The sequence below is a fragment of the bacterium genome (assembly GCA_024228115.1).
Classification (GTDB): Bacteria; Myxococcota_A; UBA9160; order UBA9160; family UBA6930.
On sequence record JAAETT010000353.1, the window covers coordinates 1 to 55,231 of the forward strand.

The 55,231-nt window shown below is 64.9% G+C and carries 59 protein-coding genes and 1 pseudogene; 23 read left to right on the forward strand and 37 right to left on the reverse strand.

What is annotated here, in order from left to right; translation table 11 throughout:
* Positions 1-150: 150 nt before the first annotated feature.
* Positions 151-2,217 carry a molybdopterin-dependent oxidoreductase gene (locus tag GY937_15365; GenBank protein MCP5058084.1) on the forward strand — a complete coding sequence of 689 codons (2,067 nt, stop codon included), beginning with the start codon at positions 151-153 and terminating at the stop codon, positions 2,215-2,217.
* A 97-nt stretch (positions 2,218-2,314) separates the two neighbouring features.
* Here GY937_15365 and GY937_15370 read toward each other — a convergent pair whose 3' ends face one another.
* Positions 2,315-2,533: a hypothetical protein gene (locus tag GY937_15370; protein MCP5058085.1), complete on the reverse strand. Its 219-nt coding sequence runs from the start codon at positions 2,531-2,533 to the stop codon at positions 2,315-2,317.
* Positions 2,534-2,621: 88 nt separating this feature from the next.
* A complete protein-coding gene (locus GY937_15375) occupies positions 2,622-4,160 on the reverse strand; it encodes an acyl--CoA ligase (protein MCP5058086.1) in 1,539 nt (512 codons plus the stop codon).
* A gap of 83 nt (positions 4,161-4,243) precedes the next feature.
* Here GY937_15375 and GY937_15380 point away from each other — a divergent pair, with 83 nt between their 5' ends.
* Both GY937_15380 and GY937_15385 read left to right on the forward strand, forming a co-directional pair.
* Complete coding sequence (locus GY937_15380; protein ID MCP5058087.1) at positions 4,244-5,434, forward strand: amidohydrolase; 1,191 nt, start codon at positions 4,244-4,246, stop codon at positions 5,432-5,434.
* 30 nt (positions 5,435-5,464) lie between these two features.
* The gene (locus GY937_15385; GenBank protein MCP5058088.1) at positions 5,465-6,403 is read left to right on the forward strand and encodes an alcohol dehydrogenase catalytic domain-containing protein; all 939 of its coding nucleotides are present in this window, start codon (positions 5,465-5,467) and stop codon (positions 6,401-6,403) included.
* A gap of 15 nt (positions 6,404-6,418) precedes the next feature.
* Here GY937_15385 and GY937_15390 read toward each other — a convergent pair whose 3' ends face one another.
* The 4 genes and pseudogenes from GY937_15390 to GY937_15405 all read right to left on the reverse strand — a co-directional run bounded on the left by GY937_15390 (position 6,419) and on the right by GY937_15405 (position 9,297).
* Positions 6,419-7,540 carry a carboxylesterase/lipase family protein gene (locus GY937_15390; protein ID MCP5058089.1) on the reverse strand — a complete coding sequence of 374 codons (1,122 nt, stop codon included), beginning with the start codon at positions 7,538-7,540 and terminating at the stop codon, positions 6,419-6,421.
* Positions 7,465-8,055 (reverse strand): carboxylesterase family protein, encoded by a 591-nt coding sequence (locus GY937_15395; GenBank protein ID MCP5058090.1) that lies wholly within the window; start codon positions 8,053-8,055, stop codon positions 7,465-7,467. The genes GY937_15390 and GY937_15395 overlap by 76 nt, the downstream gene beginning before the upstream one ends.
* 145 nt (positions 8,056-8,200) lie before the next feature.
* Positions 8,201-8,383: pseudogene (locus GY937_15400) on the reverse strand (aldehyde dehydrogenase family protein).
* A 131-nt stretch (positions 8,384-8,514) separates the two neighbouring features.
* The gene (locus GY937_15405) at positions 8,515-9,297 is read right to left on the reverse strand and encodes an enoyl-CoA hydratase/isomerase family protein (GenBank protein MCP5058091.1); all 783 of its coding nucleotides are present in this window, start codon (positions 9,295-9,297) and stop codon (positions 8,515-8,517) included.
* Between the two features lie 120 nt (positions 9,298-9,417).
* On the opposite strand from GY937_15405, the gene GY937_15410 reads away from it, so the two are divergent.
* Positions 9,418-9,636 (forward strand): hypothetical protein, encoded by a 219-nt coding sequence (locus GY937_15410; GenBank protein ID MCP5058092.1) that lies wholly within the window; start codon positions 9,418-9,420, stop codon positions 9,634-9,636.
* Here GY937_15410 and GY937_15415 read toward each other — a convergent pair.
* The 3 genes from GY937_15415 to GY937_15425 all read right to left on the reverse strand — a co-directional run bounded on the left by GY937_15415 (position 9,608) and on the right by GY937_15425 (position 12,153).
* Entirely contained in the window at positions 9,608-10,519 is a 912-nt protein-coding gene (locus GY937_15415; protein ID MCP5058093.1) for an alpha/beta hydrolase, read from the reverse strand. The genes GY937_15410 and GY937_15415 overlap by 29 nt on opposite strands.
* Positions 10,516-11,163, reverse strand: coding sequence for a TetR/AcrR family transcriptional regulator (locus tag GY937_15420; GenBank protein MCP5058094.1), 648 nt, complete (start codon positions 11,161-11,163; stop codon positions 10,516-10,518). The genes GY937_15415 and GY937_15420 overlap by 4 nt, the downstream gene beginning before the upstream one ends.
* Before the next feature lie 84 nt (positions 11,164-11,247).
* Complete coding sequence (locus GY937_15425; GenBank protein MCP5058095.1) at positions 11,248-12,153, reverse strand: DMT family transporter; 906 nt, start codon at positions 12,151-12,153, stop codon at positions 11,248-11,250.
* 291 nt (positions 12,154-12,444) lie between these two features.
* Between GY937_15425 and GY937_15430 the strand changes: the two genes are divergently transcribed.
* From GY937_15430 to GY937_15445, 4 genes are all read left to right on the forward strand, one after another.
* Positions 12,445-12,627 carry a hypothetical protein gene (locus GY937_15430; GenBank protein MCP5058096.1) on the forward strand — a complete coding sequence of 61 codons (183 nt, stop codon included), beginning with the start codon at positions 12,445-12,447 and terminating at the stop codon, positions 12,625-12,627.
* A gap of 146 nt (positions 12,628-12,773) precedes the next feature.
* Positions 12,774-13,178 (forward strand): hypothetical protein, encoded by a 405-nt coding sequence (locus GY937_15435; protein ID MCP5058097.1) that lies wholly within the window; start codon positions 12,774-12,776, stop codon positions 13,176-13,178.
* A gap of 51 nt (positions 13,179-13,229) precedes the next feature.
* Complete coding sequence (locus tag GY937_15440; GenBank protein ID MCP5058098.1) at positions 13,230-14,498, forward strand: class I SAM-dependent methyltransferase; 1,269 nt, start codon at positions 13,230-13,232, stop codon at positions 14,496-14,498.
* Positions 14,428-15,594, forward strand: coding sequence for an NAD(P)/FAD-dependent oxidoreductase (locus tag GY937_15445; protein ID MCP5058099.1), 1,167 nt, complete (start codon positions 14,428-14,430; stop codon positions 15,592-15,594). Before GY937_15440 ends, GY937_15445 begins: the two co-directional genes overlap by 71 nt.
* Positions 15,595-15,624: 30 nt before the next feature.
* Here the strand turns inward: GY937_15445 and GY937_15450 are convergent, their stop codons facing one another.
* The 12 genes from GY937_15450 to GY937_15505 all read right to left on the reverse strand — a co-directional run bounded on the left by GY937_15450 (position 15,625) and on the right by GY937_15505 (position 26,497).
* Positions 15,625-16,206 (reverse strand): hypothetical protein, encoded by a 582-nt coding sequence (locus GY937_15450; GenBank protein ID MCP5058100.1) that lies wholly within the window; start codon positions 16,204-16,206, stop codon positions 15,625-15,627.
* Between the two features lie 275 nt (positions 16,207-16,481).
* Positions 16,482-16,730: a GlsB/YeaQ/YmgE family stress response membrane protein gene (locus GY937_15455; GenBank protein MCP5058101.1), complete on the reverse strand. Its 249-nt coding sequence runs from the start codon at positions 16,728-16,730 to the stop codon at positions 16,482-16,484.
* 85 nt (positions 16,731-16,815) lie between these two features.
* Entirely contained in the window at positions 16,816-17,586 is a 771-nt protein-coding gene (locus GY937_15460) for an SDR family oxidoreductase (GenBank protein MCP5058102.1), read from the reverse strand.
* 12 nt (positions 17,587-17,598) lie between these two features.
* Complete coding sequence (locus tag GY937_15465; GenBank protein ID MCP5058103.1) at positions 17,599-18,732, reverse strand: acyl-CoA dehydrogenase; 1,134 nt, start codon at positions 18,730-18,732, stop codon at positions 17,599-17,601.
* Complete coding sequence (locus tag GY937_15470) at positions 18,733-19,635, reverse strand: SDR family oxidoreductase (protein ID MCP5058104.1); 903 nt, start codon at positions 19,633-19,635, stop codon at positions 18,733-18,735.
* Positions 19,636-19,648: 13 nt separating this feature from the next.
* Complete coding sequence (locus tag GY937_15475; protein MCP5058105.1) at positions 19,649-20,800, reverse strand: acetyl-CoA C-acetyltransferase; 1,152 nt, start codon at positions 20,798-20,800, stop codon at positions 19,649-19,651.
* 1 nt (position 20,801) lies between these two features.
* Positions 20,802-21,863: an acyl-CoA/acyl-ACP dehydrogenase gene (locus GY937_15480; GenBank protein MCP5058106.1), complete on the reverse strand. Its 1,062-nt coding sequence runs from the start codon at positions 21,861-21,863 to the stop codon at positions 20,802-20,804.
* Positions 21,864-21,865: 2 nt separating this feature from the next.
* Complete coding sequence (locus GY937_15485) at positions 21,866-23,023, reverse strand: acyl-CoA dehydrogenase (GenBank protein MCP5058107.1); 1,158 nt, start codon at positions 23,021-23,023, stop codon at positions 21,866-21,868.
* Positions 23,024-23,050: 27 nt separating this feature from the next.
* On the reverse strand, positions 23,051-23,803 hold the full coding sequence (locus GY937_15490; protein ID MCP5058108.1) for an enoyl-CoA hydratase family protein: 753 nt from the start codon (positions 23,801-23,803) through the stop codon (positions 23,051-23,053).
* Positions 23,804-23,807: 4 nt separating this feature from the next.
* Positions 23,808-24,878, reverse strand: a complete 1,071-nt coding sequence (locus GY937_15495) for a nitronate monooxygenase (GenBank protein ID MCP5058109.1) — start codon at positions 24,876-24,878, stop codon at positions 23,808-23,810.
* A 12-nt stretch (positions 24,879-24,890) separates the two neighbouring features.
* Complete coding sequence (locus GY937_15500; protein MCP5058110.1) at positions 24,891-25,652, reverse strand: CoA-transferase; 762 nt, start codon at positions 25,650-25,652, stop codon at positions 24,891-24,893.
* Positions 25,649-26,497 (reverse strand): CoA transferase subunit A, encoded by an 849-nt coding sequence (locus GY937_15505; GenBank protein ID MCP5058111.1) that lies wholly within the window; start codon positions 26,495-26,497, stop codon positions 25,649-25,651. The genes GY937_15500 and GY937_15505 overlap by 4 nt, the downstream gene beginning before the upstream one ends.
* Positions 26,498-26,737: 240 nt before the next feature.
* Between GY937_15505 and GY937_15510 the strand changes: the two genes are divergently transcribed.
* The gene (locus GY937_15510; GenBank protein MCP5058112.1) at positions 26,738-28,216 is read left to right on the forward strand and encodes an AMP-binding protein; all 1,479 of its coding nucleotides are present in this window, start codon (positions 26,738-26,740) and stop codon (positions 28,214-28,216) included.
* Positions 28,217-28,337: 121 nt separating this feature from the next.
* Here GY937_15510 and GY937_15515 read toward each other — a convergent pair whose 3' ends face one another.
* Both GY937_15515 and GY937_15520 read right to left on the reverse strand, forming a co-directional pair.
* Positions 28,338-29,009 carry a sigma-70 family RNA polymerase sigma factor gene (locus GY937_15515; protein ID MCP5058113.1) on the reverse strand — a complete coding sequence of 224 codons (672 nt, stop codon included), beginning with the start codon at positions 29,007-29,009 and terminating at the stop codon, positions 28,338-28,340.
* A 99-nt stretch (positions 29,010-29,108) separates the two neighbouring features.
* Positions 29,109-30,149, reverse strand: coding sequence for a hypothetical protein (locus GY937_15520; protein MCP5058114.1), 1,041 nt, complete (start codon positions 30,147-30,149; stop codon positions 29,109-29,111).
* Positions 30,150-30,251: 102 nt separating this feature from the next.
* Here GY937_15520 and GY937_15525 point away from each other — a divergent pair, with 102 nt between their 5' ends.
* From GY937_15525 to msrB, 4 genes are all read left to right on the forward strand, one after another.
* Positions 30,252-30,683 carry a benzoylsuccinyl-CoA thiolase gene (locus GY937_15525; protein ID MCP5058115.1) on the forward strand — a complete coding sequence of 144 codons (432 nt, stop codon included), beginning with the start codon at positions 30,252-30,254 and terminating at the stop codon, positions 30,681-30,683.
* Positions 30,684-30,699: 16 nt separating this feature from the next.
* The gene (locus GY937_15530) at positions 30,700-31,890 is read left to right on the forward strand and encodes a lipid-transfer protein (protein MCP5058116.1); all 1,191 of its coding nucleotides are present in this window, start codon (positions 30,700-30,702) and stop codon (positions 31,888-31,890) included.
* A 95-nt stretch (positions 31,891-31,985) separates the two neighbouring features.
* Positions 31,986-32,276 carry a hypothetical protein gene (locus tag GY937_15535; protein ID MCP5058117.1) on the forward strand — a complete coding sequence of 97 codons (291 nt, stop codon included), beginning with the start codon at positions 31,986-31,988 and terminating at the stop codon, positions 32,274-32,276.
* Positions 32,277-32,286: 10 nt separating this feature from the next.
* Positions 32,287-32,694: a peptide-methionine (R)-S-oxide reductase MsrB gene (gene msrB, locus GY937_15540; GenBank protein ID MCP5058118.1), complete on the forward strand. Its 408-nt coding sequence runs from the start codon at positions 32,287-32,289 to the stop codon at positions 32,692-32,694.
* A gap of 50 nt (positions 32,695-32,744) precedes the next feature.
* Here the strand turns inward: msrB and GY937_15545 are convergent, their stop codons facing one another.
* Together GY937_15545 and GY937_15550 are read right to left on the reverse strand one after the other, a co-directional pair.
* Positions 32,745-32,960: a ferredoxin gene (locus tag GY937_15545; protein MCP5058119.1), complete on the reverse strand. Its 216-nt coding sequence runs from the start codon at positions 32,958-32,960 to the stop codon at positions 32,745-32,747.
* Positions 32,961-33,016: 56 nt separating this feature from the next.
* Positions 33,017-33,952, reverse strand: coding sequence for an MBL fold metallo-hydrolase (locus tag GY937_15550; protein ID MCP5058120.1), 936 nt, complete (start codon positions 33,950-33,952; stop codon positions 33,017-33,019).
* Positions 33,953-33,977: 25 nt separating this feature from the next.
* Between GY937_15550 and GY937_15555 the strand changes: the two genes are divergently transcribed.
* Positions 33,978-34,406 (forward strand): EVE domain-containing protein, encoded by a 429-nt coding sequence (locus GY937_15555; GenBank protein ID MCP5058121.1) that lies wholly within the window; start codon positions 33,978-33,980, stop codon positions 34,404-34,406.
* Positions 34,407-34,436: 30 nt separating this feature from the next.
* On the opposite strand, the gene GY937_15560 is transcribed toward GY937_15555, so the two are convergent.
* Positions 34,437-35,066: a hypothetical protein gene (locus tag GY937_15560; GenBank protein ID MCP5058122.1), complete on the reverse strand. Its 630-nt coding sequence runs from the start codon at positions 35,064-35,066 to the stop codon at positions 34,437-34,439.
* On the reverse strand, positions 35,063-35,902 hold the full coding sequence (locus GY937_15565; protein MCP5058123.1) for an alpha/beta fold hydrolase: 840 nt from the start codon (positions 35,900-35,902) through the stop codon (positions 35,063-35,065). Before GY937_15565 ends, GY937_15560 begins: the two co-directional genes overlap by 4 nt.
* 22 nt (positions 35,903-35,924) lie before the next feature.
* On the opposite strand from GY937_15565, the gene GY937_15570 reads away from it, so the two are divergent.
* The gene (locus tag GY937_15570) at positions 35,925-36,620 is read left to right on the forward strand and encodes a nitroreductase family protein (protein MCP5058124.1); all 696 of its coding nucleotides are present in this window, start codon (positions 35,925-35,927) and stop codon (positions 36,618-36,620) included.
* Between the two features lie 42 nt (positions 36,621-36,662).
* Here GY937_15570 and GY937_15575 read toward each other — a convergent pair whose 3' ends face one another.
* From GY937_15575 to tgt, 3 genes are read right to left on the reverse strand one after another with little or no spacing between them, the layout of a single operon-like run.
* Entirely contained in the window at positions 36,663-37,145 is a 483-nt protein-coding gene (locus GY937_15575; GenBank protein MCP5058125.1) for a ribonuclease HI, read from the reverse strand.
* Positions 37,145-38,239, reverse strand: a complete 1,095-nt coding sequence (gene ychF, locus GY937_15580; GenBank protein MCP5058126.1) for a redox-regulated ATPase YchF — start codon at positions 38,237-38,239, stop codon at positions 37,145-37,147. Before ychF ends, GY937_15575 begins: the two co-directional genes overlap by 1 nt.
* A gap of 59 nt (positions 38,240-38,298) precedes the next feature.
* Entirely contained in the window at positions 38,299-39,447 is a 1,149-nt protein-coding gene (gene tgt, locus GY937_15585; protein ID MCP5058127.1) for a tRNA guanosine(34) transglycosylase Tgt, read from the reverse strand.
* 43 nt (positions 39,448-39,490) lie between these two features.
* Here tgt and pyrF point away from each other — a divergent pair, with 43 nt between their 5' ends.
* Positions 39,491-40,435, forward strand: coding sequence for an orotidine-5'-phosphate decarboxylase (pyrF, locus tag GY937_15590; GenBank protein MCP5058128.1), 945 nt, complete (start codon positions 39,491-39,493; stop codon positions 40,433-40,435).
* 65 nt (positions 40,436-40,500) lie between these two features.
* On the opposite strand, the gene GY937_15595 is transcribed toward pyrF, so the two are convergent.
* The 3 genes from GY937_15595 to GY937_15605 all read right to left on the reverse strand — a co-directional run bounded on the left by GY937_15595 (position 40,501) and on the right by GY937_15605 (position 44,030).
* On the reverse strand, positions 40,501-41,415 hold the full coding sequence (locus GY937_15595; protein ID MCP5058129.1) for an SDR family NAD(P)-dependent oxidoreductase: 915 nt from the start codon (positions 41,413-41,415) through the stop codon (positions 40,501-40,503).
* 90 nt (positions 41,416-41,505) lie between these two features.
* Complete coding sequence (locus GY937_15600; GenBank protein ID MCP5058130.1) at positions 41,506-43,122, reverse strand: AMP-binding protein; 1,617 nt, start codon at positions 43,120-43,122, stop codon at positions 41,506-41,508.
* 2 nt (positions 43,123-43,124) lie between these two features.
* Positions 43,125-44,030: an enoyl-CoA hydratase gene (locus GY937_15605; GenBank protein ID MCP5058131.1), complete on the reverse strand. Its 906-nt coding sequence runs from the start codon at positions 44,028-44,030 to the stop codon at positions 43,125-43,127.
* A gap of 76 nt (positions 44,031-44,106) precedes the next feature.
* Here GY937_15605 and GY937_15610 point away from each other — a divergent pair, with 76 nt between their 5' ends.
* The gene (locus tag GY937_15610; GenBank protein ID MCP5058132.1) at positions 44,107-44,742 is read left to right on the forward strand and encodes a hypothetical protein; all 636 of its coding nucleotides are present in this window, start codon (positions 44,107-44,109) and stop codon (positions 44,740-44,742) included.
* A gap of 55 nt (positions 44,743-44,797) precedes the next feature.
* Here the strand turns inward: GY937_15610 and GY937_15615 are convergent, their stop codons facing one another.
* Positions 44,798-45,403 carry a TetR/AcrR family transcriptional regulator gene (locus GY937_15615; protein MCP5058133.1) on the reverse strand — a complete coding sequence of 202 codons (606 nt, stop codon included), beginning with the start codon at positions 45,401-45,403 and terminating at the stop codon, positions 44,798-44,800.
* A gap of 80 nt (positions 45,404-45,483) precedes the next feature.
* Entirely contained in the window at positions 45,484-46,158 is a 675-nt protein-coding gene (locus tag GY937_15620; protein ID MCP5058134.1) for a DUF4336 domain-containing protein, read from the reverse strand.
* A 125-nt stretch (positions 46,159-46,283) separates the two neighbouring features.
* Here GY937_15620 and GY937_15625 point away from each other — a divergent pair, with 125 nt between their 5' ends.
* From GY937_15625 to GY937_15640, 4 genes are all read left to right on the forward strand, one after another.
* Positions 46,284-47,024 carry a hypothetical protein gene (locus GY937_15625; GenBank protein MCP5058135.1) on the forward strand — a complete coding sequence of 247 codons (741 nt, stop codon included), beginning with the start codon at positions 46,284-46,286 and terminating at the stop codon, positions 47,022-47,024.
* Positions 47,025-47,281: 257 nt separating this feature from the next.
* Positions 47,282-47,932, forward strand: a complete 651-nt coding sequence (locus tag GY937_15630; protein ID MCP5058136.1) for a hypothetical protein — start codon at positions 47,282-47,284, stop codon at positions 47,930-47,932.
* A 34-nt stretch (positions 47,933-47,966) separates the two neighbouring features.
* A complete protein-coding gene (locus tag GY937_15635) occupies positions 47,967-48,824 on the forward strand; it encodes an MOSC domain-containing protein (GenBank protein ID MCP5058137.1) in 858 nt (285 codons plus the stop codon).
* Positions 48,825-48,950: 126 nt separating this feature from the next.
* Positions 48,951-50,441: a hypothetical protein gene (locus tag GY937_15640; protein MCP5058138.1), complete on the forward strand. Its 1,491-nt coding sequence runs from the start codon at positions 48,951-48,953 to the stop codon at positions 50,439-50,441.
* A 55-nt stretch (positions 50,442-50,496) separates the two neighbouring features.
* On the opposite strand, the gene GY937_15645 is transcribed toward GY937_15640, so the two are convergent.
* Positions 50,497-53,244, reverse strand: a complete 2,748-nt coding sequence (locus GY937_15645; protein MCP5058139.1) for an EAL domain-containing protein — start codon at positions 53,242-53,244, stop codon at positions 50,497-50,499.
* A 105-nt stretch (positions 53,245-53,349) separates the two neighbouring features.
* Here GY937_15645 and GY937_15650 point away from each other — a divergent pair, with 105 nt between their 5' ends.
* The gene (locus GY937_15650) at positions 53,350-53,778 is read left to right on the forward strand and encodes a hypothetical protein (protein MCP5058140.1); all 429 of its coding nucleotides are present in this window, start codon (positions 53,350-53,352) and stop codon (positions 53,776-53,778) included.
* Positions 53,778-54,263 (forward strand): prepilin-type N-terminal cleavage/methylation domain-containing protein, encoded by a 486-nt coding sequence (locus GY937_15655; protein MCP5058141.1) that lies wholly within the window; start codon positions 53,778-53,780, stop codon positions 54,261-54,263. The genes GY937_15650 and GY937_15655 overlap by 1 nt, the downstream gene beginning before the upstream one ends.
* 12 nt (positions 54,264-54,275) lie before the next feature.
* Here GY937_15655 and GY937_15660 read toward each other — a convergent pair whose 3' ends face one another.
* Positions 54,276-55,121 carry a hypothetical protein gene (locus GY937_15660; protein MCP5058142.1) on the reverse strand — a complete coding sequence of 282 codons (846 nt, stop codon included), beginning with the start codon at positions 55,119-55,121 and terminating at the stop codon, positions 54,276-54,278.
* Positions 55,122-55,231: the final 110 nt, after the last annotated feature.

Consider the following 55,231-nt stretch of genomic DNA (forward strand, 5'->3'; position numbering starts at 1 on the left):
AGGTGACAGTCTGTGCGGTAGAATCCGGCTTCATGAAGGGGCCCTTGTTGAGGGGAAACGGGTGTCGCAACACGTTTCTACCGCAACTGGGGCCTTCTTCAATTCAAGAACGAGACTTCTTCATGAATTTTCCGGGCTAAGGCGGTCGCATTGTCCGCGTTGTCGGAAGATCCGGATCGGCTGCGTGCGCCGGTGAAGAAGGTGGATGGGGAGTTCGTCGAGATCGGCTGGGACGAGGCGCTGGATCTGGTCAGCTCGCGGCTTGCAGAAATGCGCGAGCGTCACGGGGCCAACTCCGTCGCAACCTACCTCGGCAATCCGAATGCCCACGATTTCGCGTCCAATCTTTCCGTCGCGCCGCTCGTACGTGCCCTCGGAACGAAATGGCGCTTCTCCGCCAGCAGCGTCGATCAGCTTCCGAAGCATTTCTCCAGTTGCCTCCTGTTTGGAGGCGTCAGCATGTTCCCCATTCCGGATGTCGACCGGACGGATTTCATGCTCGTTCTCGGCGCCAATCCGTTGGCCTCCAATGGAAGCCTGATGACGGCACCCGATATGCGTCGCCGTCTGCGTGAGCTGCGCGAGCGCGGCGGTGAGCTGGTGGTCGTAGATCCACGGCGTAGCGAGACGGCCCGGGTCGCGGACGAGCACCTGGCGATCCGCCCGGGCACGGATGCGCTCTTCCTCTTCTCTCTCGTGCACGTCCTCTTCGACGAGGATCTCGTTTCGCTGGGAAGGCTGGCGGATTTCACGAACGGTGTGGATGCGGTGCGCGATCTCGCCCGGGAGTTCTCTCCCGAGGCGGTCGCCCGTTCCACCGGGCTCGAGCCGGAGGCCGTTCGCCGACTTGCACGCCGCTTCGCCGGCGCACCGACCGCTGTCTGCTACGGGCGCATCGGTACCTGCACCCAGGAGTTCGGCGCAACATCGAGCTGGCTGGTCGACGTGGTCAATGTGCTGACCGGCAATCTGGATCGGGCGGGGGGAGCCATGTTCCCCTGGACGGCTCACGAGGCGGCCGATCCGACACCGCGCCGAAAGGGTGTCGTACCTCGGGGTCGCTGGCATAGCCGGGTGCGCGGCCTTCCGGAATTCATGGGCGAACTCCCGGTTTCGGCTCTCGCCGAGGAGATCGAACCGCCCGGAGAGGATCGGGTGAGAGCGCTGTTGACGATCGCTGGGAACCCGGCGCTTTCGACGCCAAATGCCGATCGCCTGGAAGCGGCACTCGAACAGCTCGAGTTCATGGTATCGATCGATCTCTACGTGAACGAGACGACGCGTCATGCAGACGTGATCCTTCCGGTCACCGCCCCTCTCGAGCGGACCAACTACGACATGGTGTTCCACGGCTTCTCGGTGCATCAGCACGCCAAGTGGTCGCCCGCCGTCCTCGAGCCTCCGGCGGGGGTACGTCCGCTCTGGGACGTCAGTCTGGAGCTGGCTGGCCGGACGCAGGGCGCGGATCAGGCTGCCGTCGAGGAACTTCTGCTCTCCGGTTTGCTAGGCGCAACGGTTGGCATGGGGAAAGCGTGCTCGGAAACGGACGAGAGCCACGCCCGCGAACAGCTGGCCAAGCACGAGGGACCGGAGCGTCTTCTCGATCTGATGCTCCGGGCCGGAAGGTTTGGGGATCGGCTGAAGGAGGGAGCCGAAGGGCTCTCGCTCGATTCCATGATCGAATCCGTGCACGGCGTGGATCTCGGACCCATGGAGCCGCGTCTGCCCGAGAAGCTCGGCACCGAGAGTGGATGCATCGAGCTGGCCCCAGAACTCTTCATAGAGGACGTTGCCCGGCTCCGCGAGGCGATGGACCGAGAGCCCGAAGAGCTCGTCCTGGTCGGCCGGCGCCAGATGCGCACCAACAACTCCTGGATGCACAACGTGCCTGCCCTCGCCAAAGGAAAGGCGCGCTGCACTCTTCTCGTTCATCCCGAAGACGCAGCTCTTCACGGCATCGCGGCCGGGGGCCGAGTTCGCGTCCGCTCACGGGTGGGTGAGGTGGAAGCACCGGTCGAGATCTCGGACGAGATGCGCCCCGGCGTCGTCAGTCTTCCGCACGGCTTTGGCCACGACGTGCCCGGTGCCCGCCTCCAGGTTGCCGTCGAACGTCAGCCCGGCGTCAACTCGAATCGCCTCACCGACGAAGCCGCCATCGATCCCCTTTCCGGAAACGCCATCCTGAACGGAATTCCCGTTCATGTGGAACCCGCTTGAATCCTAGAGCGAACCCGCTTGAATCCTGAAGCGAACCCGCCTGAATCCGAGAGGGAACCCACCTGAGCGCAACGGAGGAGCGTCTCCTCTGTTGCGTTCATCGATGGCAATGCCAGTGGCCCGCGTGAGCCGAGCAATGACGGCCTCGTGCGGGCCTCTTGTGAACCAGGACGAGATGGGCCGCCAGCGGAGCATGGCCGTGGACGACCACCTTCTTGGGCCCTGCCCGGTGGTGGCGGCTGTGGTGGTGGAGGCAACCCGTGGCCAGAAGGCTGAGGGCGAAGGCGAGCAGGAAGGTTGCGGTCTTGCGCATCACTGAAGGTCTCCATGGGAATACTCCATGAAACCCAGTCGGTCGGATCTGGTTGCGTTGCGTTCGGCAACGCGCAACCGGGCTGCAAGATCTAGTTGCCGGCTCCGAGCCGGTTCCGGATATCCGCCCGAAGCTCTCCCTTGGCGATCTTCCCTCCGGAGGCCCTGGGGAGGGCATCGACCACGATCAACCGCTCGGGAAACCACTCCTTGGAGACCCCTCGTTCCTGCAGATGCTCCAGAAGCGCCTCGAGCGTGAGATTCGGCTCACCTTCCAGGAGCTCCAGATAGACACACACCCGCTCTCCGTAGACCGGGTCGGGCATGGCCACCGCGGCGGCGAGAGCCACGGACGGGTGGCTCGAAACCGCGTCCTCCACGGCGGGGCCGCTGATGTTCTTGCCACCGCGGATGATGAAATCCGCCGTTCGACCGATCACGCTCAGGTAGCCCTCCGCATCGATGCGCGCGATGTCACCGGTCAGCATCCAGCCGTCCCTGGTATAGAGCTTCGCGTTGGCGGCTTCGTCCCCGAAGTAACCACGGCTGGTGAGCGGCCCCCGGCAGGCGGGCTGGCCAACGCCCGTCGCGGTCACTTCATTGCCGCCATCGTCGTAGAGCCGCACCTGCATGCTGTCGATCAATCGGCCCGCGGTTCGCAGGCGCTTGTCACGGCTATCCCGGATCGTCGTCCGGCAGAGCGCACCGGTCTCGTTGGAGCCATAGAACTGCAGGACCGACGCGCCGGTGCGTTCTTCGAATTCGGCTGCCCGTTCGTAGGGCACGGCCTCGCCACCCGTGAAGAGCACGCGAAGAGAGGAGAGATCGGCCTCTGCCAACTCTGGCGCGTTCAACATCATGATGAACTGGGTACTCACAGCGGCCAGGACGCTCACGCGATGGGTTTCGATCGCGGTAAGCATGGCGCCGGCATCGAATCGTTCCATCAGGACCGTCGGGGCGCCCAACAGAGTGGGTGTGAAATGCGCCGTCCACAAGCCGAAGCCGAACGGGGCCGGTAGGACGCTCATGAACACATCCGCATCGGTCATTTCGCCGGCTTCGACGGCCAGCTCATGGAAGTGGTGCCAACGCGCCTGGTGGTGGGTGACACATTTCGGAAGGCCGGTCGTTCCCGACGTCGAGTTCAGCAAGAAGAGATCGTTCACATCGAGCCGGCGTTCTTCGATTGCGGGCCGGCGAGATCCTTCCGGTGCCGGCTCGTCCTCTTCGAGCTGCCCTGCGACGGGCACGAAATGCGCAATCCCACACTTCTCGGCGAAGGCTGCCATGTCCGTACCGCGATGACTGGGTCGGGCGACCAACGCCCGGGCGCCCGAGAGCGCCAGGAGATGCGCGATCTCTTCCGTGCCGGCTCGTGGCCCGATCCCCACCACGACGATTCCGGCTTTCTCGCAGCCGACGAACGCCGCGTGGACACCCGGCCCGTCCGGAAGCACGATGCCCACCCGCTCACCGGGGTCGATCCCGAGCGCGACGAGGTGGGCCGCGAAACTCTCCGACCGTCTGGCGTAGTCGCTCCAGGTGAACGCATCGTCCACGCCGAGGAAGGCGGGATCGTCTGGCCTGCTGTCAGCCAGCCGATCGATCACGGAGGCCATGGGCTGCATACACCCGATCGTCCCGGCTTTGGCGTGGATTCGCCAGCGGAGAGCTGGCACCATGGGGCGTCGCTTACAGGAGAAATCCGATCATGAGCTCCACCGATGAGTTGCTAGCTGCCGCCCGGGAGATCCAGCCAGAGGTCATCGATCTGCGACGACGAATCCACGCTGAGCCCGAGTTGGGCCTCGATCTCCCCGCGACTCGCGAGAAGGTGCTCGCGAGTCTCGAAGGGCTTCCGCTCGAGATCGCGCTTCACGAAAAGACGAGTGGGATCGTGGCCACCTTGCGGGGTGGCAAGCCCGGGCGAAAGATCCTGCTGCGTGGCGACATGGATGCCCTGCCCATGCCCGAAGATACGGACTTGCCCTTCCGCTCGACGCGGGAGGGTGCCATGCACGCGTGTGGCCATGATGCGCATACCGCGATGCTCGCCGGTGCCGCACGGCTACTGGCAGATCGCCGGGACGAATTGGCGGGTGAGGTGGTGTTCATGTTCCAGCCCGGCGAGGAGGGCTTCGCCGGTGCAAGGTCCATGATCGAGGAGGGTGTGCTCGAGGGTTGCGAGGCCGCTTTCGCGTTGCACATCACGCCGATCATGCCGTCGGGGGTGATGGGAACCCGGACGGGTGCCTTGATGGCTTCGGCAGATTTCTTCCACGTGGCCGTCAAGGGCCGCGGAGGCCACGCCTCGATGCCCCACGATTGCGTGGATCCCGTCCCCGTAGCCTGCGAGATCGTCCAGGCCATGCAGAGCTTCATCACGCGGCGCATTCCAGCTACGGACCCGGCGGTCTTGACGGTCACCCAGATCCACGGCGGCACGACGGGGAACGTGATTCCGGAAGAGGTCACACTTCATGGGACGCTTCGTGCACTCTCCGAGCGTTCCCGTGAGCTGGCCCAGGCGGGGATTCGTCAGATTGCAGAGCATGTGGCGCGGGCTCATGGGACCGAAGCCCACGTGGAGATCGTCGTCGGCTATCCGGTGACAATGAACGACGGTCGTGCAGCGCGTCTGATGCTCGACGTCGCTCGGGACGTAACCGGGGGTAGCGCCGTCGAGATGCCCCAACCGGTCATGGGGGCCGAAGATTTTTCGTACGTGTTGAACGAGATTCCCGGAGCGATGGGTTTTCTGGGTGTGCGCCCCAAGGGCGAAGGCCCCGCGGCGCCATGCCATTCGAACCGCATGCTGCTCGATGAAGCGGGGATGGTGTACGGCACGGCATTCCATGCCGCGGTTGCGATGCGGATGCTCGAAACGGGATTTCCCGGTTAGTCGCCGGCCGAAGAAGGAAGGGAGGCAAGCGTGAGGGCCGTTCGTTGCGGTGAGAAGGGCATCGAGGTCGTCGAGATCGAGGCACCTCGGGGTGAGGGCGTGCGCGTGAGCGTACGCGCGGCCGGGATCTGCGGCTCCGATCTGCATCTGATCAGTGGCCCGATGCCGCCGCCGACCACCCTGGGCCACGAGATTGCCGGGGTGACCGACGACGGAACGCCGGTAGCAGTCGAGCCGCTCTCGCCTTGCATGGAGTGCGCGCCCTGTCGTTCGGGGGAATACAACCTGTGCGAGAGGGGTCCGACCATCATTCATGGCGTGTTTCAAGAGGGAGGTATGGCCGACGAGATGCTCGTGCCCGAGCGGGCCATCGTGCGCCTGCCCCATGGCCTCGACCCGGCCAACGCGAGCCTCGTCGAACCCCTGGCCGTCGCCCTGCATGGCCTGAGACTGGCGGGGCAGCATGCGGGTCAGCGCGTGCTCGTGGTAGGTGCCGGGCCGATCGGCCTGCTTGCGGCCTTCGGGGCCCGAGCGGGGGGCGCGAAGGTGGATGTCGTCGCGCGGCATGACCACCAACGTGAAGCTGCCGCGAGGCTCGGCTGCGGTGAGCCCGAGGGAACCTACGACCTCGTCGTCGAGGCTGCTGGTACCGAGAGCGCGGCCGCAGCAGCTGTCGAAGCGTGTCGCCCGGCTGGCACGGTGGTGCTGGTCGCCTCCTATTGGGACGGTCAGCTGAGCTTGCCGGCCTTTCCCCTATGCCTGAAGGAGATTCGCATCGTCCCCGCGTCGCTCTACTGCACGCATGGTGCCATGCGGGATATCGACGTGGCGGCAGGGTTGTTGGCCCGGCATCCGGAAGTCCCAGAGTGCTTGATCACGCATCGGTTCCCATTGGATTCCGCAGCGGAGGCCTTCGGAACCGCGGGGAAGCGGGAGGCTGGCGCGATCAAGGTCGTGCTCGAGCCGTAGACGCGGCCACGAACGTCAGGCGTCGCTGGTCTGGGGACTTCCGAGCCAGGCGTGGGCGCGCATGCGGGTGGCGTTGTGGCTGCCGTGGCGCAAGGGGCGACCGCGGATCGGGCCGTCGCCTAGCCATCGGTCGATCAGTTGGCGCTCCTCGTCCAACGGGCTCTCCGCGAGGGCGCAGTCGCGTCCGAAGATCAACGTCGAGCGCCGCTCGGGATCATAGGTAGGCCAGCGGGGCAGTCGCTCGTGCCCCGGTGTGCCGTGGCGCGCAAACCCGATCCAGGCATGTTGCAGCCGCCGCGAGAGTTTCCCCGCCTTGGCCGAGAGCCCGGTGAGTGGACGCGCGATCGGATGCGAGGTCGAGCCGAACACGAAGGGGATCTCGATGGCGTGGCATGCGCCGACCGAGCGCCGCATTGCCGGCGCCCGCCAGGTAAAGAGATAGGAGTAGGCCTCGCCACCCCCGGCGTGGTGCGCCTCGGCCAGCCGGTTGGACGGGTGATGAAAGGTGCGGGCGCTCTGGAATGCGCTCCATACATCGCTGGGGCGCGACGCGACGGATCGTTCGCCCAGGGCCTCGCGGAACCGCCGGGCGGCGACATCCGCCCGAGGTGCGTGGGGAAGGCTCGGTAGCACCTCGCGAAAACGATCGACCAGATCCGCCTGGCTGAAGCGTCCGATGCCATGATCGATCATGCGGAACAATCGCCATTCGTCGAGCGTGGCACCGGTAACGATCGGTATGCCTGCGGCTTCACCGGCCCGCAGCGCGGCAAGCGGTTGACGGGGAATCAGATCGCCATCGACGGCGGGCAGCAGCACCATCAGATTGCTGAGGTTTGAAGCGCGGGTGAGGATCGCGCGCTGGGCGGCAAGGAGTTGACCGAGGGGAATCTCGGCCAGGGATGCGGGGGTCGGCCGACGCTGGCCGAGCTCCCGAAGCAGGATCTGGGCGACGTCCGCGGCCTCGTTCCGATCGATCACGTGGTCGGCCGCGCCGCTCTGGCAGATCGCGCGGTGGAAGAGTGGGCGTGCTCGCGGTGCGCCGAGCAGCGTGCCGACACTCATGCCACCGGCAGATTGCCCGAAGATCGCCACGCTCTTCGGATCGCCGCCGAAGCGCTCGATGTTGTCACGCACCCATTCGAGCGCGGCAATCTGATCCCGGATGCCCCGTTCGTGGCTTCTTCCAGGCCCTCGAGGCCGAGCAGCCCGAGGTGCGAGAAGCCGAGTACGCCGAGGCGGTAGTTGATCGAGACCACCACGACATCGCCCCGCTCGGCCAGTGCGGCGCCGTCGTAGACCGCCGTCGAGCCAGAGCCCACCAGGAAGCCGCCGCCGTGGATCCAGACCAGCACGGGGCGCCTTGCGTCGTCCGCGGCCGGGGTCCAGACGTTTACCGAGAGGCAGTCGTCTCCCAGCGGGCCCGCCGCCGCATTGATCCAGGAGAAGGCCGGCAAGGAGAACTGGGGCGCTGCCGGTCCCGATTGCTGGGCATCCCGGACGCCGGCCCAGGGCTCCGGGGGCCTGGGCGGCAGGAAGCGAAACTCACCCCGAGGCGCCGCCGCGAACGGCACGCCTTGAAACGAAACCACCCCCCCCAGGTCTCGCCCTCGGACACGGCCCGAGAGCGTCTCAGCAACTGCTTGCACCACGACTTTCGTCCAGTGTACTCCGATCGTGCCGCAGCGTGTCAAGTCATCTTCGGCTCCATTGGGCAAAAATGAGCCCATCTCTCCTGCGTAGGAGGGGGTCGTTCAGGAGCAAGACCCACCTCAACCTTGCCGTAGAGACTTGGAATCAGCCGTTTGGCGGGGTGCGCAGCACCAGCAGCCGGATCTCGGTCAACTCCTCGATGGCGAACCGGATGCCCTCTCGGCCGATACTGCTGTCCTTCACGCCGCCGTAGGGCATGTGATCGACCCGCCAGGAGGGCACGTCACCCACCACGACGCCGCCCACTTCGAGCGTGTCCCAGGCTCTTCCGCCCGTTCTTCGAACCGCGTGACACAATGCTGGAGAACGGCCTGCCGCGCGTAGGCCGGCATCCGCGCCTTCGGCGACTGAGGCTGCTGCAATGGCCTGGCCGATCTCGGCCTCACCGACGAATCGCCTCAGCCTTGGTTGAAAACGGGTCGTCGCTTTTCGAGAAACGCCCGCATTCCCTCTTGCTGGTCGGGTGTCCCCATCGTTGCCATGACCGCGCGGCGCTCCTCTGCCAGCGCCTCGTCGAGTGGGGCATCTCCCGCGCCGACGACGCATCGCAACACGCCGGCGACACCTAGCGCCGGCTGTGCGGCCAGCTCCTCCGCCAGGGCTTCGCCACGGGCACGGAGTTCTCCGATCGGCCAGAGTTCGTGGACGAGGCCGATGCGCAAGGCCTCCTCGCCGGAAATCTTCTTGGCCCGAAGGATCATGTCGAGCGCGTGGTCGCGGCCTACGCAGCGGGTGAGGCGGGCCGTACCGCCCCAAGCAGGCACCGAGCCCAGATCCATCTCAGGCAGTCCGATCTTCGCGCCTTCAGACGCCGCCAGGCGGAAGTGGCAAGCCAGGGGAAGCTCGAGGCCTCCTCCCAGGCAGTAGCCGTACATCAGGGCGACCACCGGCTTTTCGAGCGCTTCGATGGCAGCCAAGACGCGTAGTCGCTGATCGAAGACAGCCTCGATACTGCCCATGCGTTTCGCGCCTTCGGGGAGTTCCTTGAGATCCATTCCGACAGAGAAATGCTCGTCGCCGGATCCGGTCAGCACGAGCGCGCGAACCGACGTGTCGGCGCCCAGCAGCGCGATCTGCTCCTCGAGCTCGTCCATGAAGGCCAGGCTCATCCGGTTCCGGGGCGGGTCGTTGTTGATCAGCGTGGCGATGGCGCCCTTGCGCTCGACCAGCAGTGCAGGCATTCAGGTCTCCTTCGCAACGAGTTCTCCAGGCGAGAAACCTCACCAGGTTTGACCCGGGGGCCACTGAGGAAAGATGGGGTTGAAAGACCAACCATCGACCCCCCCAGAGGAGATTCCCGAGTGCAACTTCATGCTAACGCGAAGCTGACGCCGGCGTCCCGCCGGCTCCTGATCCGTCGGGTTCGAGAGAAGGGCTGGCCCGTGAAGCGGGCCGCCGAAGCTGCTGGTGCAAGCCAGCAGACGGCTCACAAGTGGCTGAGGCGATTCGACGACGCCTGGAAGGGGATCAGCTTTCCGGGTCGTGTTTCGTTCAGAGAGGTGCTGGCGTGTCTTCGATGAATCCCGTGATCGCCTCGGCGAGCCGACCCGGGGCCTCGACATGGACGTCATGCCCGACGCCTGCGAAGGCGAGGAAACGGGTGTCTTGGAGTCGGGAGGTCAGGCCGCGGGCGGCCGCGATTGGAATAGATGCGTCGGCAGCGCCATGAACCTGGAGTACGGGCCGCCGAATCTCTTCGTAGGTGCCCGTCACGAGCCGCAGCCCGTCGACGGTGTACTGGCGTCGCAGGAAAGTGAGGAGCGCAGCTCGGGTGCCACGAATGGCATACGCCGCTGCCAGGCGGCGCTCGTGAGCTTCAGAGAACACGTCGCTGAAGATCGCCGTGCGTGCCATGGCGATCTCCCCGATGCCTGGGAGAAGCGGGACGATCTGCATCGGATCCATTGCCATGCCGTGCCCGATGAACACAGTTCGGTCTACGCGTTCGGGATGATCCGCGGTGAGGATCGCCGCTACGGCGCCTCCGGCAGAATGGCCCACGACCGTGGCCCGGTCGATCTCCAAAGCGTCGAGGACGTCGCGGGCCTCCTCTGCCCAGAGCGCGATTCCATAGCGTCCCGAATGGGTGCGATCACTCAGACCGAGCCCGTAGTAGTCGATCCCGATGACCCGGTGGCTCTCGCCAAGGCGCGCGGACAGACCCTCCTGCCAGTCTGCCACGCTGCGTCCGGTTCCGTGGAGGAGCAGGATCACGTCTTCGCTCTTGCCAACGTCCAGCACGTGCACCCTTCCCGAGCGTGTTTCGACAAAACGGGTCTCCGGATCGCTGGGTGCCTCGGCGCGAGGCATGGGCTCGGAGCCTCGGTTCAAGAGGGAACCGACGCCACAGCTGAAGAGGAGGACGAGTGTCAGGCCGGCCGAGATGATGAGCTTGTTTTTCAAGATGATGCTTCCTCCGCCCCGAATGCGTCACGCAACACGGCTTTGAAGAGGGTGAGCGTACGCTCGCGAAGAGCTGCCGTTTCGGCATCGAAGGGGCGAGTTGCGTTTACGAGACCAAGCCCCTGCATCACCTGGAAGATCAGGCTGATCCACGTCGCGAAGTCGGGCAGCCGCTCAGCGACTTCCGGGAACAACGCCTCGGCCAGCGGAACATTGCCTTCATCGAAGGCCTGCGCTTCGGGCCATAGGGACCAGGACAACTCGGCGTGGCTCGCGGCTGCGAGCCACAATTCCAGGACGGCCTTGAACTCAGGAGCGCCGAAGGCGGACCACATGACATCCACCAGCGCGTCGACCCGGTCGCCATTCGTAGGCAGGGCTTCGAGTTGTGTGACCACTCCGTCTCGCAAGCGGCCGTACACGGCTTCGAGGGTCGCTCCGAGCAGGTGCTCCCGCGTGCCGTAGTGGTGCAACAGCGATCCATTGGATACGCCGGCACGCTTGCAGACAGCCAGCGTGGTGGTTCCGGCGTAGCCGTGGTCGATCAGGCAGCCGATCGAGGCGTCGAGCAGACGTGTCTTGGTGGCGGCGCTTCGTTCCGCCTGACTTCTACGGGCCCGCGGAAGGGGAGTCTGGCTCGGCATGGTGGGCATCGTAAGCGAAATTATACATTTAGTCTAGACTCATTGTTAATATCTGGGCCGCTGAAGGTCGTAGTCTGGTTCCATTCAGGAACTCGAGGAGGGGCCAGCGGAGGTCGGCCGCCGTTTTGCCCAACCCAGGACAGGGATCGCAATCCCGATCAGCATCACGACGCCACCCTGGATTTCTCTGGCACTTGGTTGATCCGAGAGGAGGACGGCTCCGAGCACGAGGGTGAGCGGAGGGGCGGCCAGGGTCGCCAACGTGGTGATCCGCGCCTCGATGTACCTGGCCGAGTTCATCATGCACAACCGACCCATGAACGGGCCGAAGAAGGCCGCGAGGCCTACATAGCCAGCTTGGGCAGCGGAGATATCCAAGATCTCCGGCGGGAAGCCGTTGAATACGAACCACAGGGCGACAGCGATCCAGAGTCGCAACGCGTTGACGGCGACCAGATCGATGCGTCGGATGAAGAGTCGGGTGATCACGGCCATCGAAGCGAAGCAGAACGCAGAGACGGCGGCCCAGACGATGCCGACGGCTCGAGGCTCGGAAGCTGAAACCGCGTCTTGCAGGAGGAACAGGCCACAACCGGCCACGGCGGCGCCAATCCAGAAGCGGGCATCGATTCGCTCCCCGATGATCGGCCATGCGAGGAGCGCGACGATGATCACCTCGCTGCGTTGCATGACGGTCAGCAAGGCTGGGGAGAGGAGTTGAATGGCGGAGGCACTCGCGAGATTTCCGAAAAGGGTGAACGCGGCGAGGGCTGTTGCGATTCCGAGGTCGACCGGACCGAACCTCGGAATCGATCGCTGGCGGTAGCCCGTCAGGAGGCTGTTGAAGATCGCAGCAATCGCCAACAACAGGAGTGTATTGATCGCGCTTTCGCCGTAGGTGCTGGCGACCTTCCACGGGATGACGAAGCCGGCGATGCCAATCGCCGCAGCCAACGCCCATAGGATTCCGCGGCGATGTTCGGTCGGCATATCCGGAGTCTTCTCTGCTTTCCGCCGTGAAAATGGATCTCCAGGGCCACCGATCCGTCACTCCGAGTGATCGTGGCATATTCCGCGGGCTTTGCGGGGATGGTCACCGGGGCCCTCGGAAGGGGAGATCCAGCTCGAGTCTAGCAGGGCCCCCTCCCGGCCATCCGAAGAGGAAGAGCCGTTCAGCTCCACCCGGGGGCCTTGATTCCGCTGGGTCGCAGCAGGATTCAACCGCGGGCGTCGCCAGACCGATGAGAAAGCCGAGTGCCGTAGGGAGATCCACGGAAGAGTATGACGGCTGCCATCTGCAACGCTGGCCTGATCGCATTCTTGTTAGTCAGTCTGGTCGTCGGGCTTCGGCTGCTGCTGCTCTGGCGCAAGACCCGTGGGCTACCCGAGCTGATGATCGGAGCGGGCTTCCTGGTAGGCGGCGCGTTCGGCTTCATCCCGGAGCATCTCGTCATCACGGGGTAGTCCAGAGCTCGTGGGATGGCCCCATCCTGGCAATCGCCGAGCTGGCGATCCGTTCCACGGCTGTCCTGTGCGCGGTTTTCACCTGGCAGGTATTCCGGCCGGAGTCGAGTTGGGCTCGCAATCTCACGCTGGGCATCGGAGCTACATTGGCACTCGCCCATCTGGCTCATCCGGGGCCGTGGGCCACGGCCGAAACCCCGATGGCCTGGTACGCATCGATCCTTACCGCGATCGTGCGCTCCGGGGCTTTCGCGTGGGCGGCGGCAGAAGCTCTTCGCGAGGGAGTGATGGCGCGCCGTCGTGCTCGGCTCGGCCTGGTGAGCCCCGAGACCGCACGTCGCTTCCTGCTGTGGGGCTTCGCGATGCTCGGACCCTCCTGCATGTCCGCGGTGCCACTCCTCATGCGCTGGCTGCTCCAGCCCGACCCGGGACCGGAACTCTTCTGGGCCGGGCTCCAATCCTTCTTTGGCCTGGTGGCAGCACTCGCCAGGTCCGCGGCCTTCCTTTCGCCCCAGCGAGCGAAGGAAATCCGGACCGCCGAGACTTCCTGACGCTCGGCCCAGGGCTTGTGCCCGAGCCATTTCCCTGGTTGATTCAAAACCATGGGCCGCTCCATCCTCCCGCCGGGCCTCGCTCATCGCATCGCGAATGCACTCTACCGGGCCGCCGGTTCGCCGGAATTGCGCATTCGGCTCTGGACCGGCGACGAAGTCGGCACCTCGCCGGATACTTCTGCAGGCACGCTCGTGATCCGAAGTCCCCTTGCCTTGATTCGCCTGGCGATCGATCCGGAACTCGAGCTCGGAGATCTCTTCGTGCAGGAGCGGATCGAAGTGGAAGGTGCCCTGGATGAGTTCCTGGCGGCGCTCCTGCGTCGCGAGCCCCGGGTTGGAGTGAGCCATTGGATTCCTGATTCGTTGCGAGAACTGGCCCTGAATACGGGGCGCAGCAAGGCAACCCAGAATGCGAGCCACCACTACGACGTGGGAAACGAGTTCTACGCCTGCTGGCTCGACGCCGGGATGACGTACACCTGTGGCTACTTCCCGCGCCCGGATGCGAGCCTGGAGGAAGCGCAATTCGCCAAGATGGATCACGTCTGCCGCAAGCTCGGGTTGCGCCCCGGTGATGAAGTGGTCGAGGCAGGTTGCGGTTGGGGAGGCCTGGCCCTGCATATGGCTCGCCACTACGGCGCGCGTGTACGGGCCTGCAACGTGGCCGAGGAGCAGGTGGCCTACGCCCGGGAGCGTGCCGAGAAGGAAGGCCTCACCGATCGCGTGGAGTTCATCCACGATGACTACCGAAACCTGCACGGGCAATACGACGTGTTCGCCTCGGTTGGCATGCTCGAGCATGTAGGTACGGATCACTATGAGGAACTCGGTTCAGTGATCGATCGCTGCCTGCGTCCGCATGGCCTCGGTCTGCTCCACACGATCGGACGCAGCCGCCCGCAGCTCTTGAACCGCTGGATGCGCAAGCGCGTCTTCCCCAACGCACATCCCCCAACTCTTGGTGAGATGATGCGCATTCTCGAGCCGAAGAACTTCGCGTTGCTCGACGCGGAAAATCTGCGCATCCACTACCGACTCACCGCAAGCCATTGGCTGCGCCGGTTCGAGCGGGAGACGGATCGAATCGAAGCCCTCGTGGGTCGCGAGCTGGCCCGGACCTGGCGCTTCTATCTGGCCGGCACGACGGCCTCGTTCGAGACGGCCACGGTTCAGCTCTTCCAGGTGCTCTTTTCGCGTGCCGGGAACGATCACATTCCCTTTACCCGCGAGCATCAGTACAGCGGGGATGCGCCCTGCTTCGCAGACGAGGCAATCGAAGAGCTTCTCCAGGAAGGTGGCGCGCTTGGAGAGCGCTGACGTCGTCATCGTCGGCGGAGGGCCGGCTGGGTCCTCCATGGCCTTCGGTCTCCGTGGGAGTGGACTTCGCGTCGTGATCCTCGACCGTGCCCGCTTTCCTCGGGACAAGCTCTGTGCCGGCTGGGTGACCCCACGGGTCTTCGACGCACTCGGTATCGAGACCGAAGCCTATGCCAGGGGAAACGTCCTGCAGCCCATTCACGGTTTTCGTGTAGGCGTGTCCAGTGGGCGGGAATCAGCCACCCGTTCGGATCAGGTCGTTAGTTACGGAATCCGACGCTGTGAGTTCGATACGTACCTCCTGAGAAGAACAGATTCCGATGTTCGAGACGGCGAACCACTTCGTTCGCTGGAGTGCCAGGGCTCTGGTTGGTTGGTGAACGGCTCGATTCACGCCCCCCTGGTCGTGGGGGCGGGCGGCCATTTCTGTCCCGTGGCACGTCGATTGATGCTCGGACCCAAATCCGAAGAGCCTCTCATCGCCGCCCAGGAAATCGAGTTCCGGATGACCGAGGCACAGGCGCTTGCCTGTCCTGTCGCAGCCGATACGCCGCTGATTTCCTTCCAGCGTGATCTGAAGGGCTACGGGTGGATCTTCAGGAAGGGAGATTGGCTGAACCTGGGCCTGGGGCGACAGGATCGCGAGCATCTCTCGACGCACCTGGCCGGCTTCCTCGACGAGTTGCGCCAACAGGAACGCCTACCGCCTGAACTGCCCACGGCCTTCCGTGGGCATGCCTATCTGTTGTACGACCAGGCGCCACGCCGCCTCTTCGACGACGGGCTCGCTTTGATCGGTGATGCGGCTGGATTGGCCTACCCGCGAAGCGGCGAGGGCATCCGACCCGCCGTGGAATCGGGCCTCCTGCTGGCCGGCACACTTCGCAACATGCGATCGGCGGAGAAGCTCGGTGCGCCGGAAACGCTGGCCGGCTACGAGCGAGATCTGCTCGGTCGTTTCGGACCGCGGGAACATCGCCCGGGTCCGACGGATCGCCTTCCCGCTCCCCTCGTCCGCTTCCTGGCCGCGCGGCTCCTGGGCCACCCGCGGATTGCCAACGACATCGTCGTCCGCCGCTGGTTCCTGCGCGCCTAGGATTTCTTCCGCTACTCGCACCGCGCTCGTTCAGGCGCGGAAATCGATCTCGCCGCTGTGCTGCTCCGGCCCATGGGCACCCTCGCCGCATACGGGGCAGGAACCCGAGACGGGAGCCTCTTCGGTTTCTGCCGGGCCGGCCGTCGTGCCCGTGGCATCGCTCTCTAGGCCCATGGCTTCACGGGTCGCGGCGACTCGCGCCTGCTGGGCCTGTCTGGCTGCCGTGGCAGCGATCTGGCGATCGTGGCCGGAGGGATCCGCCGGTGCGAGAGCTGCTGCCCGGACCCGCTCCATCTTGTGTGCGGTTGCAGCCGGATCGCCCCCGACGGGCGAAGCATCGATCGAGACTTCTCCACCGACCGCATAGCGTCGGCCGTCGGGTCCGTTCTCGTACGTGAAGCTCGCGCCACCCCTGGCCAGGCTGCCTGCTGCTGCTTTGTGGGCCGCTTCGTGGGCGCGCACTTCGCGGTCGCGGCGTGCGAGTTCATCGACCTCGCGTCGCTCGTCTTCCGTGAGCTCCGAGCCCGTGGGTTCCGAGCGCGTCGATTCCGAGCGCGTCGATTTCTCGTCGTCGGCTCGGCTCCGGGCCAGGCCTTCGGCGCTCAGAGACATGCGGACACCGCGGCTCTCGCCACGTGATTCATCGGTCTGCCCGGCAGGCTGATCGGAGCCACGGGGGGCGGGGCGCGGGTCGCCGAGGAGCTGCCCGCGAAGCGCGCCGAGATCGAAGAGGGAAGACACGTCCACGTCGCCGGTCTATCGGGTATCCGATTCCCGGCCTACACCGGGTGAACCACCCAGGCCGATGCGGCGAATACCGGACGGCTGGGTCTTCGGCAAAAGCCTGCTCGAGCGTGCAGCGCAGTTCCAGGAGCGATGGGCCCGGGTCACCCCCGCAGTTTGCGATGTGCAAAGAGCAGCACCAGGGCGCCGCCGGTTGCGAGCGCGAGGCTGCCCAGGTTGAAGCCGGTCACGTCGCCGAGGCCAAGCCGGGTTCCGAGAAACCCTCCGAGGAATGCGCCGGCGATTCCGATCAGGATCGTCACGACGAGGCCACCCGGATCGGGACCGGGCATGATCCATTTGGCGAGAACGCCAACTACGAGGCCGAGCAGGATCCAAGACAGGATGCCCATGGGGAGTCCTCCGTGCAGGGGACCTGAGGATACCCGAACCGGGCGACGAGGCGCTCTGCCGGCCTGCTCGCATTCCGTGCTGGCGTCAGCTCCGGGCGGCGCTCAGGAACGCCGGCGCCTCGCCCCCGCCGTGGAGCAGCAAGTTGGCACCCGTGACATAGCTGGCCAGCGGTGACGAGAGGAAGACGCAGGCATCGCCGATTTCTTCCGGCTTGGCGAGGCGGCCCAGAGGCACGGTGGCTTCGACGCGCGCCAGGCCGGCCGCATCCCCGTAGTGGAGGTGCGATTGTTCCGTGCGCACCATCCCGACCGCGATCGCATTCACTCTCACCCGCGGCGCCCACTCGACGGCGAGGCTCTGCGCGAGGGAGATCAGCCCGGCCTTCGCAGCGCCGTAGGCGGCGGTTCCGGGGGACGGTCGCAGGGCGGATACGCTGGAGATCATCACGATCGAGCCGCCCTGCTCCTGGCCCTGCATCACGGCATTGGCTTTCTGGGCGAAATGAAGGGGCGCCATCAGGTTCAGCGCCATGATCTTCTCGTGGAAGCGAGGCGAGGCATCGGCTGCATCCGCGAATGGGGCACCGCCGGCGTTGTTCACCAGGATGTCGAGCTGGCCGAAGCGTTCGACGGTTCCTTCGACGACGCCAGCGATCGCGTCCACGTCGTGCACATCGGCAGGGAGGAATACCGCGGCGTGGTCGCCCGCACTCGGCAGCACGTCGGGTTCGTTGCGTCCGCAGACGACGACATCGGCGCCGGCTTCGAGGAAGCGTTGGGTGATGCCGCGTCCCACGCCTCGACCACCGCCCGTCACGATTGCGACTTTGCCCTGGAGATCGATGTCGATGGACACGAAGGTTCTCCTCTAGAGCCCGATGGCCCGGGCGACGAGTTCGCGGTGGTAAGGCGCGTCGCCTAGCAAGCTGGCGCTCGATCGCGCGCGTTTGAAGTAGAGGTGGATGTCGTACTCCCATGTGAAGCCGACACCACCGAAAATCTGGAGCGCTGTACCCGCGCAGAACGAGTAGGTATCGGAGGCCGCAGCCTTGGCCATCGATGCCGCGAGCGCGAGCTCGTCGCCCTGATCTGCGGCAACGCAAGCTGCGTAGTAGACGGCGGAGCGGGCCGATTCGATCTTGACCATCATGTCCGCACATTTGTGCTTGATGGCCTGGAACGATCCGATCGGACGCCCGTACTGCACGCGCTCCTTGGCGTACGCCACCGCCATCTCGAGGCAGCGTTGTGCGCCGCCGACCTGCTCGGCGGCGAGGGCGATCGCGGCGCGTTGGAGGATCCGATCGAGAGCGTCGGCACCGCCATCGCCGAGCCGGGTGAACGCTGGCACACGCACACCATCGAGCCGAATCTCCGCAAGGCGGCGCGTCTGGTCGAGTGTCGGGAGCGCTTCGCGCTGGAGCCCGGTCACATCGCCAGGCAGCACGACGAGGGCCAGGCCTTCCCTGCCGCTCGAGCCCTCTTCGCGAAGAGCCACGACGATGCGATCGGCGAAGTGGCCGTCCACCACATGACGCTTGGTCCCAGTCAGCACCAGTTCGTCGCCTTCGCGTCGAAAGCTGGCGCGGATGTCCTCGGCCGCCCAGCCTCCGCCCTGTTCGGCGACAGCGAGCGTGGCCGTGCACACACCTTCGGCAAGTTCCGGCAGCAGTGCTTGTCGGTGATCTTCGGTTCCAGCCGTGAGGATGGCATTGGCACCCAATGCAACGCTTGCGAAGAAAGGCGAAGCGAAGAGGGTCTCGCCCATGACCTCCATCAACGCGACCAGCTCGACATCCCCCAGGCCGAGGCCACCATACGTATCCGGGGTGGTGACGGCGGGCCAGCCGAGTTCGGCGCCGACACGTTTCCACACCTCCGGGTCGTGTCCGAGCTCGCTGGCCATGGCGGCACGCACCTGGTCCGAGCTGGAGACCTCCACGAGGAATCCACGTGCCATTTCGCGGAGCTCGTCTTGCTCTTCCGTGAACCGGAAATCCATCTACGTCCCGTAGACCTTCTGGGCTGGTGTGGCCTTGTTCATCAATTCGTGGACGGCCGCTCCGATTTCGTCCGGGGCCCAGCGAGCGCCCTTGTCGATGGCCGGGCCGGCCCGCCAGCCGTCCGCGATGCTGATCTCGCCGCCGGAGAGCTCGAAGATCTGGCCGCTCACATCCTTCGATTCAGCGCTGCCAAGCCAGACGACGAGGGGCGAGATATTGGCGGGGTCCATTGCGTCGAAGCCGTCTTCGGGCTTCGCCATCATTTCCGCGAAGACGCCTTCGGTCATACGGGTGCGTGCAGAGGGGGCGATGGCATTGGAGGTGATGCCGTAGCGGCCGAGTTCAGCGGCCTGGATCAAGGTGAGCGCGGCGATCCCCGCCTTGGCTGCGGAATAGGAACTCTGACCGATGCTGCCCTGGAGGCCCGCGCCAGAGCTGGTGTTGATGATGCGCGCATCGACGGCATTCCCGGCCTTCGACTCGCCTCGCCAATGCTCGGCGGCATTTCGGGCGAGACAGAAATGCCCCTTCAGATGAACGCGCACCACGGCGTCCCATTCTTCTTCGCTGCAGGAGACGAACATGCGATCGCGGACGAAGCCGGCGTTGTTCACCACCACGTCGAGGCGACCGAAGGCTTCGAGAGCCTGCTCGACCGCCAGCCCGGTCTGCGCGAAATCCGCGACATCGGCGCCGTTGATGATCGCTTCGCCGCCTTCATCGCGGATCTGTTGCACCACATCATCGGCAGGGCCCGCACCACCGCCGCTACCGTCGAGCTCCACACCGATGTCGTTGACGACGACCTTGGCGCCTTCGCGAGCGAAGGCAAGGGCGTGCTCGCGGCCAATGCCGCGGGCAGCTCCCGTGATGATGACGACACGTCCGTCGCAGGTTCCCATGTCTTGAACTCCCCTACAGACGTTCGATGATGGTGACGTTGGCCTGACCACCGCCTTCACACATGGTCTGGAGGCCGTAGCGCCCACCCGTGCGTTCCAATTCGTGGAGCAGGGTCGTCATCAGGCGTGTTCCGGTGGCTCCGATCGGGTGCCCCAGGGCGATCGCGCCGCCGTTGACGTTCACCTTTTCGAGGTCCCAGTTCGTCTCCTTCTGCCAGGCCAGGACGACCGGAGCGAAGGCCTCGTTGATCTCGACCAGGTCGATCTCGTCCTTCGACATGCCGGCCTTGGCGAGCGCGTGCTTCGTGGCCTCGATCGGTGCCGTCAGCATGTAGATGGGGTCGTCGGCGCGAACACTGATGTGATGCACGCGCGCACGCGGCTTGAGGCCGTGATCCTTCACCGCCTGCTCGCTGGCGATCAGCATGGCCGAGGCGCCGTCGGAGATCTGGCTGGCCATGGCTGCGGTGATGCGCCCGTCTTCGATCAACGGCTTCAGTCCGGCCATCCTCTCGAGGGTGGTGTCCCGTCGCGGCCCCTCGTCGTCTTCGACTCCCGCCAGCGGCACGATCTCCTTCTTGAACCGTCCTGCATCGACGGCCGCGATCGCGCGTTGATGGCTCTCATACGCGAAGCGCTCCATCTCCTCCCGGGAGATCTCCCACTTCTCGGCGATCATTTCCGAGCCGCGAAATTGCGAGACCTCCTGGGTGCCATAACGTGCCTCCCAGCCTTCGGAACCCGCAAATGGAGTTTCGAAGCCGAGGGGCTGGGCCAACGTCATTGCGGAGCTGATCGGAATGGCGCTCATGTTTTGCACGCCACCGGCAACGATCAGGTCGCTGGTTCCGCTCATCACGCCCTGGGCGGCGAAGTGGACCGATTGCTGAGAAGAACCGCATTGGCGATCGATGGTCACGCCCGGCACGTGCTCGGGAAGGCCCGCTGCGAGCCAGCAAGTGCGCGCGATGTCGCCGGCTTGGGGACCGATCGTGTCGCAGCAGCCGAAGATCACATCGTCTACGGCATTCGGATCGACGCCGCTGTTGGCGACGAGCCCCTTGATCACGTGGGCGCCCAGGTCTGCGGAGTGCACCTGGGCCAGGCCGCCGCCCCTGCGGCCGACCGGAGTGCGGATCGCGTCGATGATATATGCCTCTGCCATGTCATGCGTCTCCTGAGAACGTGGTTCCGGGCCCGATCGGAAGCGTGCCCGCGAAGAGCGCCTCCCGAACGCGCCCCAGATGAAAAGCGCTGCGGCCCCACGCGTGGTCCAGGGACCAGGCGCGGCGCATCCAGATGTGGAGATCCTGCTCCCAGGTGTAGCCGATCGCGCCGTGGGTCTGCAGCGCAGCCTTGGCGCCGAGCGTCGCGGCTTCGCAGGCGGCGAGTTTCGCCATCGAGACGTGCACGCCGCGGGCGGCGCTTCCATGGGCCACCGAGTGCGCCGCACGTTGTACCAGGGGCCGCGCGTACTCGAGTTTCACCTTGATGTCCGCGAGCATGTGCTTGACGGCCTGGAACGATCCGATCGGCTTGCCGAACTGCTTGCGTTCGCTGGCGTACGCAGCGGCGAGGCTGATGAGACGATCGCAGACGCCCAGTGTTCCGGCGGCGCAGGCCAGGGCTCCGCGGTCGAGCGAAGCCGCGAACAATCCGGCAGCCGCGCCTCCGCTTGCGATGCGGGTGCTCTCGTTGGCTTTGAATTCGACACTGGCGATGCGTCGGGACGGGTCGTTGGCGGGTTGAACCTTCACCTCGGCTGCGTCCCGGGGAACGGCATGGAGCGCCCCATCGTTGTCGGGCAGCAGGAGGAGGTTGGCGACGTGCGCGTCCTCGACGAACGGGCTGATCGGATGGCCGACGGCCGCGATGGCTTCCCCTGCGGCGATCTTCGGGAGCCATTCGTTCGCCAGATTCCCGCCGATCTCCCCGAGCAACGGCACGGCAACGGCAGCCGTGCTGATCACGGGCTCCGCAAGCGCCGCGCGCCCGGCCTCTTCGATCAGAAGCACCATCTCTTCCTCGCAGAGACCCATGCCGCCATGCTGTTCCGGGACGAGCAGGCCCGGCAGGCCGATCTCCGCCAACTGCTTCCACAGCTCGGGCGAGCGCCCCGTTTCCGTCTCCCACAGCGCACGCACGGATTCGGGTGTGACTTCGCCCTGCAAGAACTCACGCACGGTGCTCTGCAACAGCTCCTGGTCTTCGTCGAAGCGAAAATCCATGACTACCTCGGCAGCCCGAGAATGCGTTCGGCGATGATGTTGCGCTGGATCTCGTTCGTGCCCGCGTAGATGGGGCCCGAGAGCGCAAACAGGTAGCCGTCGAGCCAGCCGCCAACGTCACCGGCCGCCGGCGCTTCCGGCAGCAGCTCGCCCCGGTCGCCCAGGATTTCGAGGGCCAGCTCGTGCATGCGCAGATCGAGTTCGCTCCAGAAGATCTTGTTGAGGCTGGCTTCGGCACCGATCTTTCCCGCCGCCAGCAAGCGTGAGACCGTGCGATGGGTTTCCAGGGTGTACGCCTCCGCCGCGATCCAGCAGCGTGTGACTTCATCACGCACGGACCTTTCGACCGCATCGCCGTGCAAACGCGCCAGCTCCACCAGGCGCTTCGCCGTTGCCTGGAAGCGCGCAGGGCTGCGCAGCATCAGGCCGCGTTCGAAGCCCGCCGTTGCCATGGCGACGTTCCAGCCCTTGCCTTCTTCCCCGAGCTGGTGCTCCGCGGGTACGCGCACATCGTCGAAGAAGACCTCGGCGAAGCCTGGCAGGCCGTCCAGTTGTTCGATCGGTCGGACGGTGATGCCCGGCAGGTCGAGAGGTACGAGAATGAACGTGAGGCCTCGGTGACGCTCCGATTCCGGATCCGTGCGGAACATTCCGAAGAGCCAATCGGCGAATGCGCCGCGCGAGGCCCAGGTCTTCTGGCCGTTCAGCACGAAATGATCGCCATCCCGGGAGGCGGCGGCCTGGATGTTGGCCATGTCCGAGCCCGCGTTCGGTTCACTCCAACCCTGAGCCCAGACTTCTTCGCTTGCCGCCATCGGCGGCAGGAAACGCGCCTTCTGTTCGGGCGTGCCGTATTCCATGATCGTCGGGCCGAGCAGGAAGATCCCGTTCTGATTGATGCGTTTCGGTGCGCCGACCCGGTAGTACTCTTCTTCGAAGATCAGCCACTCGAGCAGGTTGGCGCCGCGGCCGCCGTACTCGACGGGCCACGGCACCATCGCCCAGCCGCCGGCATTGAGCTGCGCCTCCCACTCCCGATGTTGCTTGGCACCCTCCGCGGTATCGAAGGATTTCAAGGGTTCTGAAGGGACGTTCGCTTCCAGCCACTTCCGCGCATCCGCACGGAACGCACGTTGGTCCTGGGTGTAGTCGAGATCCATCTTCCGGCTCAGTCTTCTACTCTGGAATCACTCATCGAATTTCGAGTCACGCTTCTCGACGAAGGCATCGCGCGATTCCTGGGAATCGGGGCTGGTGTAGAGCTCGAAGGTAAAGCCCTGCTCGTAGCGGTAGCTCTCCTTCGGGTCCAACAGCTCGATTCCATTCAGCGACCACTTGGCGAGTTCGACCGCCTTCGGGCTCTTGCTGGCGATCTTGCCCGCCAACTCCATCGCCGTATCGCGCAGCTTGTCCGCCGGAACCACCTGGAGGACGCCGCCCAACCGGTAGGCTTCGGCTGCGCTGATCGGCTCGCCAGTCAACAGCATGCGCCGCGCCTCCTGCATCCCGAACATGCGCATGGCGTGGGTCGCCGCACCGAGCGCGCCCCGATCGATTTCCGGCAAGCCGAAGCTGGAATCCTCGGAACAGATCACAAGATCGCTCGCCCCGGCGATGCCGATGCCACCGCCAAGGCAGTAGCCGTGCACGGCGCTGATCACGGGGACTTTGCAGTCGTAGATGGCTCCGAATAAGTCGTAGCAGCCGCGATTGGCTTGCACGATCAGCGTGCCGTCTTCCGCGAGTTCCTTGACGTCCACGCCGCACTGAAAGCCTCGTCCCTCGGCGCGGATCACGACGACGCGGGCTTCCCCGCCGCGGCCGAGTTCGGTGATCCGCTCGGCAAGCTCGCCCCAGTGCCGAGTGGCGAAAGCGTTGACCGGCGGATTGTCGATCACCAGCTCGGCGATACCGCTTTCGAGGGATACGGAGAAGGCCATGGCGTTACTCCTGGTTCCGGTTGGCGAGGCGCGCGAGTGTCTCCTCGGCCTCGCGGACGATGCGCTCGATGAGCTCTGCGCAGGTGGGCCGGTCGTCGAGCACGCCGGCCACCGTGCCACTCGGTAGATAGCCTCCGATCGGGTCACCATCGTTCATGGCCCGTTTGGCCAGGATCGGCGCGTTGGCGGCCAACAGCATCTGAGCTCGGGTCAGGCCTTCGTTCTTGCGCATGGAGAGCGCCGAACGCAGGAGCTCGGGAATCGTCGCGCCGGAAACGCGCCGGAACTCGAGGCCATTTCGCAGGGCCAAGAGCAATCGCTTCAACGGCCCCGCCGATTCGAGTGCATCGACCAGTTCATTCACAATGACTCGTTGGGGCATGCCGTCGATTTCTCGCGTGACGATCACGTCCGTGAGGCTCGCGTCGGCGTAACGCTCCTGTGTGAGATCAGGGACCGGGCTCTCCGCGGTCATCAGGAAGCGCGTGCCCATCGCGATTCCCTCGGCGCCATAGGCCAGGGCCGCGACCAGTCCGCGCCCGTCCTTGAATCCACCGGCGGCAATTACGGGAATCTCCACGGCATCCACACATGCGGACACCTGGAGGCTCGTCGGGATCGTCCCCGTATGCCCTCCGCCCTCGCCGCCTTGGACGATCACCGCATCGGCCCCGAGCTTCTCCGCTTTCTGTACGTGGCGCGGCGCTCCGCAGGTCGGCACACATACGACGCCGCCGGCCTTCAACGTGTCGATCAGCTCGGCGCTCGGCGCCCGGTTGTATCCCGCGGCGCGTACGCCGTGGGTGAGGATCATTTCCGTGATTTCCTTCGCGCCCGGTGCATCCATCAGGAAGTTCACGCCGAAGGGCTGCGACGTCAGCTCCTTGGTGGCAACGATGCGCTTCTCGACCTCGTCGAGCGGAAGCGCCGCCGCTGCGAGGAAGCCGAAGGCGCCCGCGTTGCAAACGCCGGCCACGAGTTCCGGCGTGGCCACCCAGCCCATACCCGTCTGGACGATGGGCAAACGCATGCCAAGCAGATCGCAGAGCCGGGTGTGGAGGGGGTGCAACGGCATGGGTCGTACGGGCTAGGACCGCACCTCCTTGTTGAGGGTGCCCCCTGGATCGATCGCCTGGCGGATCAGTTGCAGCTCTTCGTCCGTCGGTGCGCGCGTCGTAGGCACGTTCTCGTCGATGACGAGTTCGAATCCGGTCTTCTCGACGACCTCGTCCACGCCGACACCCGAGTGCAACGAGGCGAGCCGCATGCGGTGATCGGGCGTCTCGAAATCGAATACACCGAGGTTCGAGATCACATGATGGATGTGGTGGAAGCGCGAAGTCTGGGGCCCAAGCGCAGCCGCCCGGTCGTAGCCGACACCCGAGACCACATCGACCTTCTCGACGAAGACCTTCGGCGAGTGGTTCGGGATCCAGTACGAGGTGCGGTGACTGATCGTGTTGCCCGGCGCGCCACGCATGCCGAGGAGCTGGGCCTTGGGTTTCGCATGTTCACCGATGCAAGCGAAGTTCTGGTTGCCGTAGCGATCGATCTGGCTGGCGATCATCATCACGTGGCGGCGGCCGCCCCACAACAAGTCGAAGATGCCGCGGAAGGGTGTCCAGCCTTCGATGACGGCTTCTGGCTTCTCTCCGCTCACCGGGTCGACATTGGCCAGGAGCGAGCAGATGCCGTCTGTCATCAGCAGGTCGGGTTCGAAGGTCAGCCGCGCGAGCCGCGCGCCCACGGCCGGGGTCGTGCCGAAGCAGCTCACCAGGATCTCGCCATCGCCACGGAAGGCCTCCGCCACCGCGACGGCGCAGACTTCGGCCCGGGTTGAGTCACTCACCTGGCAGCCACCTTCTTCTGGTACTCGAGTTCGGAGATATCGAGGTACTCGGCCTTGAAGGCCTCCCAGGCTTCCGGGTCCTTGGCGGTCGCCGCGTACTCGCTCTGGAATCTCTCGTCTCGACCGTAGTCGGGCGTGCACTCGGTAAAATGAGCGCCGCCGGGCGCCTCGATCACGCCATCGACCATCGTGCGATTGATGCGCAAGGTGTGAAGCGTGCCTTCAGTAAGCAGGTTCTTCGTTTCGATGATCTTCTCACAGGTCATGAAGCGTCGCTTCGCCGCCATGCAGTAGAGATCGTCGAAGTAGAAATCCGGCCCCAGGTACTGGCCGTTGCCGTGCATGTCGGCCCGGTTCATGTGGATGAAGGCCATGTCGAGCTCGAGTGCCGGCATGGCAACGAGCTGTTCCGCATCCTGGTAGGGCGAGGTGACGAGCTGGAGCTCCGGATTGATCTCCATGACATCGGTGCCGAGGCCCGCGCGGGTCGGGAGGAAAGGCAGGCGGAGGGCGGCCGCGTAGAGACCCCATTGGAGCATGCCTTCATCGAGCTCGCGGACTTCCGGGATGGCTCCTTCTTGGCGTGCCCGGCGGAAGTGGGGCTCGAGCGGAATCGAATCCAACGAGACGAAGCCGTAGACGAGGCGCTTCACCTTGCCGTACTTGCAGAGCAGCCCCACATCCGGCCCGCCGTAGGTGACGATCGTGAGATCGCGGACCGATGAGCGCAAGATCTCACGCACGATCGACATCGGCTTGCGCCGGGAGCCCCAGCCCCCGATGCCGATCGTCATGCCATCGCGGAGCTCCGCGACGGCCTCCGTCTCGGTGGTGCGCTTGTCCATGGGCCTCCCGCGGCATTCCCTGCACCAATCACGGATTGGCTGGACCGGAAGTCTGTGCCGCCAGGCACGGACACACCACTCGTGCCGGAGCGAGACGAATATAATAACGATACGTATCGTTTCTGTAAATCAAATCCCAGATCAGAGCGAATGCGCAGAACATCCTATAACTCATTGATTTAATTACAAAAATGACAAGTCTCCGAGCTATGCGACCCTGTTCGCGCTAAACCCCGATTCGTGATTCACGACCTCGCCCGAACGAATCCCGAGGGCCGGGCCTTGTCCGACGGCACGCGGCAGCGGGGCTGGGCGGAACTCCTCGATCGCATCACGCGCTGGGCGCGGCTGCTCCACGGAGAGCTGGGAATGGCGCCCGACGATCATGCGGCGCTGTTGATCGGAAACCGGGTCGAGGGGATCGAGGGCATTCTCGCGGGGATTCACGCGGGCGTGTGGATGACGCCGGTCAATTGGCACCTGACGCCAGGCGAAATCAGCTACGTCGTCCAGGATTCCGGCGCGAAGGTGCTCTTCACGGATCCGGAACACGAAGAGGCGGCCCGGGCCAGCGGAGCGCCGCGGGTGATCGTCGTTGGCGAGGAACTCGAAGCGCTGTTGGCGTCCGCCTCCGACGAGCCGATGCCGCTCGATGGGCCGGCCGGCGGCAACATGATCTACACCAGCGGAACCACAGGCCGGCCCAAAGGTGTGATGCGGCGCCGGGCCTCGAGCCTGGGCCAGGCCCTGGTCGGGCAGGAGACCTACGCCCGCTCGATCGCTTGCGACGGTAGTGGGCCCCATCTGGTCACGGGCCCGATCTACCACGCGGCGCCGCTGATGTTCGCGATCTACGACCAGGCTTGCGGTGCGCCGGTGCGCATCCTGCCACGCTGGGACGATCGGGAAGCGCTGCGCGTGCTTCGGGACGAGGAGATTCATCACACCCATCTGGTGCCAACCATGTTCGTCCGGCTCCTGCGGCTGCCCGAGGAAGAGCGCTCGGCCCATCAGGCTCCGGCGCTCCACACGGTGCTGCACGGTGCGGCGCCGGTTTCGGTGGCGACGAAGCAGCGCATGCTCGATTGGTGGGGGCCGATCCTGCTCGAGTATTGGGGTGGGACCGAAGGTGGTGTGACGACCCTCGTCGCTGCCGCGGACTGGGCCGCCCGGCCGGGCACCGTGGGTCACGCCTTGCTTCAATACGAGGTCTTCGCCGTCGGGCCGGACGGTCAGCGCCTGGGGCCGGACGAGGAGGGCGATCTCTACGCTCGCCACGCGACGGCCGAGTGGTTCTTCGAGTATCACGGGGACCGCCAGAAGACCGAAGAAGCGTTCCTCGACCCGATGACCCATACCCTCGGCGACATCGGCCGGGTCGATGCCGAAGGCTGGGTCTACCTCTCGGATCGCCGCTCGAACCTGATCATCTCCGGCGGTGTGAACATCTATCCCGTCGAGATCGAACAGGTCATGCAGGAACACCCGGCCGTTTCGGACGTGGGTGTGTTCGGAATCCCTGACGAAGAGTGGGGAGAGCAGGTCAAGGCAGTCGTGGAATTGGTGCCCGGGCACGACCCGAGCCCCGAGCTTGCAGAAGCCCTGCGGAGCTACGCCCGGGAGCACCTGGCCGGCTACAAGGTTCCCCGGACGATTGCCTTCGAGGACAAACTACCCCGCACCGAAGCGGGGAAGCTCTACCTCAAGCGTCTGCGGTAGAAGCGAGAAAGCGGAAGCGGGGACGTTCTTTCCGATGTTTCCGTTATTCAGATCGGGCTTTGCCCGACCTGAATAGCGGAAACATCGGAAAGAACGTCCCCGCTTCCGCTTTCTTCCGCCTCTAGCCCGCTGCGAGGTTGACACCTGCCTCCGGTGTGCTGAGCCCTCTCAGCCGCGGTGCCAATCGGCGCAGGGCGCGCGCACGGATCTGGTGGGCGCGGGGCTGGCTGACGCCAAGCTCCACGGCGACTTCCGCCAGGGGCGCGTCGGCCAGGACGTGGCGTCGGATCAACGTGGCTTCGGCGTCGGGTAGGGCCCTGACGGCCTCTTCGACGGCCCCTTCCAACTCTCGCCCGCTGGCCCGGGCTTCCGGGTCGGGCTCGTTCGTCAGGGCGATCGGCTCGCCCCACTCGTCGGAGCCGGTCTCTGCCAGCCATCCGCTCGTCCGGGCACCGGCGAGGCGCTCGGCATGAGCGGTCAAGGCCGCCGTCGATGCTTCACTCTCCTGCCGGCGAGCACGCCATAGGCTCTGGGACCCTCCGCTCGTCTCACGCATCCCGTCGAGCATGGCTCCGCGGACGCGATGCCGCGCATATTGGACAAACGGAACGCCGCGCTCGGGCCGGAAACGTCTGGCGGCTTCGAAAAGCCCCATACCGCCCCATGACACCAACTCGTCCCGGCTCACCCAGCCTGGGAAGCGACGTTCCATCCGCCGCGCTTCACGGCCTACTTCACCGAAATGTTGTTGGACGCGATCATGGACCGCGTTCCCTGAACCTCTCTTCATCATGCGGGGAGTGGAGCAGATCCAACCCAGTTGGGGAGTGATGGGGCACACCAACCACGGCTGAATTCACCCGGACTTCATGAACGACTGCGAACTCCGGGGCTACTCGGCTCTGGCCCTCCAGAGCCGATCGTTGTCGTTGATTCGGCCGCGGTCGTCGAGAATTCCGTCGAGCAGAAGGTTCGCGATGCTCGGACCTTCCTCGGTCATCGTCACCAGGACGAGATGATCGAAGTTCCCCGTCGTACCGGGCACGAGCCACTCGCCGCCGGTCGTTCCGAGCCGGATGTGAACGCGGCCGTCCACTTCGAATCGGTGGTAGTTGTGCACGTGCCCGGCGAAGGCGGTGAAGGGCCTTCCCCCCAGGGCGGCTTCGATGCGTCGCAGGCCGTCGTTCCCCGCGCCCTGCCAGATCGGCTTGTGCATCAACAGGAACGTGTGGCGCGCCTCCGGGTGCGCGGCGATGACCTGTTCGAAGTACTCGATCTGCTCTTCGCCCAGCTCGGTGGGCATGTCACCCACCCAGTTGACCGAGCGCCCCAGCTCCGCTGCCAGTTTCTTGGCCGCGACCGGATCGGTCGCCTGGAGGGCTCGTACCCGCCCGAGCTTGCTGGCGAGTTCCGGCGGCAACGGGAACTGCTTCTTCTCCGTATTGAGGACGAGAAAAAGCACGTCTCGGTAGAGCAGGTGGTAGTAGTCCCGCCCCAGGCGCTCTTTCCACACGTTGGCCATCACCGGGTTGCTGTAGTCGTGGTTGCCCGCGGCGTAGAAGAACGGCGCGTGAAGCGGTGCGAGCATGGCGTCGAAGGCCTCCCATTCCCGCGTCAGCACGGCGCGATCTTCGGTGTAGCCCTCGATCAGGTCTCCCACGCTCACGACGAACTCGGGCCGCAGCAGGTTCAGCCGTTCGACGGCTGCCGGAAAGACGCCCGGCCGGTAGCCGCCGGTCAGGTCCGAGACGATGGCAAACGTGAAATCCTCCGGGCGATTCTGGAAGTCCAGATGGTTCCAGGGCTGCGGCCCCTCTTGCTCCAGGCTCGCAGCCGATCCCGAGATCGCCTCGGAGATCCCACCCTTGTCCAATCCGGTGAACTCGCAGCCAAGGGCGGTGAGGCACAGCGCGGCGAACACGATGCGGTCCATCGAGGCAACCTCCTTCCAGGAGTTCATGGGCGGCGTCTCGGTCGAGTCTACGTCAGCTGGCGAGGGTCAGCGGACCCGCCGCTGTTGTGATACAACCCCGCGATGACAAAGACTCGCGTCCCTGCCGTCGAAGGCTGGTTCACCATGGATTCGGAAGCCCCGCATCTGCTGGGCACCCGTTGTACGCGCTGTAGCAACGTCTTCTTCCCGAAGGAAGAGAGCTACTGCCGCAACCCGGAGTGTGGTGGCACGGAATTCGAAGAAACGAAGCTCTCCCGCCGTGGCCGCGTCTGGTCCTTCACGAACAATTGCTACGCGCCGCCCGAGCCGTTCATGGCCAGTGATCCGTTCGAGCCCTATTCGATCGCCGCAGTCGAGCTCGAGGCCGAGAAGATGATCGTCATCGGGCAGGTGACCGCAGGTACCCAGGTCAGCGATCTGGAAGCCGGAATGGAGATGGAACTCGTCCTCGACACGCTCTACGAGGACGACCAGAACGAGTACGTCGTCTGGAAATGGCAGCCCGCGGCCTAGCGCCGGAGGAGATCTGATGTCGAATGAAGTCGCGATCCTCGGTGTCGGGATGCATCCCTGGGGAAAATGGGGCCGGAGCTTCGTCGAGTACGGAGTGAAGGCCGCCAAGGATGCCTTGCTCGATGCGGGCATCGAGTGGAAGGATGTCCAGTTCGTGGCCGGCGGCGATACGATCCGCAACGGCTATCCAGGTTATGTGGCCGGCGCCACCTTTGCGCAGGCGATGGGCTGGCAGGGCGCCCAGGTCGCGAGTTCCTATGGCGCTTGTGCCAGTGGCTCCCAAGCCATCGCGACGGCGCGGGCGCAAATCCTCGCGGGGCTATGTGATGTCGCCCTGGTCGTCGGCGCAGATACGACGCCCAAGGGTTTCTTCGCTCCGACGGGTGGCGGAGACCGCAGCAAGGATCCGGATTGGCTGCGCTTCCGCCTGGTCGGCGCCACGAACCCGGTCTATTTCGGCTTGTGGGCGCGCCGAAGGATGGAGCTCTTTGGAGCCACGGAGGAGGATTTCGCCAAGGTCAAGGTGAAGAACAGTCACCACGGCGCCCAGAATCCGAACGCACGCTACCCGAAGACGTTCAGCATGGAAGAAGTGCTGGCCTCGCCTATGGTGTCCGATCCGCTCCGGCTCCTGCAGATCTGCGCGACCAGCGACGGGGGTGCGGCGATCGTCTTGACGAGCATGGAGTACGCGCGCAAGCATGCGACGGATTTCGTGACGATTCCCGCGGTATCGAACGTCACGCCGAAGTACCCCAATACCTTGATCGAGATGCCCAACTTCTCGACGGATTCGGGTGCGGGGGTGCAGATGCCCGATGTGCCGTTCCGTCCGTCGATCGCAAAACATGCCTACGAGCAGGCGGGAGTCGGTCCGGAAGACATGGATCTGGCCGAAGTCTACGATCTCTCCTCTGCCCTGGAGCTCGATTGGTACGAGATCATCGGATTGTGCAAAGAAGGTGAGGCTGAAAAACTGGTCCGCGACGGTGATACCTCCGTTGGCGGGCGCATCCCGGTCAACACCAGTGGTGGGCTCGGTGCTTTTGGCGAAGCCATCCCGGCCCAGGCCATCGCCCAGGTTTGTGAGCTGACCTGGCAGCTGCGCGGGCAGGCCCAGGGCCGCCAGGTCGAAGATGCGCACCTGGGGATCACCGCCAACTACGGCCTCTTTGGCCACGGATCTTCCGTGATCGTGAAACGCTAGGCACGACGTCGGTTCCTTCGCGCTCCAAATCCCCACCGGAACTCGCGTTCGGATAGCCCCCGGGACCGCGCCGCGGAGGGCGCTATCCTATTCGCGTGGTTCAATCCGACGTCCCTGAAGTGCGCTGCGAGCGTTGCCAGACATCCTTCGCTCCCGAGACCAAGCAATGCGTCCACTGCGGCGGACCCCTGGGCCGTGGGCTGATCTTCGGAGGCCGAAAACAGAAGAGCGATTCGGCAGGCGACGAGATGGTGTTGCCCTACGAGCACGATGATGAGTCCGAGGAGTCGGTGCTTCAGAGCCGTGGTCGAAACGTCGTCTGGATCCTCACGGCAGTCCTGGCGATGGCGATGTCGATGCTCAGGACCTGCGGCGGGAACGGCTAGGGAGACCCGGATGGCGGGCAAGACGGACGACGAGTGGAAGAGTGAGCTCACGCCGGAGCAGTACGCCGTACTGCGCAAGGCGGGGACCGAGCCCGCGTTCACAGGTGCCTATCACGACACGAAGACACCCGGCATCTACCGCTGCGCCGGCTGCGACACGCCGCTGTTCCGCTCGACGACGAAATTCGATTCCGGTTCGGGTTGGCCAAGCTTCTGGGAACCGATTGCGGAGGGCCGCGTCGTGGAGCACAGCGATTCCAGCCACGGCATGCTGCGCACCGAGGTCGTCTGCGGAACCTGCGACGGCCACCTCGGGCACGTCTTCCCCGACGGCCCGAAGCCAACCGGGCAGCGCTACTGCATGAATTCCGTGGCGCTACAGCTCGACGAATCCATGGATCCCGAGGCAGACGGCTAGGCCGTTGACCGGCCGACGGATTGGCGGTCGATTTGCCGACCGCCAGGCGGCTACTCGATGATGGAGAGGGCCTGCCGCGGACAGAGGCGTACCGCCTCCTTCGCCTTGTCGACCTGATCCGCGGGAAGATCGCCCGAGGTGTCTTCTTCCGCACCCTTCGCCAGATGATGGAAGTTGTCCTCGTCGTCCACCTTGAAGAGCGCCGGGGCGACGTCCATGCAGACGGCGTTGGCCTCGCAGAGGTCCCAATCGACCTTGACCTTCATCGTTTCCTCCGTTGCCATTCCGTCCCCAGGCCGACCGGGCCAGGGCGAGGCAGAATCTATACCCTATTGCTCCGGAACACGCCGGGTCGGATTTCCTCGATGCGTCCCTGGCGCATCAGCCGCTCGACGTGTTGGCTCATGCTTCGCAGCTCTACGGGCTCCGCGAAATCGACCGGATCAGTCTGGCGGTAGATGAAGCGATGCTCGGCGATCTCATTCAAGGTGTGGGGCTCCGCCAGGTAGGCGAGCAGCCGGCTCTCCCGCTCCTCGATCTTCGCGGCGAAGCGCCCGAGGCGTTCCTGAAAGGTTGCGGGGCTGACGACACCCACGTGGTGGAAGGTCGCGTAGTGCCGGGCCTCGATCTTGCGGACACGATCGAGGCTTCGCTCGAAATCTTCGAGGTTCGACCAGGCGTCCCCGTAGTACGGGCCGAAGCTCGAGAGATCGATGTCCCCGAGGAACAACACGTCGGCGGGGAGGATGTGGAAGGCAGAGTGTCCGCGGGTGTGCCCCGGCGTGTGGATGACCTCGATGCGCACATCGCCGCCAAGCTCGAACACGTCGCCATCGGCGAACGGAAGCGCCTCGGGTCGTGCCTGGAAGTTGAACTGCTCCAGGATCAACTTTTCCCATACGCGTGCGATCTCCGGGTAGGCGTCGAAATCGAAGATCTCCATGAAGCCGCGAAGGCTTTGCAGGCCGGGCAGATCGGCCTCGTGCACGTGGATGGGGATGTCCGGGAAGAGGTGGGCTCCCGCCTGATGATCCTCGTGGCAGTGGCTGAGCAGCAGGCGATCCACTTGGGGCAGGGCCTGTCGACGTGGGACCAGGCCGAGGCAAGGGTCGATCAGCAGCGTTTCCTCCGGTCCCTCGACGAGGACGGAGTTGCCTTCCGGATACTTGCCCTGCTTCGCACCGAAGAGCACGGTCACACTTCCGAGGTCGAGGTCCGTACGGGGGTCGAGTTCCTGAGGCTGCGGGGTATCGTCCATGCGCCCGAGAATAGAGGAGACTGCAATGGCGCGGGCGCGCAGCTATTGGCTCGTGAAGTCGGAACCTTTCAAGTACGCCTGGGACGAGTTCGTGAAGGACGGCTCGACCTATTGGGATGGGGTTCGCAACTACACCGCACGCAACAATCTGCAGGCGATGAAGGAGAACGATCGCGTCCTCTACTACCACTCCAACGAGGGCAAGGAGATCGTCGGCGTCGCGAAGGTCATTCGAGAGAGCTACCCGGATCCCACCACCTCCGACGAGCGCTGGGTCGTGGTCGACCTCGCGCCCGTGAAGCAGCTGAAGGAGCCCGTGACCCTGGCGACGATCAAGGCGGATGCGACGCTGAAGAAGATGGAGCTGGTGAGGCAATCGCGGCTTTCGGTGGTGCCGGTCGAGAAGGCGCAATTCGAACGGATCTTGAAGCTGGCGAAGACCTCTATCCGATAGCCGCGTCGAGCTCGGGCCAGAGACCTCGACTCATGTGGCCTTGTTGTCGAAGCGTTGCCCGGGTCCGAACAGGATCGCCCCGAGTCGGATTCCCAATGCGATCACCAGGACGCCTATGAAGGGCAGGTAGTGAAGCGCGGGATAGGGCGGCGATTTGTGGCCGAAGCTGTCGGTCAGGCAGCCGAGGAAGATGAACCAGACGAGGTACTGACCGAACGCGTGGACGCGCTTCCATAGAACGGGGTTCATCGAGGCGCGCACGCGGTTCAGCGATGTGACGACCATTGCGAAGACGAACGCCAGGCCCAGTGCGCCGACCGTGAGATCCGCCACGGTAACGACGTCTGGAAGGGCCGGTGCGCTGAGATAGAACAGCCACAGGATCAACCAGAGGTGAATCGAGAGGCTGAGCCCGAAGCTGACGCCGAGTGTCTTGCGTTCCGCTACGAGCCATCGACTGAAGGGGCTGGGACGAAGATCGTCGAGGGGGCGCGCGACGAACGCGAGGATGAACGGTACGAAGGCGATCCTCGCGGTGCCGCGAAGCGCTTCCCGGGTTCCGGTCTCACCACTGCCATGCTCCAGCAAGATCCAGGCGGCCACCAGGAACGTCAGGGGCACCAGGGCTCGAACGAGATCCTTTCCGATCCGCGCGTTCAACGGCTTCGGACGGACTGAAGATGCGTTCCGACGGCGTCCAGCCAGGCGGCCTCGTTCTCGAACTGAGCGCTGTGGGCTGCGCCTTCGATCACGGCGAGTCGGGCATTCGGGATGCGCTCGGCCATCAGTTTCGCGGGTGCGACGAAGGGGAGATCTTGCTCGCCGACGAGCACGAGGGTCGGGCAGGCGATCTCTTCGAGACGGTCGACGACTGGATCCTGATCCATCAACACGCCGGAGAGTTCTGCGAAGGCCTCGGGATCCATGGCGAGTAACTTGGCTTCGATGCGCGCCCAGTAGCGGTCTTCGCCCATGCGCTCCATCGTGCGCTTGACGGCTTCGGGGTTCATGGCCGGCGGGCGTGCACGCATGCCCGCGAACAGCGCCGCCATGCCGTGCTCGCGGGCCACTTTTGCGCCGGCCTCGATGAATTGCCGGGGCATGCTGGTCATGGGGCTTGGCATGGTGTCCATCAACACGAGAGAGGTGACACGCTCGGGATGGGAGAGCACGAAGCGCAGGCTGATCATTCCGCCGAGGGAATGGCCGAGCAGATCGACCCGTTCGTGGCCGAGGGCATCCAGGAAGTTCCCGAGGTCGTCGCGCATCTGCTCGAGGCTGTAGCCCTTCGGAACGCCCGGATTCGTCGTGCCGCCATGCCCCCGATTGTCGGGCGTGACGGTATGCCCGTGTTCGCCGAGCTTCGGCAGGACGTCTGCGAAATCGTCACGGGAGCCCGTGAAACCGTGGACGAGGACGAAGGGCCGCCCCCCGGAGCCGGCCTCCGAATACTCCACCTCGATTTCACCGACTCGGATTCGCTTTGCCTCGTTCATTCGAGGAGTCTAGCGTCCCGCCATGCCTGACCCTGATGCTTCCGAGATCCTCTCCCCTGAAATCGATCGTCTCGGCGAAGACGTGCCGCTCCTGGAAGGGATTCGCACCACCCGAGCGATCCGTCGTCTACGGTCGGATCCCGTGCCACGCGAAGTGATCCGCAAGGTCTGCGAAGCCGGGACATTCGCGCCGAGTGGAGGCAATCGCCAACCGTGGAGGTTCGTCGCGGTGACGGACGCGGAGCGGCGTCGATGGGTGGCGGATCGCTATCGCCCCCGCTTCCACGCCTATCTTGCCCCGGCTCTGGAACGCGCAGAAAACGATCCTGCGTTTCCCGAAGCGGGGCGACGCCTGCAACGGGCCGCCATTCATCTCGCGGATCATCTCCACGAGGCACCAGTCCACTTGTTCGTTGCGGCCTACACGCGGCGCGGCAAACCCCAGTTCCAGGCCGTGATGCCGTGCATCCAGAACGTGCTACTCGCCTGTCGGGCAGTGGGCCTCGGCGCGAGCCTGACGACCCTGCACACGGGCTTCGGGGAAGAATGCGACCGCTGGCTCGGCTTGCCCGAGAACTGTCCGAGCTGCGCGCTGATCCCGATCGGCTGGCCGGTCGGGAAATATGGCCGGCCGCCGCGCCGCAGCGTCGATGAGCTCCTGCATTGGGATCACTTCGAGGAGGCCGAAGTCCCTGTCGGGAGCAGGCCGACGCGGTAGCAGAGCTCTCGGCGCGATTCGGTTCCCCGGTCGTTCCGGCGCCTAACGTTCCTCGAAGCTCGAAGCGAGAGCGTCTGCATACTCGTTCCAGCGAGAGCCGTCGTGGGCCTTGATCCACTGGAGTTTCACCTTGGAATGGGCCTTGGCCAGGGCGTAGAGTTCCTTGACCAGCTCCAGATTGGCGATGGGCCCCGTCTTTCTCTTCCAGCCGCGGCGCTCCCAGCCGACGGCCCATTCGTTGATGGTCTTCACGCAGAGTTGGCTATCGGAATGCACCGTGACTTCCGCGTCTTCCGGAAGCACTTTGTAGGCTTCGATCAGCGCCTGCAACTCCATGCGGTTGTTCGTGGTCTGCGGGTCGAGGCCCGAACGCTCGATCACGATCTCATCGTTCTCGACCCAGACGAAGCCCCATCCACCGGGTCCCGGATTTCCCTCGCAGGACCCGTCGGTGAACACTCCTTCTTTCGGGCCGGCGGTGTAGCGGGAGAGAACCTCGTCCGGCGTCAGCAGATCGCCCGCCATCAGGCGCCCACCCGGAACAAGATCACGTCACCGTCCTGCACGATGTAGTCCTTTCCTTCTGCGCGCATCTTTCCCTGGGCCTTGGCCCCGGTTTCGCCATCGCACGCGATGTAGTCGGCGTAGGGGATCACTTCGGCCCGGATGAACGTACGTTCGAAATCCGTGTGGATCTCCCCGGCGGCTTCTGGCGCGCTGGCACCCTGCCGCACCGTCCAGGCTCGTACTTCCTTCTCACCCGCCGTCAGGTAGGTGATCAGCTCGAGGAGCGCGTAAGCGGCTCGGATCAAGCGGTGGAGGCCGGGTTCCTCGAGGCCGAGATCGTCGAGGAATTCCCGCCGCTCCTCGTCGCTGAGTTCAGCCAATTCGGCCTCGACCTTCGCGCAGATGCGTACGCAGCCGGCGCCGACCTTCTCTGCATGGGCTTCCAGGGCGAGGACTGCGTCATTGCCATCCGTGAGGCCAGCTTCGTCGACATTGGCCACGTACAAGACGGGTTTCCCAGTGAGCAGGAAACTCTCGCGATAGATCCGCGCTTGCTCGACCGGCACTTCGAAGCCTCGAGCGGGGTTGCCTTCCGAGAGATGCGCCAGCAAGCCCTCGAGGAAGGCCGCTTCGTCTTTGTCTTCCTTGCGGCCGGCCTTGGCAGCCCGATGGGCCCGGTCGAATCGTTTTTCGACCGTCTCGATATCCGCGAGGCCGAGCTCGGTTTCGATCGTCTCCACGTCCCGGATCGGATCGATGGAGCCTTCGACGTGGGTGACGTCATCGTCTTCGAAGCAGCGGACCACGTGGACTACCGCTGCGGTCTCGCGAATGTTGGCGAGGAATTGATTGCCGAGCCCCTCGCCTTTCGAAGCGCCACTCACCAGGCCGGCGATATCCGTGAATTCCACGGTGGCCGGGATCACCTGCTTTGCATGCACCACGCCATCCAGGCCGGCCAGCCGCTCATCCGGTACCGGCACGATGCCCGAGTTGGGCTCGATGGTGCAGAACGGATAGTTCTCGGCCGCAATCCCCGCCTCGGTAAGGGCGTTGAAGAGAGTGCTCTTGCCGACGTTCGGAAGGCCAACGATGCCGCAGCGGAGTGCCATGGGCCGGGGAAGGTGACGGATTCGCGCCCATTTGCCATGCCGGAGAGGGCCACCCGATCCTAGACCGAATCCCTCTTGCCGGATCGCGTTCCGCGATCCTGGGCCGAGCCGTACTCCCCAAGGAAAGCTTCCCGCCAATCCTCGAAGTGTCCGCCGAGGACGGCCTCCCGCGCCTCCCGAACGAGCCGCTGATAGAAGCGCACGTTGTGGATCGAGGCGAGGATGGCCGAGAGGATTTCGTTCGCCTGGAAGAGATGGTGCAGGTAGGCGCGGGTGAAGCCGCCGGTGCACGCCGTGCAGTCACAGGAAGGATCGATCGGGTATCCGTCCCTCCGGTAGCGCCGTTGGGTGAGACGGATGCGTCCGCGTCTGGTGAAGACGCTCGCCGAGCGCGCGTACCGAGTGGGGATCACGCAGTCGAAGAGATCGATGCCATAGCCGATGCAGGCGATCAAGTCTTCGGGAAGCCCGACGCCCATCAGGTAGCGAGGTTTTGCCTCCGGCAGGAGCGGCGCCGTCTGGGAGGTGATGCGGCAGAGCAGTTCGTGCCCCTCGCCGACGGAAACACCACCGATCGCGTAGCCCGGCAGATCCATCGCCACCAACGCCTCGGCGCAGGAGGCGCGAAGGTGTGGATAGGTGCTGCCCTGCACGATTCCGAACAGCGCCTGGTCCTTCGCACGCGCATGGGATTTCTGGCAGCGCTCCATCCACGAGAGGGTGCGTCGAACGCCCGTCGCCGCGAGCGCTTCGTCGGCCGGGTAGGGCGTGCATTCGTCGAAGGCCATGATCACGTCCGCACCCAGGCTGTTCTGGATCTCGATCGAACGCTCGGGCGTGAGGTCCACCACCGAGCCGTCCACTTCGTTCTTGAACCGGACGCCCCGGTCGCTGATCTCCTTGTTGGGAAGGGAGAAGACCTGGAAGCCGCCGCTATCGGTGAGGATCGGGCCATCCCATGCCATGAAGGTATGGAGGCCGCCCATCTTCTGGACGAGGCTCTCACCCGGCCGCAGTGACACGTGGTAGGTGTTGGCCAGCACGACTTCGGCGCCGGTCTCGCGTACCTGCACGGGGGTCATCGCGCGCACCGCTGCCTGGGTGCCGACGACCATGAACGCAGGCGTATGCACGTCGCCGTGGGGCGTGGCGAAGATGCCGGCACGGGCCGCACCGTCCGAACGTTGAAGCGTGTAGCGGAAGCTCATTGGAGCGTCGGAACGTAGCGTTTTCGCTATCTTCCTCTCTCGCATGGCCGAACCCTTCGCCGATCGCCTCATCCACCGGACGCGCGCGCTTGGCCATCCTCTATGTGTGGGTTTCGATCCGCACCTGGCCCTGCTGCCGCCGCTCTTCCGGCGCGGGTCGATGGCACCAGGCGACCGGGAAACCGCGGCAGCGGTGGCGGATTTCTGCCTGGCCCTGCTCGACCGCGTTGCAGGGCGGGTCGCGTGCATCAAGCCTCAGAGCGCATTCTTCGAGGCTCTCGGTTGGCGAGGCATCGAGGTGCTGGATCAGGTGATGGGCGCGGCCCGCGAGCGCGATTTGTTGGTCATCCTCGATGCCAAGCGCGGCGATATCGGCTCGACGGCTGAAGGTTACGCAAGCGCCTACCTCAGCGAGGACGCTCCGCTTCGTGCGGATGCTCTCACCGTGAACCCCTATCTGGGAGGTGACGCTCTCGAGCCGTTTCTCATGGCTGCCGAAAAGAGCGGCGCTGGTCTGTTCGTGCTGGTCAAGACGAGCAACCCGGGCTCTGGTGACCTACAGGATCGCGAAGCCCAGGGTCAACCGATTCACGCACATGTCGCGGCCCAACTCGCGTCCGCGGCCCAGCGCCTCGCCGGGCCCGCCACGGGTTGGTCCGGTGTAGGAGCCGTGGTCGGAGCGACCTTTCCCGAGGAGGCTCGCCAGGCGAGAGAGCGCATGCCGTCGAATCTGTTTCTCGTCCCGGGCTTCGGCGCCCAGGGTGCGGGGCCGGCTGAGGCGGTAACCGCATTCTCGCCGGGCCCGGACGGAGTGCTCGAAGGTGGCGTCGTCAGTTCGTCCCGCGGGATCCTCTTCCCAGACGCAGCCAACCTGTCCGACGCCAATGCCTGGGAGCGCGAGATCGACCAGGCACTCACCAATGCAACCACCGCCCTCGAACAAGCGGTCGCTCCGGAAGTCAACAGCGGGGACGGGGTTTACAATTGACTTGTTGAGAGGGGGCAAAGCCCCCTCTCAACAAGTCAATTGTAAACCCCGTCCCCGCTGTTGACTTATTCGAGGCCGCCGTCGAGATCCTGGCCGCCCATGCCTGCGTTCATGCGGGCCTGCTTCACCATGTCGCGCACGATCGGGCCCAGGGTCGTCGGGTCGGAAACCGGCGCGACCGTCGGGCCGCGGTGCCAGCCCTCGGCGATGGCCAACACGCTGCCTGAAGCCTCGAAGACGCGCCCGGTGACATCACGAGATTCTGTGCTCGCGAGCCAGGTGACAATCGGCGCGATCCAACGGGGACTCTGGGCTTCGCGCATTTCGTCGGTGATCTCGCCGGGCTGTAGATCCTCGGTGAGCCGGGTGAGGGCGCCGGGCGCGATGCAATTCACGGTCACCCCGTAGCGCTTGAGTTCGCGGGAAGCGATGACCGTGAACGCTGCGATACCGGCCTTGGCCGCGCCGTAGTTCGTCTGGCCCGGATTGCCATAGATCCCGGAAACGGAACTCGTGTTGATGAGACGGGCGTCGACCGGGTTGCCGGCCTTGCTCTGCTCTCGCCAGTATCCCGCAGCATGATGTGCGGGAGCGAAGGTGCCCTTCAGGTGGACCTGAATCACCGCATCCCACTCGCTCTCCTGCATGTTCACGAGCATGCGGTCGCGCAGGATGCCTGCGTTGTTCACCAATGCATCGAGCCGACCGTAGGTATCGATGGCCTGCTGGATCATCTCCTTTGCCTGGCCGAAATCGCTGACGTCCGAGCCGTTGGCCACGGCTTCGCCGCCGGCCGCCTTGATCTCGTTCACGACCTCGTCAGCAGGGCCAAGATCCGAACCCGTGCCATCGCGGGCGCCACCGAGATCGTTGACGATGACTTTCGCCCCATGGTCCGCCAGCATCAGGGCGTATTCGCGGCCGATGCCTCGCCCCGCACCAGTGACGATGACGACGCGATCTTCACAAAAAGAACTCATGGCGTTTCCTCCATTCGAGGCCAGGACGGTAGCGCGTCTCAGAACGCCAGGCAGTAGACGGCGAGCGCGAGCCCCGTCCCTCGTCAGGGATCAGGCGAGCGCGTCCTCCACAGCCTGACGTGCCCATTGGTAGTCAGCTTTCCCGTTCGGCGCGCGACGCACCTGATCGACCACGAAGAGCTGCTTCGGCACTTTGTAGGCCGCGAGATTCCCGCGCGTGAACTCGCGCAGGGCTTCGCCGTCGGCGCTCGCACCCGCGCGGAGGGAGGCGACACCGGTAACCCGTTGTCCGAACTTCTCGTCCTCGATCCCGACGACCAGGCAGTCCACCACATCCGGATGCTGCTTGACCGCTTCCTCCACCTCTTCCGGGTAGACCTTTTCGCCTGCGGTGTTGATGCAGTTCGAGCCACGGCCGAGAAGCGTCAGGCTGCCATCAGCCTCGACGATCGCCCAATCGCCCGGGAAGGAGTAACGCACACCGTCGATCGTCCTGAAGGTGGCGCGGCTCTTCGCTTCGTCTTTGTAGTAGCCGAGCGGAACGCTTCCACCGGCAGCCACCATGCCGGACTCACCGGAGCCCGGCGCGATCTCCCGGCCGTCCTCGGCGAAGACCTTGGTGGTGGGGTTCATGGCGAACCTCGCTGTCTCCCCGATGTTTCCGCGGGTCGTGATCTGGGTGCCCATGCTTCCCTCACTCGAGCCCATGGCGTCGATCAACACGAACCCGTGGTGCTCGAGCAACTGCGCTTTCACTTCGGAGGTCCACATCACCCCGGACGAGACGATGCGCTTCACACTGGTCGGATCGTAGGGCTGGCCCTCGTCCTTGGCCTCTGCGAGCGCCCGGAGCATGGGTTTCGCGAACGCGTCACCGACGATCACGAGTTGCCCCGCCTGCTCACGCTGCGCCGTCGCCCACAGCTCGTGCGCATCGAAGGAGCGCTCGGTCAGCATCACCACGCGGGCGCCCGCACAATGAGGGACCAACGCGCCCAGCCACATCCCCGTGCCATGCATCAGCGGACACGCCGGGATTGCGACCTCGCCGGCCCCCTCCTCCCACATCTTCTTCGTGAGTGCAGGAATCGCATCCGCCTCGGGGATCCCGTGCTCGCCGAACATGAATGCGTATCCGATGAACCCCTGGAGCATTCCGCCGATGTCGTACATCACGCCCTTGGGCATGCCCGTCGTGCCGCCGGTGTAGAGCATGTAGACGTCGTCCGGGGATCGCGTGATCCGTGGCGCCGGCTCATGGCTCGCGATCAATGTCTCGTAGGCGATTGCCCCATCGATGGATTCTCCACCATCATCGACTTCCACCCAGAGCTTCACCTTGGGTGCTTTGTCTTTCACGCGGGCCACGCGTTCGCCCAGGCTCGTATGGAAGACCAATGCTTCGGCGTCCGAGTTCTCGAGCAGATAGAGAAGCTCGTCGTCCAGATAGCGGTAGTTGATGTTGATCGGGACGTGGCGGCCCTTGAACGCGCCGAACTGGGTCTCGAGATACTCGTTTCCGTTGTACAGGTACAGGCCGACCTTCGAATCTGGCGCGAGCCCTGCCGCCGAGAAGGCGGAGGCGACGCGCGAAGCACGATCGTCGTACTCGCTCCAGGTGCGGCGATCCTGGCCGCATACGAGCGCTTCCCGATCTCCGATCTGGTCGGCAATGCCCTCCCAGAGCGTCGCGTAGTGCATTTCCATTTCTACTTCTCCCCGGTGCGATAGTCGCCGAACTTCTCGTCACGCTCCTGGAGCGCACCCGTCAACTTGCCCTGGCCGGGGCCGATCTTGTTGATGAACTCGTGAAAGCTCGGCTGGTGGGTGGCAAGAGTGCAGAGCTCCGTGCCCTGTCGAATGCCGGCCCGAAAACCCATCGCATCCATCTGGCGATGGACCGCTCGTTTGTTCAGCTGGACGATATCCGGCGGCAACGCGGCCATGCGCTCGGCCATCTCGAGGGTCTTGGCTTCGAGTTCTTCGGCCGGGAAAGCTCGGGTGGCCCAGCCGCGTTTCTCCGCCTCGATGCCGTTGATCGAATCCCCGGTCAGCATCATCTCCATGCCCTTGCGCATACCGACGAGCCAGGCGTGGAATTGCATGTCCGGCACGCCGAAGCGCACGGCCGGGTAACCCATCTGAGCGTCCTCGGCCATGTAGACGACATCGCAACCGGTCGCGAGTTCGCTGCCGCCGGCCAGGCAATAGCCGTGCACTTCCGCGATCACCGGTTTCGAGAGATCCCAGATCGACATCCAGCCTTCGGTCACATGGCGCGGCCACTGGCCTTCGCCCGCTGCCGTGAAGAAGGGATACTCCTGGCCTTCATTCCCCCCTCCCAGGTCGTATCCCGCGGAAAAGCTCGGCCCGGCGCCCCGAACGATCATCACATGGACATCTGCATCCTGATCTCCCTGCTGCAAGGCATCGAGCACCTGGCCGCGCAAGGCGTGATTGAGGGCATTGCGCTTCTCCGGACGGTTCATCGTGATGCGCCGGACATGAGGCGCCGGATCGTCGATGAGGACGACGCTGTCGTCCCCGGCGGATCGGGGCGGGCTCAGATTCGCGTTGCGATCGGCATAGGGGTTGGCGTCGTTTTCTCTGCTCATTCTTCCTCCGAGGCGACCGATTGCACTCGACCCCTTGCGTGCTGTCAAGATGCCCCGGCAGGCGTACCCTTCTCGGATGCGCTCAGATGCCATCGACCAGGTCCTGAGCACCTACCTCAGGCAGCCCGTCCGGCTGAGTTGGAAGGGCGCGATCGCGGACACCATCCTGGGGACCTTCGAACGGCCGCGAGTCGAGCTGGGCGGGCTCGCGACCGCATGGGTGCCCTTCGAAGAGGTGGTGCTGGACGCCGACAAGGTGACCTTTCAGCCCGGTGTGCCGGCCCGTCTGGCCATCGAAGCCCCTCGCGTCGAGCTGGCAGTCGGGCAAGCCGAAATCGACAAATGGATGGGCCGCCTCCAGCTCCCGTTTCGTCTACTGCTGGAAGAAACCTCCCTCATCGCAAAGACAAGGATCGCTGGCTTCCCGGTCGGCGAACTCGAAGCCAGGCTCGACATCGTCGGGGGCTGGTTCGTGTTGAAGCCTCGACGCGCCTCCATCCTCGGCATTCCCGGCGCCCTCGCCCCGCTCTTCCGAACCTACCTTCCCCTACCCCCACTCCCGCAAGATGCTCGCCTGGTCGCCATCGACCACGAGCCGGGCCTCCTGCGTCTGACCGTCGAGGCCGACGATTTCGAAGAACGAATCACGCCAGGCCTGGTAGGTCGCTTGCAGAAACGGATGATGCCCGGCCCGGGCTTCGGACCCTGGTAGCTCGGTTCGCGTCTCTTGCGTAGACGGGAGTCGCCAGGCCGAGTACAGGCCCCGGCTAGGCGAGCAGCCGGCGAAGCGCCTTTTCGATGACGGCAGACGCGCGGTTTCGGCTGAGGCGTTGCTCGGATCGCAGGCGGTCCCAGGCCTCGGACGAAGTCGCCAACTCGGCGGCGTCGATCAGCTCGGCATCCCCTTGCTCGAACTCCGGGAGCCAGCGCAAGAGATTCGTGCGCAACTCGCGAACGTAGGTCGCGTGGCGTCCCCGCAGATAGTCGGAACGCCATCGATGCAGGGCCGCCGAGCGGTGATAGGGCGAAAAACGCTCGAAGAGATCTGCCCGCCGCGTAACCAGCGCCGCGATTCGCGCCTCGAGCCCGCCCTCGGGTTGGCCCCCTCTCAGCAGCGGACGAAGCTCGGCCCGCAGCCGCGCGTCCATCTCTGCGTAGAGGGTCTCCATATCCGAGAAATGGCGGAACACGGTACGGATGCCGACGCCGGCTCGTTCAGCCACCTGCTGGGCCGTGGGCCGGGGGCTGCCCTCACCGATCAGCGCCATCAAGGCCTGCACGATCGCCTGGCGGCTGCGCTCCGAGCGACGGGCCCGGCCATCGGAACTGGTGGCCTCAGACGAAGGAACGGTACCAGGAGCAGAACGGGCCATGCCGAGAAGATGGCAGAAACCGTGCCATAACTCGACCCCGAAATGGATGGCCGAGGGAGGCCTCTCGGCAGGGAAGCCTCCTAGCGAAGGAAGGCGTAGCCCTCCGCCAGGGCCTCCTTCCCCCCGGCCTCCACGACATCCCCATGGGCCACGATCACGCGTTCGAAAGGCCACTCGAGAATCCGGTCGAGGGACGAGCGGAAGGCGGTGCGATCCCGGATGCCGAAGCGCTCGAGCAGCGTCGGAGAGAGCCGACTCTTCACGCCGGCCAGGCGCATCGCAAACCGGGTGGGGGCGGAGAAGCTCTGCGAAAGATTGAACGCGAGATCCGTAGCCACGAGCGTGGCCGTTGCCGGGTGGTAGAAGACGACCTCGTTTGCGAGGGGGAAGCCCTTGACGGCCACCTGTTCGACGTTTCCTGCCCAGGCTTTGGGTGAGTCGTCTCCGAGCACCTCGGCGGGCATCAGATCGGGCCGCTTGCTCTCGAGCCCAGGCGCGAGATGGAGGGAAGCAGCGGGAAATGCATCCCGCCAATCGCCGATGAACAGATGGTGGAAGCGCGTCGGCGCGATCAACGCGGCGGGTTCGCCCAGGGCCCGAACGGCCTCGAGGCGTTCGGGCGTCGCTTCGATAGGCGAGTGAATCCACAGACGACCCGTAGGCAGCCGGATCACCGTCATACGAGTGCCGATCTCGACCCCCACGAAGCGGAGCGGCTGCTGGTCCACCCAGAGGTCCGTCGCCAACGACTGCATCCGGGGAGTATCGAACACCCGCAACGACGGTGCCAAGAGCTCGAAAAACCAGCACAACTCCGCTTGTGATGGAGGTCATGCAAAGTGGCTGCTGCTCACCCGTTGTGTTGGAAGGGAGGGATGAGATGCAGAAGCGCACTCAGCGGACCGTGCTCCTTTTGGATGTGGGCCACGATTCACTCGCGATCCTTGCGGCGCGGATCAGCAGGCTTGGCTTCCGCACCGTTCGAGTCAAGACTCCCGAGGAAGCCATCCCCGTCCTGGCGGATCCCCGCTTCTCGGTGCATGCACTCGTGGTGCCTCCGGACCTGCCTGTCGCCAACCTGAAGGCGACCCTCTCCGCGTTGCGCCTGGCTTCGCCGCGGGAGGCCCTGGCCGTCCTCGTGAGCCTTCCGCGCAGGACGCCAAAGCATGATCGCGAACGGCTCGCCCGTTCGGGAATCGACCTGGCCTTGTTCGATCCGATCGATGCTCACACGCTCCGCTTCCAGTTGAACCGTGGCATCGCGGGGGAGATTCCAGCCCGCCGAGAACGGGGTGGACGAAGGGCACCCTCCAGCCATGAGGTCTCGCTGCGCATTCGAAGAAGGCGGCGGCCGGCTCGGCTCTACACCTTCTCTTCGCATGGCGCTTTCCTCGTCTGTGAGGCGCCGGCCCTCCGCAAGACCCGCCTCGAACTCGAATTCGGCATCCCTGGGCTTCCCCGTCGCATCTCGAGCGAGGTCGTCATGACCAACGTTGCGGGCAATCTTTCGCGAGTCGATTTGCCGCACGGCATGGCGATCCGCTTCGACGGCCTGGAGGCCGATCACGAGACCGCGTTGGAGCTACTCGCGGACAAGGTGTTGAGGCGGCTCGAGCTCTAGACGCCGGGCGGCTGCAGCGGACGCGCGGCCAGCCACTCCAGCTTCGGCGGCCGACCTGCACACGGCCTGCACATGTGTTGCGCAACCGCCTGAGAATTCCCGGAAATGGATCGCTTTGGGGTCAATTCCACCCATCCTTCAACCGAAGAGATCTGCATAACCACAACACCTTTCGTGTTACCGCGGGAGCGGATCGAACAGGAGGCGACAGACGTCTCCCCAGATCCGGCCGGACGCGGACCGGAAAGGATGTTCCGATGCTCCGCGTCTTTCTTGCTTCGGCGTTTCTCCTGGCCGCCTCTCACGCCACGGCCGCCACGATCATCACCAGCTCTCTCGATGCTGCCCTTTCGGGTGCGACGGTGATCGATTTCGACGGGGAAGCAGATGGCACCGATTTCATGAGCGCGTCCGTCGGCGCACTCACGATGCTGAGCAACGCCAACACGTTGCGCTTCGATGACGACTGGGCCGTCCAATTCGGCACCACAGGAATCGCCCTCGAAACACGCTCCGGCGGTGCAGCCGATGACCTCGAGCTCGTGTTTGCCGCGCCCGTGACAGCCTTTGGCTTCGACATCACCGCGCTCGATATCGATCTCACGATGAACCTGTTCGATGCGATGGACAACCTGATCGACTCGTTCACGATCGCGAACCAGCCGGGCCAGGGCCTGACCGGTTTCAACCGTCGCGGCTATGCGGGTGCCAGCTCCGCGACGCCGATCGCTCGTGTCCAGCTCATGAATGCGACACAGCACGATTGGTTCCTCGTCGACAACGTGGCCATGGTCGCCGCCGTGCCCGAGGCCGCAACGGGCGTGCTGCTGGCAACGGGAATGATTGGCCTGGCCCTGGCCGGAAGCGGCGGCCCACTTGGAATCCGGCGAACGCGCGGCGGCAGCTGACCAGGATCCGTCGCGTCGAGCTAGGCTCCCTGCCATGAATCTCGGACGCATCAGATCCCTCCATCGTCATCCGGTCAAGAGCCTGGGCGGAGAAGACCGCGCGTCGGTCTATCTCGGAGCCGCCGGAATTCCGGGCGACCGCTCCTGGGCCGTGCGCGACGAGCAACGCGGCGGGATCCAGGGCGCCAAGAAGATCCCGGCCCTGATGGATTGCGCGGCGAAGTTCCTGGAGGAACCGAAGGATGGCCAGATCCCGGCGCCGGAGATCTGCCTTCCCAGTGGCGAATCCTTCCGGGCGGATGCAGGCGACGCCGCATCCCGCCTGGGAGCGAGCGTGGGCCGGGAGGTGACGTTGTGGCCCCTCGTCCCCGCGGAAGCCCTGGATCACTACCGTCGTGCCGCGCCGGATGACCCGGATCTCGAGAAGGAACTGCGCGCGATCTTTGGTCGCCTCCCCCACGAGCCATTGCCGGAGCTGGGGAAGTTCCCGCCTGAGCTCCTGCAATACGAATCGCCCCCCGGTACCTATTTCGATGCCTTCCCGCTCGTGCTGATGACGACGAACTCACTCGCCTCGATGCAGAAGGCCCACCCCGAATCCAACTTCGACGTGCGCCGCTTCCGCCCGAACCTGGTCGTCGATGCCGAGGAGGATGAGCCCTTTCCCGAACTCGCTTGGGCCGGCCGGAGGCTGCGCATCGGCGGCGCCATCGTGCAAATCGAGATGGAATGCCCGCGCTGCGTCATGACGACCCATGGCTTCTCGGACCTGCCAAAGGATCCGGGGATCATGCGGGCACTCGTCAAGGAGACGGGCGGCAACCTGGGCGCCTATGCGACTGTTGAGGAGCCCGGAGATGTCAGCGTGGGCGATGAGGTCGCGCTTCTCTAGCGTTTCGCCTTCCGACCGAACATGATCCCGGCCGCCCGCCGTAGCGGACCTGCAGCCGGATTCCTGCAGGTTTTCCCGGGACTTGGCGGGCGATAGAATGAATGCGCCGCCCCCAACGGAGTCCCCATGTCCGCCTCGACCGCACCGCTCGAAGCCCCTGCCCTCCGACCCTCCGAAGTACTCGGCATCTGGATCAAGCATCTGACGGCTCTCTATATCCCGGGGCTCAGTCTGGTCTTCGTACTCACCGGGCCGCATCCGTGGTGGGTCGCGATCCTCTTCATGCTGCCGATGGTCTGGGCCCATCACGCGGATTGCACCGCCCGGGTCGAACGCCGGCAGCCGGCCCAGGGCCTTCCCGCCTGGCCCTTCGATGCACTCGTCTACATCCTGGTTGGGCTCCAGCTCTGGATCGTCGGTGGGCTCGTCGTTCTCTTCGCGGGGCAACAGGGCGTGTTCTCCGTAGACATGGTCATGGCCTTTCTCGTCGTCGGCGGCAGCTCCGGCTTCGCGATCATCACCGCCCACGAGCTGATCCATCGCCAGGGCAAGACCGATCGGTTGCTAGGCCGGCTGCTCCTATCCGTCGTTCTCTGCGAACATTTCTTCACCGAGCATCTGCGCGGCCATCACGTCCGCGTCGGAACCGCGGACGATCCGGCCACCGCGCGATTCGGCGAGCGCTACGAGCCTTTCTTCCGGCGCACGGTTCCGGCCCAGTTCCGAAGCGCCTGGAACATCGAAAAGAAGCGACTCGGCGATGAGCAGATGAAGCTCTTCGACCGACGCCAGTTCGGCAATCGTGTCCTGCAGGGTGTGATCTTCGAATGGACACTCGCGTTCGCGATTCTCGGATTCTTTGGAGTCGCCGCATTCCTGGCATTCCTCGCTCAGGCGTTCATGGCCGTGCGTCTCCTCGAGGCCGTGAACTACTTCGAGCATTGGGGCTTGCAACGCCAGGGCAAGCGCGTAGAGCCGATCGATTCCTGGGACACCCACGGCTGGTTCACCTACTACGGCCTGGTCGGGCTCTCCCGCCATGCGGATCACCACGCCCATCCGATCCGGCCGTACCAGAAGCTGCGGGTCTGGGAAGAAGCGCCCACCCTTCCCTACGGCTATGTGGGAGCGGTCGACCAGGTGCAGGGGAACAACGAGGAGTTCATGAAGACGGCGGCCCTGGAACTCGGCCGACGGCGTCTCGGCCCGTTCCTGCCGGATGGCGAGGACAGCGCTGCGCTCTCCCCCGAAGCCTCTCTCGCGCGGCTCGAGGAAGCAAAGCATTTGGAGAACCCGCCCGCTTCGGAAACGCCGGCCCTGCCAATCCTCTGGCTCCGGAACCTTTCACGAACGCTAGGCCGAACCGGAACTCGCGTCGCCGGGCTGGCGTTGGTCTTGCTTCTGACCACCGTTGCGGTCCATTGGGAATCAGGAAGCACCGAAACCGGCATCCTCGCACGGCTGGCCCTTCATACGTGGATCTTCGCTTCGGTCGCGGCACTGATCTTCGTCGGACACAATCTCAAGCTCCGCACCGAGCACGAATCGTTCGCCTGGAGCGCGGCCATGGGGCTCCTGGTCGTGTTGGGCGCGGCGTCGGACTGGCTGGTCGGCTGAGGCACCGTCTCGCACCTGCCTCGTCCATCACGGGAAGCCACGTGGCGACGAGCCGCTAGAAATCGTCCTGCTTCAGGAGCTTCACGAATGCGTCCTCCGGAACCGGGTCACTGAACAGATATCCCTGCGCATAGTCGCAACCGAACTCCCGCAAGAAGCTGAACTGTGCCTCGGTCTCGACTCCCTCGGCAATCACCTCCATCCCCAGCCCGTGTGCCATGGCGATGCAGGCTCGGGTAATGGTGGCCGCCTGCTCGTTATCGGGCAGCCCTCGAATGAAGGACATGTCGATCTTCAAGACGTCGAGCGGGAACCGCTGGAGGTAGCCCAGGCTCGAGTAACCAGTTCCGAAATCGTCGACGGCCAGCCGGATGCCGAGACGACGAAGCCGGTCGAGATTCTCCGTGACGTCCCCGTCCATCAGCGACCGTTCGGTGAGTTCGAAGCTCAGACATTCGGGATGCAATGACACCGGGCCAAGCGCGCTCAGCACCTGGGCCCTGAGCCCCGGATCCTGGACCTGGCGCGCGCTCAAGTTGACGGCGATTCGCGGCGCATCCAGCTGCTGGGACTTCCAGGCTGCGATGTCACGGCAGGCCTGAGCCATCACCCAGGCGCCGATTCCAACCTCGAGCCCATTCTCCTCTGCAACGCCGATGAAGGCCTCTGGCCCGACGAGGCCGTGCCCAGGCCGCTGCCAGCGCACGAGAGCCTCGGCACTCGAGATGCTCCGGGTCTCCACGTCGATGACAGGCTGGTAGAAGACACGGAACTCCTGCTGGTCGATCGCTTCCCGAAGCGCCTCGATCAATTCCATACGTTCTCGCGCTCGTTCGTTCATCTCCGAAGTGAAGAGATGAATGGCGCCACCGCCAGTCTGCCTTGCCGCATTCAAGGCGGCATCGCTTCCACTGATCAGGGCTTCCACGGTCCTCGCATCGTCTGGAGCGACTGCAACCCCGGTGCTTGCCGAGAGTTGCAGCGATCGGCCGTCGATCTCGACGGGCACATCCAGCCGCCTGGTCCAGGCCTCGGCCCGATTCACGGCGGCGGCCTTTCCGCTGAATTCCTCGACGATGATCCCGAATTCGTTTCCAGCGATGCGTGCAACGCAACCCTCACCGAACTCTTCCGCAAGCCGGGTCGCCGCGACCTGAAGCAGCTGATCTCCCGTGCTGTGCCCCAGGGTCTCGTTGATGTTCTGGACGTCGTCGAGGCCGGTAATGAAGACCGCGAGCGGGATCGACCCCTCTTCCGACCGGCTCAACGCCTGGCGGAGACGCTCCTTGAAGAGCGCGCGATTGGGCAGACCCGTCAGCGCATCGTAGTAGGTCAGAAACCGGTTGCTCTCGATCGTACGCAGATTCCCGAGGGCCACCGATGCGCGGGCAACGATCTGCTGCGCCGAAGCGAGCGCCGACAATCCGCCTGGGTCCCGTTCGAAACGCAGCAGCGCGAACCCGGCCGGCTGTTGGTTCGCAAAGAGCGGCAACCACGCGAACACCTGAGCCGCAGGGTTGCGGTCGATCCCAGGGAAGCGAGTGGACTCGGGGAGCATCTCGGCTTCCGGGTGCTCGGCCAGGAAGGCACGCCATTCCGTGGCCCCGTACAACTCGCTCGTCTCCAGGTTCCCGTCGTTCCCCACGCTGGCTAGAGCCAGGGATTCCGCGCCTTCGCGATCGATCCCGACAAATCCATCCACGGCCGAGGTAAGCGCCATCAGGTGCTCCGCCAGATGACCCGCGATGGATGCCTCATCGGCCGCTGCGATCAGATGGCGGTCGAATTCCAGGGTTTCCTCCTGGGCCTTGAAGTGTTGATCCAGGGCCCCGGCCATGAAGTTGAAGGAATGCGCCAACTCCCCGAATTCGTTGTTTCCGGAAGTGGACGCCCGAGCCGAGAAGTTGCCGGCGGCGACCTCGCGCGTGCCGACCACGAGCGCATGAAGGGGCGCCAGACGTCGGCGGATCTGCTGGAGGTTCACGAGCAGCACGAGCAGAAAGGCAAGCCCGACTGCTAGCGCAAAGAGGGCGCGGAACTCGGCGAGGGGAGCGTGGATCGCTGCCACCGGCTCCAGGAGAACGACCAACCAGGGCTCGCTGGCGAATTGCGCGTTGAGGAAGAGAGACCAGTATTGACCGCGCAGGTCTTCGCCGCCGTTGGCGACTTCGACAGGCCCGGAAGTCGAATCGTAGGAGGCCAGCGCCGGCAACGTCAGACTCTCGGAACAACCGATCAATCGCGCGCCGGGCGCTGCCAGACAGAACTGCCCATCGGGAGGCAAGGTGTTGCGCGCGGCATGGAGGAGATGGTCCGGCTGCACCGCACCCACGAAGGGGAGAGTTCCCTCCCCTGCCCGGACAGCCAGGAAGATGCCAGCCTCGTTGGTGACAAGGCCTGCTCGGTCTGGGGCGAGCCCGGCAAGCGTTTCGAGTGCAGCACCAGAGCCGGCGACGTCTCCTCGAATCCACCGAACACTGCCATCGCGTCGGAACAGGCCGATCGCGAGGAAGCGCCCGTTGATCGAGGCGAGATCGGGAGGCGATCCATCGGCGATGACCCGTAGCTCCGTTTCCAGGGCCGTCAGCCGCCCCAGCACTGCCATTCCTGTCGCACGGCTCGCCTGGCGCAGCCGTTGCTCGCTCTGATCCTCGAGCTGGTTCGTGACGGCCTGGAGAACCATGACTGAAACGATCCCGAGCGGAATGAGGGTTCCGGCGATGAAGAGCAGCAGGAACTGGCTGGCCAACTGGCGGCCACCCGTCTGGAGGGGAGATTTCGCATCTCGGGAAGGAGAACTCACGGAGCCTCCATCGGCGTGCGGTCTACAACCGCTTAGCCCCACGCTGCCCCCGGGAAACCCGCGTCGCTGGTAAATCGGGGCTGGCGTTCTGCCGATGACGAGGGTGTGTCGAGACGTGGAATCCGAGCAAAGACCGATGAGAAAGCGAAGCTCTGGGCGGTCGTCCTGCTGGTCGCCGTGGCCCTGACGGCGTCCGTGGGCGCGTTCCGGAAGAGCCAGGAGCCCCCTCCGGTGGTGCCGGAAGCATTGCAGGGGCATTGGACGACCGCGGAGTCCAGCCATTCTGATCGATACATCGAACTGGGCCCGACGACCATCACGCTTGGCACGGGTGGGCTGCTGGGCACGATCAGCGCCGTCCGGCAGGTGAAGAGGCTGGCTTCCGGCCGTCCCGGTTACGTCCGCTACGAAGTCGAAATCCTGGACGACGAGGGAGCCATCGCCTCGACTGTGGAGCTCGACTTCCGAGACGGAATCGTACCAACCCTTGCGTTGCCTAACGTACCAGGATATTGGCGGCGCGAACGGACCTGATGAGCGTGATGAGTCGCACCCGCAGGGACAATGGCGGAGGTTTCACGCTCCTCGAGATCGTCATCGTCGTGGCGATCATCGGCATTCTTGCGGCCATCAGTAGCCAGCAGTACACGGTATATATCGATCGGGTGCGGGTCACCGAGGCGATCATGGACATTCGCGGTTTCCAGAGTGAGATCCGAACACAGGAGGTCACCGACGGTGAAACGCCCGACTCGCTGGCCGCGGCGGGAATTGGCGCTCCACTGGATCCCTGGGGAAACCCCTACCAATTCCTCAAGATCATCCGGCCGCCCGGGCCGGGCGTGAATATCGGGCAGGCGCGCAAGGACAAGTTCCTTGTGCCGATCAACACATCCTTCGACCTCTACAGCATGGGCAAGGATGGACAGACCAAAGCGCCGCTCAACCCCCCGGTGAGCCGCGACGATGTGGTCCGCGCCAACGATGGGTCCTTCATCGGGCTGGCGGAGAAGTACTGATCCAGCGGCTCGTCAGGCCGCCTTCTTCGTCTCGGTCTTGAGCTTGTCGACGCAGGGTTCGCAGAGCCCATGGGTGAACTGGGCTTCCGAGTTCTTTTCGACGAAGAGCTCGAGCTGGTTCCAGTAGCCCTGGTCGTCGCGGATGCTCTTGCACTGGGCACAGATCGGCAGCAGGCCCGTGAGAGATTGAACACGCGAGACGAGATGCATGGCGCGGAAGAGAACGAGGATGGTGGCCAGGATTCCACCGGTGGCGAGCATGCCGACGAGAAGGATCGCGCGACTCTCCTCCTCGGCGAGGCGTGTCAGCTCGGCCCGCGCACGCGCCGAGCCCTGGGCCAACACCTCCTCGAGCGCCGCCTGGAAACCCGCGCTCGCGGCTTCCGCCGCCGAAGCCCGGGCCCTGGCCGCGTCGCGATCACCTGCGGAGAGAGCGGAAAACACCTCCCGCGCCCGTTCCGCGTAGAGGTTGTGAGCCGCGTCCAGCTGCGCGACCGGTGGGAGCAGCTCCGCCGCCTCCCCCTCCTGCGGTGCGGAAGAGAGCAGCACACTCACCTCCTGGAGGCCGTCCCAGATCGCCGCCGCTCGCGCCTCGAAGCGACGCTCGCCCGGGGACCTTCCGGCTTCGGGACGCTGCTCCCAGAGGGCCCGCTCCAGCGCAGCGGTCTGCTGGAGATGACCGGCCGCCACCTGACCCAGGGTCTCGGAGACCTCGAGCTCCAACATCGCGGCTGCCTGGCTGCGCCGTGCGACCTTGTCCAGCGTCCAGATCGACACCGCAGAAGAGGCGGAGCCGAGCACCGTGGCGCCAACGAGAAGCGCGATGATCCGGTCTTTGAGGGACAGCTGACTGAGCATGACTCTAGTGATAGACGCAATGCGTCAAAAGTCAACTCACGATTTTTCGTAGCAATTTCAAATAATTATAGAGCGCGTCCCTCACTCGAACGCACAATGCGTCAGGATGC

What these genes read in the sequence shown, in the direction of transcription:
- GY937_15465 (MCP5058103.1), bottom strand. Translation starts at nt 18,732, where the DNA reads ATGGATTTCCGGTTCACGGAAGAGCAAGACGAGCTCCGCGAAATGGCA.
- GY937_15380 (MCP5058087.1), top strand. Translation starts at nt 4,244, where the DNA reads ATGAGCTCCACCGATGAGTTGCTAGCTGCCGCCCGGGAGATCCAGCCA.
- msrB (MCP5058118.1), top strand. Translation starts at nt 32,287, where the DNA reads ATGGCGGGCAAGACGGACGACGAGTGGAAGAGTGAGCTCACGCCGGAG.
- GY937_15595 (MCP5058129.1), bottom strand. Translation starts at nt 41,415, where the DNA reads ATGAGTTCTTTTTGTGAAGATCGCGTCGTCATCGTCACTGGTGCGGGG.
- GY937_15515 (MCP5058113.1), bottom strand. Translation starts at nt 29,009, where the DNA reads ATGATGAAGAGAGGTTCAGGGAACGCGGTCCATGATCGCGTCCAACAA.
- GY937_15615 (MCP5058133.1), bottom strand. Translation starts at nt 45,403, where the DNA reads ATGGCCCGTTCTGCTCCTGGTACCGTTCCTTCGTCTGAGGCCACCAGT.
- GY937_15485 (MCP5058107.1), bottom strand. Translation starts at nt 23,023, where the DNA reads ATGGATCTCGACTACACCCAGGACCAACGTGCGTTCCGTGCGGATGCG.
- tgt (MCP5058127.1), bottom strand. Translation starts at nt 39,447, where the DNA reads ATGAGCTTCCGCTACACGCTTCAACGTTCGGACGGTGCGGCCCGTGCC.
- pyrF (MCP5058128.1), top strand. Translation starts at nt 39,491, where the DNA reads ATGGCCGAACCCTTCGCCGATCGCCTCATCCACCGGACGCGCGCGCTT.
- GY937_15555 (MCP5058121.1), top strand. Translation starts at nt 33,978, where the DNA reads ATGGCGCGGGCGCGCAGCTATTGGCTCGTGAAGTCGGAACCTTTCAAG.
- GY937_15425 (MCP5058095.1), bottom strand. Translation starts at nt 12,153, where the DNA reads ATGCCGACCGAACATCGCCGCGGAATCCTATGGGCGTTGGCTGCGGCG.
- GY937_15525 (MCP5058115.1), top strand. Translation starts at nt 30,252, where the DNA reads ATGACAAAGACTCGCGTCCCTGCCGTCGAAGGCTGGTTCACCATGGAT.
- GY937_15600 (MCP5058130.1), bottom strand. Translation starts at nt 43,122, where the DNA reads ATGGAAATGCACTACGCGACGCTCTGGGAGGGCATTGCCGACCAGATC.
- GY937_15495 (MCP5058109.1), bottom strand. Translation starts at nt 24,878, where the DNA reads ATGCCGTTGCACCCCCTCCACACCCGGCTCTGCGATCTGCTTGGCATG.
- GY937_15520 (MCP5058114.1), bottom strand. Translation starts at nt 30,149, where the DNA reads ATGGACCGCATCGTGTTCGCCGCGCTGTGCCTCACCGCCCTTGGCTGC.
- GY937_15430 (MCP5058096.1), top strand. Translation starts at nt 12,445, where the DNA reads ATGACGGCTGCCATCTGCAACGCTGGCCTGATCGCATTCTTGTTAGTC.
- GY937_15505 (MCP5058111.1), bottom strand. Translation starts at nt 26,497, where the DNA reads ATGGACAAGCGCACCACCGAGACGGAGGCCGTCGCGGAGCTCCGCGAT.
- GY937_15660 (MCP5058142.1), bottom strand. Translation starts at nt 55,121, where the DNA reads ATGCTCAGTCAGCTGTCCCTCAAAGACCGGATCATCGCGCTTCTCGTT.
- GY937_15445 (MCP5058099.1), top strand. Translation starts at nt 14,428, where the DNA reads ATGCGCCCTGCTTCGCAGACGAGGCAATCGAAGAGCTTCTCCAGGAAG.
- GY937_15625 (MCP5058135.1), top strand. Translation starts at nt 46,284, where the DNA reads ATGCAGAAGCGCACTCAGCGGACCGTGCTCCTTTTGGATGTGGGCCAC.
- GY937_15550 (MCP5058120.1), bottom strand. Translation starts at nt 33,952, where the DNA reads ATGGACGATACCCCGCAGCCTCAGGAACTCGACCCCCGTACGGACCTC.
- GY937_15640 (MCP5058138.1), top strand. Translation starts at nt 48,951, where the DNA reads ATGTCCGCCTCGACCGCACCGCTCGAAGCCCCTGCCCTCCGACCCTCC.
- GY937_15655 (MCP5058141.1), top strand. Translation starts at nt 53,778, where the DNA reads ATGAGCGTGATGAGTCGCACCCGCAGGGACAATGGCGGAGGTTTCACG.
- GY937_15575 (MCP5058125.1), bottom strand. Translation starts at nt 37,145, where the DNA reads ATGGCGGGCGATCTGCTGACGCCGGACGAGGTTCTCTCCCGCTACACC.
- GY937_15455 (MCP5058101.1), bottom strand. Translation starts at nt 16,730, where the DNA reads ATGGGCATCCTGTCTTGGATCCTGCTCGGCCTCGTAGTTGGCGTTCTC.
- ychF (MCP5058126.1), bottom strand. Translation starts at nt 38,239, where the DNA reads ATGGCACTCCGCTGCGGCATCGTTGGCCTTCCGAACGTCGGCAAGAGC.
- GY937_15450 (MCP5058100.1), bottom strand. Translation starts at nt 16,206, where the DNA reads ATGTCTCTGAGCGCCGAAGGCCTGGCCCGGAGCCGAGCCGACGACGAG.
- GY937_15375 (MCP5058086.1), bottom strand. Translation starts at nt 4,160, where the DNA reads ATGCAGCCCATGGCCTCCGTGATCGATCGGCTGGCTGACAGCAGGCCA.
- GY937_15475 (MCP5058105.1), bottom strand. Translation starts at nt 20,800, where the DNA reads ATGGCAGAGGCATATATCATCGACGCGATCCGCACTCCGGTCGGCCGC.
- GY937_15440 (MCP5058098.1), top strand. Translation starts at nt 13,230, where the DNA reads ATGGGCCGCTCCATCCTCCCGCCGGGCCTCGCTCATCGCATCGCGAAT.
- GY937_15605 (MCP5058131.1), bottom strand. Translation starts at nt 44,030, where the DNA reads ATGAGCAGAGAAAACGACGCCAACCCCTATGCCGATCGCAACGCGAAT.
- GY937_15570 (MCP5058124.1), top strand. Translation starts at nt 35,925, where the DNA reads ATGCCTGACCCTGATGCTTCCGAGATCCTCTCCCCTGAAATCGATCGT.
- GY937_15420 (MCP5058094.1), bottom strand. Translation starts at nt 11,163, where the DNA reads ATGCCGAGCCAGACTCCCCTTCCGCGGGCCCGTAGAAGTCAGGCGGAA.
- GY937_15470 (MCP5058104.1), bottom strand. Translation starts at nt 19,635, where the DNA reads ATGGGAACCTGCGACGGACGTGTCGTCATCATCACGGGAGCTGCCCGC.
- GY937_15630 (MCP5058136.1), top strand. Translation starts at nt 47,282, where the DNA reads ATGCTCCGCGTCTTTCTTGCTTCGGCGTTTCTCCTGGCCGCCTCTCAC.
- GY937_15635 (MCP5058137.1), top strand. Translation starts at nt 47,967, where the DNA reads ATGAATCTCGGACGCATCAGATCCCTCCATCGTCATCCGGTCAAGAGC.
- GY937_15545 (MCP5058119.1), bottom strand. Translation starts at nt 32,960, where the DNA reads ATGAAGGTCAAGGTCGATTGGGACCTCTGCGAGGCCAACGCCGTCTGC.
- GY937_15610 (MCP5058132.1), top strand. Translation starts at nt 44,107, where the DNA reads ATGCGCTCAGATGCCATCGACCAGGTCCTGAGCACCTACCTCAGGCAG.
- GY937_15565 (MCP5058123.1), bottom strand. Translation starts at nt 35,902, where the DNA reads ATGAACGAGGCAAAGCGAATCCGAGTCGGTGAAATCGAGGTGGAGTAT.
- GY937_15620 (MCP5058134.1), bottom strand. Translation starts at nt 46,158, where the DNA reads ATGCAGTCGTTGGCGACGGACCTCTGGGTGGACCAGCAGCCGCTCCGC.
- GY937_15530 (MCP5058116.1), top strand. Translation starts at nt 30,700, where the DNA reads ATGTCGAATGAAGTCGCGATCCTCGGTGTCGGGATGCATCCCTGGGGA.
- GY937_15480 (MCP5058106.1), bottom strand. Translation starts at nt 21,863, where the DNA reads ATGGATTTTCGCTTCGACGAAGACCAGGAGCTGTTGCAGAGCACCGTG.
- GY937_15405 (MCP5058091.1), bottom strand. Translation starts at nt 9,297, where the DNA reads ATGCCTGCACTGCTGGTCGAGCGCAAGGGCGCCATCGCCACGCTGATC.
- GY937_15490 (MCP5058108.1), bottom strand. Translation starts at nt 23,803, where the DNA reads ATGGCCTTCTCCGTATCCCTCGAAAGCGGTATCGCCGAGCTGGTGATC.